The organism is Desulfosoma sp. (genome assembly GCA_037481875.1).
Lineage (GTDB): Bacteria > Desulfobacterota > Syntrophobacteria > Syntrophobacterales > DSM-9756 > Desulfosoma.
Genome location: JBBFKY010000010.1, coordinates 1 through 57,671 on the forward strand (window position 1 = coordinate 1; position 57,671 = coordinate 57,671).

The 57,671-nt window shown below is 53.0% G+C and carries 50 protein-coding genes; 39 read left to right on the plus strand and 11 right to left on the minus strand.

The annotated features are described in order from the left end of the window. Positions 1-185 precede the first annotated feature (185 nt). The 13 genes from acsB (at position 186) to WHS46_12310 (ending at position 17,837) form a co-directional block, all read left to right on the plus strand. The gene (gene acsB / locus WHS46_12250) at positions 186-2,399 is read left to right on the plus strand and encodes an acetyl-CoA decarbonylase/synthase complex subunit alpha/beta (GenBank protein MEJ5349445.1); all 2,214 of its coding nucleotides are present in this window, start codon (positions 186-188) and stop codon (positions 2,397-2,399) included. An 80-nt stretch (positions 2,400-2,479) separates the two neighbouring features. Then, entirely contained in the window at positions 2,480-3,832 is a 1,353-nt protein-coding gene (gene acsC / locus WHS46_12255) for an acetyl-CoA decarbonylase/synthase complex subunit gamma (GenBank protein MEJ5349446.1), read from the plus strand. A gap of 110 nt (positions 3,833-3,942) precedes the next feature. Continuing rightward, positions 3,943-4,824, plus strand: coding sequence for a dihydropteroate synthase (locus WHS46_12260; GenBank protein ID MEJ5349447.1), 882 nt, complete (start codon positions 3,943-3,945; stop codon positions 4,822-4,824). A gap of 142 nt (positions 4,825-4,966) precedes the next feature. Then, entirely contained in the window at positions 4,967-7,708 is a 2,742-nt protein-coding gene (gene ppdK / locus WHS46_12265) for a pyruvate, phosphate dikinase (GenBank protein MEJ5349448.1), read from the plus strand. A 31-nt stretch (positions 7,709-7,739) separates the two neighbouring features. Further along, a complete protein-coding gene (locus WHS46_12270) occupies positions 7,740-8,663 on the plus strand; it encodes a CoA ester lyase (GenBank protein MEJ5349449.1) in 924 nt (307 codons plus the stop codon). Positions 8,664-8,916: 253 nt separating this feature from the next. Next, entirely contained in the window at positions 8,917-10,545 is a 1,629-nt protein-coding gene (locus WHS46_12275) for an ATP-binding protein (protein MEJ5349450.1), read from the plus strand. An 88-nt stretch (positions 10,546-10,633) separates the two neighbouring features. After that, on the plus strand, positions 10,634-12,064 hold the full coding sequence (locus WHS46_12280; protein MEJ5349451.1) for a sigma-54 dependent transcriptional regulator: 1,431 nt from the start codon (positions 10,634-10,636) through the stop codon (positions 12,062-12,064). Between the two features lie 260 nt (positions 12,065-12,324). Continuing rightward, a complete protein-coding gene (locus WHS46_12285) occupies positions 12,325-12,783 on the plus strand; it encodes a response regulator (GenBank protein ID MEJ5349452.1) in 459 nt (152 codons plus the stop codon). A 423-nt stretch (positions 12,784-13,206) separates the two neighbouring features. Beyond that, positions 13,207-13,383 (plus strand): hypothetical protein, encoded by a 177-nt coding sequence (locus tag WHS46_12290; GenBank protein ID MEJ5349453.1) that lies wholly within the window; start codon positions 13,207-13,209, stop codon positions 13,381-13,383. A 969-nt stretch (positions 13,384-14,352) separates the two neighbouring features. Next, entirely contained in the window at positions 14,353-15,303 is a 951-nt protein-coding gene (locus tag WHS46_12295; GenBank protein ID MEJ5349454.1) for a hydrogenase small subunit, read from the plus strand. Positions 15,304-15,360: 57 nt separating this feature from the next. Beyond that, entirely contained in the window at positions 15,361-17,001 is a 1,641-nt protein-coding gene (locus WHS46_12300) for a nickel-dependent hydrogenase large subunit (GenBank protein ID MEJ5349455.1), read from the plus strand. 88 nt (positions 17,002-17,089) lie between these two features. Next, complete coding sequence (locus tag WHS46_12305; GenBank protein MEJ5349456.1) at positions 17,090-17,656, plus strand: HyaD/HybD family hydrogenase maturation endopeptidase; 567 nt, start codon at positions 17,090-17,092, stop codon at positions 17,654-17,656. 4 nt (positions 17,657-17,660) lie between these two features. Beyond that, complete coding sequence (locus WHS46_12310) at positions 17,661-17,837, plus strand: HypC/HybG/HupF family hydrogenase formation chaperone (GenBank protein ID MEJ5349457.1); 177 nt, start codon at positions 17,661-17,663, stop codon at positions 17,835-17,837. A 25-nt stretch (positions 17,838-17,862) separates the two neighbouring features. On the opposite strand, the gene asnS is transcribed toward WHS46_12310, so the two are convergent. Continuing rightward, entirely contained in the window at positions 17,863-19,263 is a 1,401-nt protein-coding gene (gene asnS / locus WHS46_12315) for an asparagine--tRNA ligase (protein MEJ5349458.1), read from the minus strand. Between the two features lie 259 nt (positions 19,264-19,522). Here asnS and WHS46_12320 point away from each other — a divergent pair, with 259 nt between their 5' ends. The 3 genes from WHS46_12320 (at position 19,523) to WHS46_12330 (ending at position 22,073) form a co-directional block, all read left to right on the plus strand. Next, a complete protein-coding gene (locus WHS46_12320; protein ID MEJ5349459.1) occupies positions 19,523-20,737 on the plus strand; it encodes a glycosyltransferase N-terminal domain-containing protein in 1,215 nt (404 codons plus the stop codon). Positions 20,738-20,843: 106 nt separating this feature from the next. After that, a complete protein-coding gene (gene larB / locus WHS46_12325) occupies positions 20,844-21,635 on the plus strand; it encodes a nickel pincer cofactor biosynthesis protein LarB (GenBank protein MEJ5349460.1) in 792 nt (263 codons plus the stop codon). A 12-nt stretch (positions 21,636-21,647) separates the two neighbouring features. Next, the gene (locus WHS46_12330) at positions 21,648-22,073 is read left to right on the plus strand and encodes a hypothetical protein (protein ID MEJ5349461.1); all 426 of its coding nucleotides are present in this window, start codon (positions 21,648-21,650) and stop codon (positions 22,071-22,073) included. 7 nt (positions 22,074-22,080) lie between these two features. Here the strand turns inward: WHS46_12330 and WHS46_12335 are convergent, their stop codons facing one another. The 4 genes from WHS46_12335 to thiW are packed head-to-tail and all read right to left on the minus strand — an operon-like array spanning position 22,081 to position 25,284. Continuing rightward, the gene (locus tag WHS46_12335) at positions 22,081-22,647 is read right to left on the minus strand and encodes a hypothetical protein (protein ID MEJ5349462.1); all 567 of its coding nucleotides are present in this window, start codon (positions 22,645-22,647) and stop codon (positions 22,081-22,083) included. Then, positions 22,644-23,351: an energy-coupling factor transporter transmembrane component T gene (locus WHS46_12340; protein MEJ5349463.1), complete on the minus strand. Its 708-nt coding sequence runs from the start codon at positions 23,349-23,351 to the stop codon at positions 22,644-22,646. Before WHS46_12340 ends, WHS46_12335 begins: the two co-directional genes overlap by 4 nt. After that, the gene (locus WHS46_12345; GenBank protein MEJ5349464.1) at positions 23,348-24,805 is read right to left on the minus strand and encodes an ATP-binding cassette domain-containing protein; all 1,458 of its coding nucleotides are present in this window, start codon (positions 24,803-24,805) and stop codon (positions 23,348-23,350) included. Before WHS46_12345 ends, WHS46_12340 begins: the two co-directional genes overlap by 4 nt. Next, positions 24,802-25,284: an energy coupling factor transporter S component ThiW gene (thiW, locus tag WHS46_12350; GenBank protein ID MEJ5349465.1), complete on the minus strand. Its 483-nt coding sequence runs from the start codon at positions 25,282-25,284 to the stop codon at positions 24,802-24,804. Before thiW ends, WHS46_12345 begins: the two co-directional genes overlap by 4 nt. Positions 25,285-25,642: 358 nt before the next feature. On the opposite strand from thiW, the gene WHS46_12355 reads away from it, so the two are divergent. The 7 genes from WHS46_12355 (at position 25,643) to WHS46_12385 (ending at position 32,640) form a co-directional block, all read left to right on the plus strand. Next, a complete protein-coding gene (locus tag WHS46_12355; protein MEJ5349466.1) occupies positions 25,643-26,905 on the plus strand; it encodes a glycosyltransferase family 4 protein in 1,263 nt (420 codons plus the stop codon). A 35-nt stretch (positions 26,906-26,940) separates the two neighbouring features. Next, positions 26,941-28,014: a sugar phosphate nucleotidyltransferase gene (locus WHS46_12360; GenBank protein ID MEJ5349467.1), complete on the plus strand. Its 1,074-nt coding sequence runs from the start codon at positions 26,941-26,943 to the stop codon at positions 28,012-28,014. Further along, positions 27,992-28,537, plus strand: a complete 546-nt coding sequence (locus tag WHS46_12365) for an NUDIX hydrolase (protein ID MEJ5349468.1) — start codon at positions 27,992-27,994, stop codon at positions 28,535-28,537. The genes WHS46_12360 and WHS46_12365 overlap by 23 nt, the downstream gene beginning before the upstream one ends. Before the next feature lie 21 nt (positions 28,538-28,558). Beyond that, positions 28,559-29,692, plus strand: a complete 1,134-nt coding sequence (gene rfbB / locus WHS46_12370) for a dTDP-glucose 4,6-dehydratase (GenBank protein MEJ5349469.1) — start codon at positions 28,559-28,561, stop codon at positions 29,690-29,692. Then, a complete protein-coding gene (locus tag WHS46_12375) occupies positions 29,689-30,789 on the plus strand; it encodes a glucose-1-phosphate thymidylyltransferase (protein MEJ5349470.1) in 1,101 nt (366 codons plus the stop codon). The genes rfbB and WHS46_12375 overlap by 4 nt, the downstream gene beginning before the upstream one ends. Before the next feature lie 127 nt (positions 30,790-30,916). Further along, on the plus strand, positions 30,917-31,120 hold the full coding sequence (locus tag WHS46_12380) for a hypothetical protein (protein MEJ5349471.1): 204 nt from the start codon (positions 30,917-30,919) through the stop codon (positions 31,118-31,120). Between the two features lie 161 nt (positions 31,121-31,281). After that, the gene (locus tag WHS46_12385; protein MEJ5349472.1) at positions 31,282-32,640 is read left to right on the plus strand and encodes a phosphomannomutase/phosphoglucomutase; all 1,359 of its coding nucleotides are present in this window, start codon (positions 31,282-31,284) and stop codon (positions 32,638-32,640) included. Between the two features lie 124 nt (positions 32,641-32,764). On the opposite strand, the gene WHS46_12390 is transcribed toward WHS46_12385, so the two are convergent. Continuing rightward, on the minus strand, positions 32,765-34,078 hold the full coding sequence (locus tag WHS46_12390; GenBank protein ID MEJ5349473.1) for a nucleotide sugar dehydrogenase: 1,314 nt from the start codon (positions 34,076-34,078) through the stop codon (positions 32,765-32,767). Between the two features lie 90 nt (positions 34,079-34,168). Between WHS46_12390 and WHS46_12395 the strand changes: the two genes are divergently transcribed. The 4 genes from WHS46_12395 (at position 34,169) to WHS46_12410 (ending at position 40,068) form a co-directional block, all read left to right on the plus strand. After that, positions 34,169-35,155, plus strand: a complete 987-nt coding sequence (locus tag WHS46_12395) for an NAD-dependent epimerase/dehydratase family protein (protein MEJ5349474.1) — start codon at positions 34,169-34,171, stop codon at positions 35,153-35,155. 61 nt (positions 35,156-35,216) lie between these two features. Further along, entirely contained in the window at positions 35,217-36,020 is an 804-nt protein-coding gene (locus tag WHS46_12400; GenBank protein MEJ5349475.1) for a superoxide dismutase, read from the plus strand. Positions 36,021-36,423: 403 nt separating this feature from the next. Then, positions 36,424-39,024, plus strand: coding sequence for an HD domain-containing protein (locus tag WHS46_12405; protein ID MEJ5349476.1), 2,601 nt, complete (start codon positions 36,424-36,426; stop codon positions 39,022-39,024). Positions 39,025-39,042: 18 nt separating this feature from the next. After that, positions 39,043-40,068, plus strand: coding sequence for a J domain-containing protein (locus tag WHS46_12410; GenBank protein MEJ5349477.1), 1,026 nt, complete (start codon positions 39,043-39,045; stop codon positions 40,066-40,068). An 18-nt stretch (positions 40,069-40,086) separates the two neighbouring features. On the opposite strand, the gene meaB is transcribed toward WHS46_12410, so the two are convergent. The 3 genes from meaB to WHS46_12425 form a co-directional block, all read right to left on the minus strand. Next, on the minus strand, positions 40,087-41,043 hold the full coding sequence (gene meaB, locus WHS46_12415; protein ID MEJ5349478.1) for a methylmalonyl Co-A mutase-associated GTPase MeaB: 957 nt from the start codon (positions 41,041-41,043) through the stop codon (positions 40,087-40,089). Between the two features lie 16 nt (positions 41,044-41,059). After that, positions 41,060-41,482: a cobalamin B12-binding domain-containing protein gene (locus WHS46_12420; protein MEJ5349479.1), complete on the minus strand. Its 423-nt coding sequence runs from the start codon at positions 41,480-41,482 to the stop codon at positions 41,060-41,062. 310 nt (positions 41,483-41,792) lie between these two features. After that, complete coding sequence (locus tag WHS46_12425) at positions 41,793-43,493, minus strand: methylmalonyl-CoA mutase family protein (GenBank protein MEJ5349480.1); 1,701 nt, start codon at positions 43,491-43,493, stop codon at positions 41,793-41,795. A gap of 969 nt (positions 43,494-44,462) precedes the next feature. Here WHS46_12425 and WHS46_12430 point away from each other — a divergent pair. The 12 genes from WHS46_12430 to WHS46_12485 all read left to right on the plus strand — a co-directional run bounded on the left by WHS46_12430 (position 44,463) and on the right by WHS46_12485 (position 56,492). Next, positions 44,463-44,699 carry a hypothetical protein gene (locus tag WHS46_12430; GenBank protein MEJ5349481.1) on the plus strand — a complete coding sequence of 79 codons (237 nt, stop codon included), beginning with the start codon at positions 44,463-44,465 and terminating at the stop codon, positions 44,697-44,699. 10 nt (positions 44,700-44,709) lie between these two features. Next, complete coding sequence (locus tag WHS46_12435) at positions 44,710-46,305, plus strand: hypothetical protein (GenBank protein MEJ5349482.1); 1,596 nt, start codon at positions 44,710-44,712, stop codon at positions 46,303-46,305. Positions 46,306-46,384: 79 nt separating this feature from the next. Then, complete coding sequence (locus tag WHS46_12440; GenBank protein MEJ5349483.1) at positions 46,385-46,618, plus strand: hypothetical protein; 234 nt, start codon at positions 46,385-46,387, stop codon at positions 46,616-46,618. Between the two features lie 7 nt (positions 46,619-46,625). Then, positions 46,626-47,531, plus strand: coding sequence for a hypothetical protein (locus tag WHS46_12445; GenBank protein MEJ5349484.1), 906 nt, complete (start codon positions 46,626-46,628; stop codon positions 47,529-47,531). A gap of 45 nt (positions 47,532-47,576) precedes the next feature. Continuing rightward, positions 47,577-48,920, plus strand: coding sequence for a CoA transferase (locus WHS46_12450; protein ID MEJ5349485.1), 1,344 nt, complete (start codon positions 47,577-47,579; stop codon positions 48,918-48,920). Between the two features lie 65 nt (positions 48,921-48,985). Then, positions 48,986-50,302: a CoA transferase gene (locus WHS46_12455; protein ID MEJ5349486.1), complete on the plus strand. Its 1,317-nt coding sequence runs from the start codon at positions 48,986-48,988 to the stop codon at positions 50,300-50,302. 70 nt (positions 50,303-50,372) lie between these two features. Further along, on the plus strand, positions 50,373-52,178 hold the full coding sequence (locus WHS46_12460) for a DUF294 nucleotidyltransferase-like domain-containing protein (GenBank protein MEJ5349487.1): 1,806 nt from the start codon (positions 50,373-50,375) through the stop codon (positions 52,176-52,178). Continuing rightward, positions 52,178-52,780, plus strand: a complete 603-nt coding sequence (locus WHS46_12465; GenBank protein ID MEJ5349488.1) for a 3'-5' exonuclease — start codon at positions 52,178-52,180, stop codon at positions 52,778-52,780. The genes WHS46_12460 and WHS46_12465 overlap by 1 nt, the downstream gene beginning before the upstream one ends. Positions 52,781-53,010: 230 nt before the next feature. After that, positions 53,011-53,841 carry a transporter substrate-binding domain-containing protein gene (locus WHS46_12470; protein ID MEJ5349489.1) on the plus strand — a complete coding sequence of 277 codons (831 nt, stop codon included), beginning with the start codon at positions 53,011-53,013 and terminating at the stop codon, positions 53,839-53,841. A gap of 47 nt (positions 53,842-53,888) precedes the next feature. Further along, the gene (locus WHS46_12475) at positions 53,889-54,890 is read left to right on the plus strand and encodes an amino acid ABC transporter permease (protein MEJ5349490.1); all 1,002 of its coding nucleotides are present in this window, start codon (positions 53,889-53,891) and stop codon (positions 54,888-54,890) included. Further along, positions 54,887-55,618: an amino acid ABC transporter ATP-binding protein gene (locus WHS46_12480; GenBank protein ID MEJ5349491.1), complete on the plus strand. Its 732-nt coding sequence runs from the start codon at positions 54,887-54,889 to the stop codon at positions 55,616-55,618. Before WHS46_12475 ends, WHS46_12480 begins: the two co-directional genes overlap by 4 nt. Positions 55,619-55,637: 19 nt before the next feature. Then, a complete protein-coding gene (locus WHS46_12485; GenBank protein MEJ5349492.1) occupies positions 55,638-56,492 on the plus strand; it encodes a universal stress protein in 855 nt (284 codons plus the stop codon). Positions 56,493-56,847: 355 nt separating this feature from the next. Here WHS46_12485 and WHS46_12490 read toward each other — a convergent pair whose 3' ends face one another. Both WHS46_12490 and WHS46_12495 read right to left on the minus strand, forming a co-directional pair. Further along, positions 56,848-57,072 (minus strand): hypothetical protein, encoded by a 225-nt coding sequence (locus WHS46_12490; protein ID MEJ5349493.1) that lies wholly within the window; start codon positions 57,070-57,072, stop codon positions 56,848-56,850. 233 nt (positions 57,073-57,305) lie between these two features. After that, complete coding sequence (locus WHS46_12495; protein ID MEJ5349494.1) at positions 57,306-57,512, minus strand: hypothetical protein; 207 nt, start codon at positions 57,510-57,512, stop codon at positions 57,306-57,308. Positions 57,513-57,671: the final 159 nt, after the last annotated feature.

Sequence of the window (57,671 nt, forward strand, 5' to 3'; positions counted from 1 at the left end):
GGGACCGCGCGAACGCAAGCTCTTTGATATGGCTGACCGCCGCGCTTTGGACTAAGAAGGTTTGGGGGGCCGTCTAGGCCGTTTTTTGAACAGGACGGCCTTCCTATACAAAAAAGGATTCGGCGAGAGGCGTGAAGTTAAGGCATTGAAGGAACCACAACGTCCTTAAGAAAAGGAGTTCGGTTATGTCTCGGTTGGTGGCCTTTGCGGCGATTCAAGGTGCGTACAATATTGTTTCCAAGGTAGAGGGCAAGTTCAAGGAGGCCATGGATAAATACGGCCCGAACCAGCCTCTGGGATTTCCAAACACGGCCTATTATCTGCCTATCATTTATTCCATCTTGGGCATCAAGGTGGAAAAACTGGCGGATGCGGAGCCCGTGTTGGAGCGGTGCAAGAAACTGCTTCCTCCTCACATCAAGGGAAGGATTCACACACCCTACTTGGGTGGAACTTTGGATGCGGGAATGGCGGCGATCTTGGCCGAAGAAATTTTTGAAGCCATCCGCTACGTGGAAGATCCTGACTTTTATCAGCCGGTCGAAGATCCCGATGTGGAAGCCGGAAAGCTATGGGTCGGTGCTGCAGATGATGTCATCATGCGGAAACGCGGCATCGAATTCGTGGACGGGAGTGCCCCTGGATTTGCGGCCATTGTGGGGGCGGCACCCGATCCCGAAACGGCCAAGATGATTGCCGAAGAGTACCAAAGAAAGAACCTTTATGTGTTCATGTGTGCCAACCAGGCGGGCACGACTTTTACACAGCAGTTGGTGGAAGCGGGAGTCCAGATTGGATGGTCTACACGTCTGGTGCCTTTTGGTCCGGATATTTCCGCAGCTGTCTTTGCGTTGGGGTTTGCCAACCGTGCGGCCATGGCCTTTGGGGGTGTCCAACCCGGGGATTACCGCAAGATCCTTTTGTACAACAAAGACCGAATCTTCGCCTTTGTCAACGCGTTGGGTGAAGTGAATGCGGAATGGGCCGCCAACGCCGCCGGTGCCATCAACTGGGGGTTCCCGACCATTGCGGATACGGACATTCCCGAAATCCTGCCGACCGGTATTTGTACCTACGAGCACGTGGTGTCCAGCGTGCCGCACAGTCAGATTTGCTCCAAATCCATCGAAGTGCGCGGCCTGAAGGTCACGATTACGGAAGTTCCTGTGCCTGTGTCCTATGGTCCGGCCTTTGAGGGTGAGCGTGTTCGAAAGGAAGATGTGTATCTGGAGTGTGGCGGCGGCAAGACGCCGTGCTTTGAGCTGGTGCGGATCGCCGAAATGGACGCCGTTGAAGACGGGAAGGTGGAAGTGATCGGTCCGGACATCAAAGACGTCCAGCCTGGAAGTCGCCTCCCCTTGGGCGTCATCGTGGAAGTGGCGGGACGTAAGATGCAAGAAGATTACGAACCCATCTTGGAACGCCAAATCCACCATTTGATCAACTACGCTCAGGGCGTCATGCATATCGGGCAGCGTGACATTGCCTGGTACCGCATCGGCAAGGGCGCCGTGGAAAAAGGTTTTACGCTCGAGCACATTGGAAAGATTCTCCATGCCAAATTCCATCAGGATTTTGGTGCCATTTTTGACAAGTGCCAGGTGAAGATTTACACCGACGAGGCCAAAGTCAAAGAATTGATGCCTATGGCGCAACAGATGTACCGTACGCGCGATGAGCGTATCGAAGGTATGACGGACGAGACGACCGAGATTTATTATTCCTGCACCTTGTGCCAGTCCTTTGCTCCCACCCATGTGTGCGTCATCAGTCCAGAGCGCACGGGTCTCTGCGGCGCCTACAACTGGTTGGACTGCAAGGCATCCTTTGAAATCAACCCCACAGGGCCGAACCAACCCATTAACAAGGGGGAAACCTTGGATGCTCGATACGGCAACTGGAAGGGTGTGAATGAGTTCGTGGAAAGGGCCTCCCGTGGTGCGATATCCAGCTACAATTTCTACAGCGTGGTCTATGATCCGATGACCACTTGCGGCTGCTGTGAATGCATCGCCGCGGTCCTTCCCATTTGCAACGGTATCATGACCGTGAACCGTGACTATCAGGGAATGACCCCCTGCGGCATGAAGTTCACCACCCTGGCCGGAACCATCGGCGGTGGGAATGTGACGCCTGGATTTGTGGGCCATAGCAAGTACAACATCACGCAGCGGAAATTCATTGCCGGTGACGGTGGTATCAAGCGCCTGGTGTGGATGCCCAAGATGCTGAAAGAGGAAATCCGTGAACGTCTGATCAAGCGCGGTGAAGAGATCGGCATTCCGAACTTCATCGATATGATCGCCACGGAAGAACAAGGTGTCACCGAAGACGAAATCCTGCCGTTCCTCCAGCAAGTGGGCCACCCGGCGCTGGAAATGGAACCGATTCTCGGATGATGCATGAGCTGAGGGCGACATGAGGCGCCCTCAGCCTCTTTGCCTATTGTTAACGTGAGAGGCGATGAGGAGAAAAACAGATGGGCCTGACAGGAATTGAAATCTTCAAGCTTCTTCCCAAAACCAACTGTGGGGACTGCGGTGTACCCACATGCTTGGCCTTTGCCATGAACCTGGCGGCGGGTAAGGCCGAGTTGGATGCATGCCCCCATGTTTCTGAAGCGGCAAAAGAAAAACTGGCTGCCGATTCCGCGCCCCCGGTGCGGCCCCTGTCCGTGGGTACCGGCGAATACACCGTCAAGGTGGGCGGCGAAACGGTGCTCTTTCGTCATGAAAAGACTTTCGTCAATCCTCCGGGGCTGGCCACCCTGGTGACAACGGCGGAAGATGCAGCGTCCGTGGACGGCAAGATGGCCCGATTCAAAGCGTGCCAGTTTGAACGCGTAGGATTGAATCTGCGGCCTGAGATGTTTGCCGTGAAAGATGCCAACGGAGATGCGGGGGCTTTTGTCGCGCTTGCCAAGAAGATCGCCGAAGGCACCGGTGCCGCTCTGATCTTGATCTCGGATAAGCCGGATGTTTTGAAGGCTGCCGCGGCTGAGCTCAAGGATAAAAAGCCGCTCCTTTACGCAGCGACCTCGGATACCGCCGATGCTCTGGGCGCTGTGGCCAAAGAAACGGGATGTCCCTTGGCGGTCAAAGGCGACGGCTCCCTGGAAAGCGTCGTTGCAGTGACCGAAAAACTGGCGGCCATGGGCCTCAAAGACATCGTGATCGATACGGGGACCCGGGATCTCAAAAAGGCCTTTGAAGAGCAAATCCAGATTCGCCGCCAGGCCATCAAGAGCCGTTTTCGACCTCTGGGATACCCAACCATTATCTTCGCCAACGAAATGGCCGACGACCTTCTCAATGAGGCCGTTGTGGCCGCAACCTTTATTGCCAAGTACGCGGCCTTTATCGTCATGAGCGATGTGAAGCCGGAAGTGCATTTCCCTCTGCTTCTGGAACGTTTGAACATTTACACCGACCCTCAGCGCCCCATGACGGCGGAACAAGGGATTTATCCCATCAACAACCCGGACGAGAATTCTCCGGTTCTGGTCACCTGCAACTTTTCGCTCACCTACTTTATCGTGAGCGGCGAGATTGAATCCAGCCGTGTGCCGTCCTGGCTGCTGGTTCAGGATACAGAAGGCCTTTCGGTCATGACCGCCTGGGCTGCCGGAAAATTCAACGGGGAAACGGTGGGCACCTTCGTGCGTAAGTGCGGCATCATGGATAAGGTCAGACACAAATCCATCGTTATTCCCGGCTATGCGGCAGCCATCAGTGGGGAGCTGGAAGAAGAAATTCCAGGTTGGAACGTGGTGGTGGGACCTCGCGAAGCGAGCCACATTACCAAGTTTCTTAAAGAGTTCAAGCCGCAATAAGTGGCGGGACGGGAGGGCTGCAGGCGTCCGTCGAGTCGGGGACTCGGCCATGTGCGGCGCCTCCCGAGAATCACTAAGCCAATGCCAACCCACAAGGAGGGTGCGATTCCATGAAGCTTATCGGCGAGAACCTTAATATCATGAGCAAAAAGTACGGCAAGGCCCTCAAGGAGCGCGACGCCAAGACCTTGCAGGAATTGGCGATCCAGGAGGCCCAGGCCGGTATGGATTACATTGATTTAAATATCGGCCCCGCGGGTAAGACCGGTGAAGAACTGATGTCCTGGCTTGTGCCCGTGATTCACGAAGTCGTCGACCTGCCTCTTGCCTTGGACACCTCCAATATCAAAGCCATCGAAGCAGGGCTTAAGGCCCATAAAAAATGTCCGGCCATGATCAATTCGATAATGGTGCGCCCGGAACGCATGGACGCTCTTTTGCCCTTGGCAAAAGAATACGAAGCCGAATTTATTGGCCTTCTCTGGGGCCCCGACGGGATGCCGCGTGACGAAAATGAACGGGGTGTCTTGTGTGCCGAAATTTTATTCCGTGCCACCGAAATGGGCATTCCTCCTGAACGCATTTACATTGACCCCATTCAGACACCGGTCAATGTGCAGCAAAACCAGATCATGAGCGCCTTAAACTTTATGAAGATGTTCCCCGATATGGCGCCGGGCTGCAACAGCACCATCGGACTTTCCAACGTGTCCAACGGCGCCCCCGAGCACCTGCGTCCCATATTGAACCAGGTGATGCTCATTTTGTGGAAACGTTGGGGCATGAAATCAGCCATTGTGGACACCTTTGACTATGAGCTTCATAAGATCGCGCGCGGCCAAAGACCCGAACTGGAGGCTCTGGTCGCTAAGGTGGAAGACGGTGAAGAAATCGACATGGCCTCTCTGAGCAAGGAAGAAAAAGATTTCGTCAAGACGGCTCGTGTCATCCTCGGCCATACCCTTTATTCCGACTCGTGGCTTGAGGTATAAGCCCCAACGAACCTCGCCTGCTGCACGCTTCTTTGGCACAAGAACCCCATCCTTGCGAGGTGGGGTTTTTGTGTCTCTTGTCGTTTGGCGTTTTGGGTTGAGACGGTAACGCGAGTGAAGACCAAGGAGGGAAGCAAACCTTATGGGCAAACGTTACGTTTATTTCTTTGGAGAAGGCAAAGCCGATGGTAGTGCCGCCATGAAACATCTGCTGGGAGGCAAGGGCGCCAATTTGGCGGAAATGACCAATTTGGGCATCCCCGTACCTCCCGGGTTCACCATTTCCACGGAAGTGTGCACTTATTTTTACCAAAACAAAGGGGTTTATCCGCCTGGTCTCGAGCAGGAAGTGGAAGAGGCTTTACACCGTTTAGAAAAGATCATGGGAAGACGCTTTGGGGATAAGGAAAAACCTCTTCTGGTCTCTGTGCGATCAGGGGCTGCCGTCAGCATGCCCGGAATGATGGACACCGTCTTGAACCTGGGCCTCAACGATGAAACCGTGCAAGGCTTGGCTCAGGAAACCAACGATCCCAGGTTCGCCTACGACTGTTATCGTCGATTTTTGAGTATGTACGGGGACGTGGTCCTGGGATTGAAGGCGGAAAGTCAGGACGCCATTGATCCTTTTGAAGAAACTATTGATGAACTCAAAAAATCCCGTGGTGTTCGTTTTGACAACGAGCTGAGCGCCGAGGATCTTAAGGAACTATGCGAGCGTTTTAAGGAGCTTGTTCGGGAGAAGAAGGGCAAGGATTTTCCTCAAGATCCACAAGAACAGCTTTGGGGAGCCATCGGCGCCGTTTTCGGATCCTGGGATAACCCAAGGGCCATAGCTTACCGCCAGATTCATGGAATTCCCGACGATATGGGCACAGCCGTTAATGTTCAATCCATGGTTTTTGGAAACATGGGCGACGACTGTGCCACAGGCGTGGCATTTACCCGCAATCCCGCTACGGGTGAAAATGTGCTCTATGGCGAATACCTGGTCAATGCCCAAGGTGAGGACGTGGTGGCGGGCATTCGCACACCCCAGCCCATTAATATTCGCCAGAAGACAGATCCGGACATGGTATCCTTGGAAGAGGCCATGCCTGAGGCTTATGCCGAACTGGAGCGGATTCGTAGGATTCTCGATCGCCATTACCGAGACATGCAGGATATCGAATTCACCATTCAACGTGGCAAACTTTGGATGCTCCAGACCCGTACGGGAAAACGCACCGGATTTGCTGCCTTTAAAATTGCCGTCGACATGGTACGCGAAGGCATCTTGACCCCGAAGGAAGCCCTCCTTCGTGTGGAACCCAATCAATTGAACCAGTTGCTACGCCCTATCTTTGATGCTCGAGCCAAAGAGAAAGCTGTGGCTTCTAAAGCTTTTTTGGCCAAGGGCTTGAATGCCGGCCCTGGAGCCGCCAGCGGCCGTGTGGTTTTCAACGCTGTGGATGCAGAGAGATGGGCCGAGAGGGGAGAAAAGGTCATTTTGGTGCGGCTGGAAACCTCCCCGGATGATATTCGAGGAATGCACGCAGCCCAAGGTATTCTTACCTCCCGAGGAGGGATGACGTCCCATGCGGCCCTGGTGGCCCGCCAAATGGGCAAGGTGTGCGTGGTCGGGTGTGGGGATTTGCAAATTGATTACAAATTGCGGCAGATGACGGTGAACGGCCGCGTGGTCAAGGAAGGCGACTGGATTTCCGTGGACGGATCCACTGGTGAGGTTTTTCTTGGAGAGATTCCCACAAAACCTTCGGAAGTGATTCAGGTCTTATTGGAAAAGACTCTTAAACCCGAAGATTCTTCCATCTTTCAAGACTATACGGAACTCATGCAATGGGCCGACGCTCATCGACGCCTTGGAGTGCGCACCAACGCCGACCAGCCCGATCAGGCCCAAACGGCCCTGCTTTTCGGTGCCGAAGGGATCGGGCTCTGCCGTACGGAGCACATGTTCTTTGAAGGGGATCGAATTCATGCCGTGCGGGAGATGATCCTTGCGGAAACCAAGGAAGGCAGGGAAAAGGCTCTGGCCGAACTCCTACCCATGCAGCGGGAAGATTTCAAGGGCATCTTTCGCGTGATGAAGGGATTACCTGTCACCATACGAACTCTGGATCCCCCGCTTCACGAATTTCTACCCTCCGAAGAGGCCGATATTCAAACCGTAGCGAACCAGATGGGTGTTTCTGTGGAGCGCGTGCGCGCAAAGATTCAGGCTCTTCATGAAGCCAACCCCATGTTGGGGCATCGAGGCTGTCGACTGGGGATTGTTTATCCGGAAATCACTGCCATGCAAGCGCGTGCCATTTTGGAAGCCGCCTGCGAGGTTAAAAAGGAAGGCATTGACGTCCATCCGGAAATCATGATTCCTTTGGTAGGTCATGTGGCCGAATTGGCCCATCAGAAACGCGTGGTGGACGAGGTGGCCCGCCAGGTGATGGACCATTACGGCATTCAGGTGGACTATGTGGTTGGAACCATGATCGAAGTCCCTCGAGGAGCTCTCACAGCGGATGAGATCGCGCAGGAGGCCATGTTCTTTTCCTTCGGCACAAACGATTTAACCCAGACTGTTTTCGGCATCAGTCGAGACGACGCCGCCAAGTTCCTTCACGATTATCTGGACAAAAAGATTTGGGATTTCGATCCTTTTGAACGTATTGACCAGGAAGGTGTGGGCCAGCTAATGAAAACAGGCGTGGAAAAAGGCCGTGCCACACGACCGGATTTGAAGGTTGGCATTTGCGGAGAACATGGAGGCGAACCCTCTTCGGTGGAGTTTTGCCATCGTATCGGTCTCAACTACGTTAGCTGCTCTCCGTATCGTGTGCCCATTGCAAGGCTGGCTGCCGCCCGCGCCGCCATTCGAGAGTCTTGAAAACCCTGACGGACACAGTGAGGCCATGGTCATGGAGCGTCCCATTCGATTGCGTCGATCCATTCTTTCGGTGCCGGCGAATCGAGAGAAAATGGTTCGAAAAGCTTTGAGTCTTCCGGCCGATGTTATCATGCTGGATTTGGAAGACAGCGTCCCTGTGGATGAAAAGGAAAAGGCTCGCCAAGCTGTGGTGGAGGCATTGACGGCTTCCGGATGGGACGGTCGCGTTCGCGCTTATCGTATCAATGATATGGGTACGCCTTTTGCCTACAGAGACTTGGTGGATGTGGTGGAGAAGGCGGGCCCTCATCTGGACGTCATCGTTGTTCCCAAAGTGAACGACCCAGCGGAAATCAAAGCCATCGACTATTGGCTCACTCAGATGGAACGCCGTTTCGGTTTTGGCAATCGCATTGGGCTGGAGGCCTCCATTGAAACCGCCGAAGGGATGCTCCGCGTCGGTGAGATCGCTATGAGCTCGCCTCGGTTGGAGGCTCTGGTTTTCGGCATTGCCGACTACGGTGCTTCCCTGGGAATGCCCGGTGGCGGGATCAGCGGCCATGGCGATGCCGAAGAGGATACTGCCGGCCTTCGATGGCTCTTTCCGCTCAGCCGCATGGTCATGGCCGCCAAGGCTGCAGGCCTCTCTGCCATAGACGCTCCTTTTGGAGACTTTCGAGACCCGAAAGGTTTAGCTCGGTCTTGCGCTTTGAGTCGATCCTTAGGCTACGACGGCAAATGGGCCATTCATCCCGATCAACTGGAAGTCATCAACGGGGTTTTTACGCCTTCGGAGGAGGATGTGGCTCGAAGCCGACGCATCGTGGAGGCGTACGAAACGGCGCGGGCTCGAGGTGAAGGGTCTGTGGCCGTGGATGGCAAAATGGTGGATGCCGCTTCCGTTCGTGTCGCTCAGGTGACGGTCAGGGTGGCGGAAGCGGCTCGTCGCCAGTGAGCCGTCATGGCCTAACACTTCATCCATTCTTGAAGAGGAAGGACCCTGAAGGAAGCGCTCCGTTACCTGTGGAAAAACTCTTCGATTCCATCTCCCTGCCCTACCCAGCTCACGCGCCCTCCCCGGCTCACTGCTTTTCGCTTCCTTCGGGAAAGCGTTGAACCTTAAAAGGGATGAGATTCGCATAGTCATCATGAATCGGGTCATTACGCCGAAGCGAACGGTATCGCAGTCCCCTTCAAGGATTCAGGACGTGGACGCTGAGGCGCCATCCGCGCTCAAGGAACAGATTGTTCGACAGAACAATGAACTGCAGATTCTCTTTGACATCTCTTCCGCTATTCACAGTTCACCTCGCTTGGAGAATGTCCTTGAGCAATCGCTCTTGGCGATTCTGCGCACCCTGAAGCTTAAGATGGGAGCCATCTACCTTCTAAAGCCTGACGCTCAGGGCCGTGGAACCATGGTCTTGGCCGCTCAGCACGGGTTCTCATCGACTCTCGTGGAAAACATTCGTTCCTTTGACGTAGGCGAGGGTTGGATCGGTACCGGCCGCCTCAAAAATCCCGTCGCTTGGCTTAAAAGGGAGCAGCTCTTTTTTCCGGCCTTAAGGGAGAGAATGGCCGCTGAAAATATTCAGGAGATTATACGCATCGCTCTTTTTACTCAAAAAGGCGTTCTTGGCCTTCTTTACGTGGCCAATCACGGGGCCTTGCAGATTCGCCATGATCGCCGAGAGTTTCTCACCACCATCGGCCAACAGATCGGTGTGGCCATCGAAAACGCACAACTTTTTGAATCCGTCCAACAGGCAAAAACGGAGCTGGAAATAAGCTTCGATGCCATTCAACACAGCATCTTTCTGCTGGAGTCTTCCGGGCGCATTCTTCGAATCAATGAAACCACGGAAAAAACTTACGGATCCAGAGAGAATCTACTGGGCAGGAAATACTGGGAAGTTCTTTATCAAAGCACGGAACCGCCCAGCGGATGTCCTATTCGCGAATGTTCGATGACCCGTAGGCCGGTGCAAAAGGAAGGACCTCATCCCCGTTGGGGAGGGTTCTATCGGTTGTATGCCTTTCCTGTTCTGAACCTGTCTTCTCAGCTGGAACGCATCGTTTATTATGAAAAAGACGAAACGGAAGCGCGAAAACTGGAACAGCGCCTGCAGCAGACAGAAAGGTTGCAATCTCTGGGAACCCTGGCCGCCGGCATCGCCCACGAGATTCGCAATCCCTTGGCGACTATCAACTTCAATGCCCAGATGCTTCAGCGGGAATTGCCTTTGGACCAGAATCAATCCCAAATGCTTTCGGACCTGGTTCAAGAAGTGCGAAAGATCGACAACATCGTGCGAGAAGTTCTCAATTTTGCCAGGCCTCGAGAACCCCAGTTCTTGCCTGCCAACCTGAACGATATTGTACGCTATTGCCACAACCTGTCCAAGGTGCACATTCGCAAGGCTGGCATCGATCTTACCTTGACTCTCGACCCCTCCATGCCCGACATGATCATGGATTCCGACCAGATCGGGCAGGTGGTGATGAATCTGATGATCAATGCCGTGGAAGCCATGCCGCAAGGGGGACGTATGGAAGTCCACACTCGAGTGGAAGAAGCTCGGGATCGAGTCATCCTCAGCGTGAAGGACACGGGTGTGGGGATCCTGCCGGAAGACGAGGGAAGGATTTTTGATCCCTTTTTCACTCGAAAGGCGGAAGGGACGGGCCTGGGGTTGAGCATTTGTCGAAGAATTTTGGAGCGTCATGGAGCCCACATGGAAGTGGAATCCCAGGTAGGTAAGGGAAGCTTGTTCCGTGTTGTGTTTCCCATGACGAAAAAGAGGAACCTGCCGGACGTGGAAAGCACCATCAACTAAGGCGGCGCTTCATGGCCATGGATTCCCATGCCGATTCCTTTTCCCCGACCTCCGTGGATTGCGTACGGACCTGTTGGAGCACGCGCCCATGCGAACAATACCAAAGATTCTCATCATCGACGATGAAGCAGGATTTCGAGGGGCCATCGCGCGATTTTTAGGCAAGAACTACTCGGTTCACGAAGCGGGCACCGCTGCCGAAGGTATACGCCTAGCCCGGGAACTGGAGCCGGATCTGGTCTTGCTGGATATTGGATTGCCGGACCAGAGCGGCTTGGACCTGCTGCCGCAGCTGAAAGAAGGAAGACCGTCACCGACGGTGATCATGGTGACGGCTTACGAGCAGGTTCGGGACGTGGTGCAGGCCATGAAAAAAGGTGCCTTTGACTATCTTGTTAAACCCGTCGATCTGGAAGAATTTGAGGTCACGGTCAAACAAGCTCTGGAATACGCCAGTCTAAGGCATGAAGTGGAGCGGTTGCGTCAAGAAATGCAACGGCTTCAGCAAGTCCGTACCCTTGTGGGGAGTAGCCCCGCCTTCTTGGAAGCTCAACAGCTGGCTATTCGCAGCGCCCAAAGTCCTGACGCCGGTGTTCTTCTTCAAGGCGAAAGCGGGGTGGGCAAAGAATTGTTCGCCCGGCTGATCCATGCCGCGAGTCCTCGAGCCTCTTACCCCTTCGTGGCCCTCAATTGTGCCGTCTTTACGCCGGAAATCATTGAAAGTGAGCTCTTCGGCTACGAAAAGGGAGCCTTTACCGGAGCGCGTGCGGAAGGGAAAAAAGGGCTGTTGGAAGCCGCCGATGGTGGCACTCTGTTTTTGGACGAGGTCGTTGATCTACCCCCGGAAGTGCAGGCCAAGCTTCTTCGAGTTTTGGAAGAGCACGAATTTTATCCGCTGGGGTCCACACGAAAGAAGACTGTGGACATTCGAGTGGTATCCGCCTGCAATCGTGATCTATGGCAAGCCTGCGAAGAAGGCCTTTTTCGAAAAGACCTCTTTTTTCGTCTGGCAACCATTCAAATCGTTTTGCCGGCTCTTCGCCAACGCCGTGAAGATATTCTGCCTTTGGCGCTCTTCTTTCTGGAACAATTCAACGACAAATACAAAAAAAAGTTTCGGGGAATCAGTGAAGAAGCGCAACAAGTCCTGCTTCATCACGATTGGCCGGGAAACGTGCGTGAACTGAAAAACACCATGGAACGCATCGTTCTTTTGGAAGACGATGATGTGGTTCTCAAAAGACATTTCCATTTTCTCCAACCGTCCTCGGACCAAAACTCCGCCGTCAGCGCTTCCTTGCACGGAGGCTTTCTCGCGTGGGAAAACATGCCTCAAGATGGAATGTCCTTGGAAGAACTGGAACGAAACATCATTCAAGAAGTCTATGAAAGATGTGGCAGAAACAAGGCCAAGGCGGCGCGGTATTTAAGAATTCCAAGACATGTGCTCATTTACCGCATGAAAAAATACGGTCTAGACCCTTCCGCTCGTTCGGGGATCCCCGAAAAATCACCGTAGAATATTCATCACACACCCAAGAAATAGAGACTATTGTCCATGTCTTGAAAAGGCCTGCAACCGGCTTTCATGAAAAGCCTGCGGGAAGAAAACCGTTTAGAGGTTTGCAGAATATGGAGAGAATTCTCCATGGGGGGGCTGCACGAAACAGGAAGCCATCAAAGCACGGTTTTGAAGGCATGAAGTGGAAAGCTCTTTTTCGAACCTCCTGCTCATTTGGTATGCGTCTTGCAAAAGTTGAAAAAGCGAATGGAGGCGGTATGCAGCGGAATCTCGTTTCGAGTGGGCGAATCCTCCTTGTGGAAAGTGATGCCCCATTCAGGCGTTCTTTGGAAAATTGTGTGAAAAGGGCCGGGTACTCCTTTGACAGTTGCGGTACGTGTGATCAGGCGCGGCGGTTTGTTCAAACGAATGCCTACAACCTGTGCGTGGTGGAATATCATCTAAGAGACGGCAACGGGGCGCGGCTTGTTGCGGAACTGAAGCAAGTGCAAGCGACTCTTCGAGCGGTTCTCATCTCCTTTTACGATTTCGAGTGGATTTCTCGCGATGTGGTTCCCGTGGCGGATCAGTTTCTCAAGAAACCCTTTGATTTGCACGACTTCGAGCGAGTTCTGAAATCTTTGACCACGATGGTTCATGCTCAAGCTCTCATGCGAGGACTCTCCAGTTCCCTAGACCAGGCACCGGCCCCCATTCTCAGGGAAGGGGTTCTCTAAGCGATGCGAATGCGGAAAGCGACCTGACACGTCGAATTCTTGCTCCAGAGGCGATCACACTCACGTGCCATGACTAACGACCTTAGCGACGGCGACACTTCATGTTCACGTTCCCCTTCAAGCTCAGGCGCGAACGGATGGCGCAAAACTCACGTTCCTGTTGAATCTTCCCAGAGCCCCCTTTCCCTCGAAAGGCCGCAGGGCCATGGCCCTGCGGCCTTTTGCTTTTTTCTCATCGAACCTCGCCTTCATTGCCTCATATCAGTAAGGCTATCCCTTGCTTTGTGAGTTTTTTCTCTTGATGCCTTGACTGCTAATGGGTATAAAAAATCAACTTGACTGCATGTATGTCTCGGCGAAAGGGGCGTTGCCGAATGGAATTGCTCCGGCAACTGATGTGGAATCGAGGTAAAGGAGGCTTCGATGCTTGAAGTCAAAACGGAGCTTTTGGAAAAGCTGGCGCAAAAAGGAATGGATGTGCACACTCTTGCGCAGGCTATGGAATTCGATCCAGGAATTCTCAAATTGTATCTGGTCAAGGACGATTACCCCATTCCCACACGCATCGTTAAAAAGATTGAAGAGGTTTTGGCCAACTAATCCCTCAGATTTAGCCGACGGGGATTGGTTCTGTAAATTCCCTAAGGCTTTGGAGGGCACATCCACACAAAAGGCATATTTCGCGCGAAACGTGAACGGCTTCAACTTGAAAAACTTCACCCTGAAGAGACCAAGAGACAGTCTCAGCATGTCGTGTCTACCACGTTTTGTGAGGATGCTCTTCTGCGCGCGCTCATGGAGGAGAGGCTCGTGAAGATGCGACCCCTTGGGTCAGCGCCTTTTAAGGGTTTTGGACGGACATGCGGCGGCGTGTTCCGTCAAAGAGCAAGGATTTAGACTCTGCCCCTTTCTGTGGGGTGGTGACTCCCTCCGGCCGGTCAACGGTCGGCATGAACAACGCTCCCCATGAAACCTTTTATATGTAGATACGGATATGATCCGGTTTTATTGAAAAGAGGTCCCAGAGCGCGTTCTGTTGAGAAAAAGGAACTGGTTCTTCGATAATGAGTCAACCCCCGGGAGCTTGTCCAAGAACGCAGAATGGCCGCCGCGTCGCATGCCGTTTTGAGGTGGTGCGAGGCGGCTCCTCGCCCCTATGAGGGGGAAACCGGGCTATTTCGTGGGAGAACAAGCCCTCCGGTCCGCTCATTTTGCGGGGGTCCCGCCCGCCTAAATGGCGGGTCATGGACCCGAGATGCCAGGAAAACAAAGGTTTTGGAGCGTACAGGCTAGGCGTGTCTCGCCCCTACGGGTTGGGCTGGAATGGCTCATTCTAAGTTCTCGGCAAGCCTTTTAGGATTCTTGCAGAAGGTTGGGTGTGCTTTCTGAAACTGTGTGTCGCTTGGTGAGGGGACGGTTGAAGCTTTTGGGCAGGCATACCCTTTTGCAGCGGACTTATTCCCAAGGTGTCTTAAGGGCGCCGACGGGTATCCGCCAAAGGGGTGGACTCCTCTTGAGCTTGGAAGCTCTGGAGGGATCAGGGAGACTGTATCGGAACAGGAGGCTTTGATGGAACAGGAACGGAAGCTTCAGAAGAGCTTGGGGCCGAAGGGTGTAACACGTCGTGACTTCATGAAGTTTTGCACCATGGTTTCGGCCGCCATGGGGTTGGCGCCGTCTTTTGCTCCGAAGATCGCCGAAGCGTTGACTTCGGGGCCAAGACCGCCGGTGGTGTACCTGCATTTTGCCGAGTGCACGGGATGTACGGAAGCTGTTCTGCGATCTACGTATCCCTGGATTGACGAACTGCTGCTGGAAACCATTTCTATGGACTATCATGAAACCATCATGGCTGCGGCTGGGCACAGTGTGGAGGAGGTGCTTCATCAAACCGTCAAGAAGTATGAAGGCAAATTCATTTGTGTCGTGGAGGGTGCCATTCCGACCGCCGAAAACGGTATCTACGGCATGATCGGCGGGAAGACCATGCTAGAGATTGCCAAGGAAGTCTGCCCTAAATCTTTGGCGGTTCTGTGCATTGGAAGTTGTTCTTCTTTTGGTGGCGTTCAGGCAGCGGCGCCCAATCCTACGGGAGCCAAGAGTGTTTCCGAAGCTTTAGCGGATGTACTAAAGGTTCCAGTGGTGAACATTCCTGGATGTCCTCCCAATCCCATCAATTTCGTCGGCACCGTGGTCAACTATCTTTTGTTTGGCAAACTTCCGGATCTGGACGCCCATAAAAGGCCGCTTTTTGCCTATGGCAAATCGGTGCATGACCAATGTCCTCGAAGATCCCATTTTGAAAACGGGGAATTCGTCAAGGAATGGGGATCTAAGGAAGCCCAGATGGGTTACTGCCTCTACGAATTGGGGTGTAAGGGACCTGAGACGTTCAATAATTGCCCCTTAGTCAAGTTCAATGACGGGACGAGCTGGCCGGTGGAGGCGGGGCATCCGTGCATCGGCTGCAGCGAACCTAATTTCTGGGATGCCATGTCGCCTTTTTATGAAAAGCTTTAGCCTGCTTGTTCAAGCTGAAGCCTTAACCAGCAAACCCGCCTCAAGGAGAGACGAAAGATGGCAGAACGTATCGTGGTCGATCCCATTACGAGGATCGAGGGACATTTGAGAATCGAAGTTGAGGTCGCCAATGGAAAGGTGACCAACGCATGGAGCAGTTCCACGCTGTTTCGTGGCTTGGAAATTATCCTCAAAGGACGTGACCCTCGGGATGCCTGGCTCTTTACACAGCGTGCCTGTGGTGTCTGCACCTATGTTCACGGATTGGCCTCCATTCGGTGTGTGGATAATGCGGTCGGGGTCACCATTCCCGACAATGCTCGACTCATTCGCAACCTGCTCATGGGAGCGCAATTCCTGCACGATCATATCGTGCATTTCTACCACCTGCATGCCTTGGATTGGGTGGATGTCGTCAGTGCCCTCAAGGCTGATCCCGTCAAAGCTTCTAAGATCGCCAACGATGTTTCGCCGGCGCCCAAGAGTGGCCCGAGCGATTTCAAAGCGGTGCAAGCGCGGTTGCAAAAATTCGTGGATAGCGGCCAGTTGGGGCTTTTTGCCAACGGATATTGGGGCCATCCCGCTTACAAGCTTCCTCCTGAAGTCAACCTGATCGCCGCCGCTCATTATCTGGAAGCCTTGCGGCAGCAAGCTCGAACCGCTCGAATGCACGCCATTTTTGGGGCCAAGAACCCACACTTGCAGACTTTGGTGGTAGGTGGCGTGAGTTGTGCTGCGGATCTCAATGCCGACCGCATTTCCGAGTTTTTGTATTTGTGGAAGGAAACCATGGACTTCGTCAACAATGTCTATATTCCGGACTTGTTGGCGATAGCGGGTTTTTATAAAGATTGGGGATCCATCGGCGGAACGACCAACTTCCTGTGTTACGGGGAGTTTCCTCAGAGTGCCAAGGAACCGGAAAGTCTCTTTTTCCCGCGTGGGGCCATCTTCAAACGTAACCTAGCCAAAGCGGAAGCAGTGGATCCGGCCAAGATCACCGAACATGTCAAACACAGCTGGTACGAAGGCGACGGCGCTCTTAACCCTGCTCAGGGAGAAACCAAGCCCAAGTACACCAAGTTGGATACGGCCGATCGATACAGCTGGATGAAAGCACCTCGCTACAACGGGGAACCCATGGAAGTTGGACCGTTGGCACGAGTTCTGGTGGCTTACGCCAAAGGTCATGAGCCGACCAAAAAGGCCGTGGACGGCGTCCTCAAGCAACTGGGTATTCCCGCGGAAGCCTTGTTCTCTACCCTGGGCCGGACCGCCGCTCGAGCCGTTGAAACCAAGATCATCGGAGAGGCCATGGAAGGCTGGATTATGCAGCTGGTGGAAAACCTCAAGAAAGGGGACACCAAAACCTTTGAGCCTTACCAGATGCCTGAAAGCGGCCAGGGCATGGGTCTGAACGATGTGCCGCGTGGAGCCTTGGGGCATTGGATTGAAATCAAGGGCAAGAAAATCGCCAATTACCAACTGGTGGTGCCTTCCACGTGGAACTTGGGACCTCGATGTGCCGCCAACAAGCCCGGTCCTGTGGAGGAAGCTCTTATTGGAACGCCTGTGGCCGATCCCAAACGCCCGGTGGAAATCCTTCGCACTGTTCACTCTTTTGACCCATGTATTGCCTGCGGTGTCCATGTGATTGATCCGGAAAGCAACCAGGTATATAAGTTCAAAGTCGTGTAGCGGGCTCAGATAAAAATCGGCTAGCATGGAAAGGGGATTCCGGCCTCACCGGCGGAATCCCCTGTTCCATTCCAAAGGGATAGATGGTATGGGTTTGGCATCCCCCAAAATCTTGGTCCTTGGTGTGGGCAATGTCCTTTTGAAGGATGAGGGGCTCGGCGTGCATCTTGTGCGTCGGCTTGAGGCTTCTTATGCTTTTTCTGAAAATGTTGAGCTGATGGACGGCGGGACATTGGGCCTTCGGCTCTTGGACCCCATTTCCCAAGCGGATCATGTGATCGTGATTGACGCCATTCAAAAGGGCGAGGCGCCGGGAACGGTGCACAGAATCTCGGCGGAAGATCTTTCGAAAAAGGTGACGTTTAAGAATTCCATTCACCAGTTGGACTTAGTGGAAACTTTAGCCTACGCGGAAGTGCTTGGACAGCGTCCCAGTTGTATTATTATGGGCATGGAACCCCTGGATATAGAACCATGGGGCATCACCTTGACGGCGCCCGTGGCGGCTAACTTGAAGCAATTGGAAACCCTGGTCTTGGAGGAAATCCAAAAAGCGGGCGGGTCCTGGCTGCCGAGGTTTTTAGAGGTGAATCAAAAAGGTGAGGTGACGGATTATGTGTTTGGCGATTCCGGCGGAGATCCTAGAGATCCATGACGAAATGGCGACGGTGAAGGTGGGTGGCGCCGTGCGTAAAGCATCTCTCACGCTCCTGCCCGATGAAGCCTCGGTAGGTGACTATGTCATCGTCCATGCGGGTTTTGCTTTGCACAAAGTGGATCCTCACGAGGCGGAAGAATCTTTGCGCTTGCTACGTGAGTTAGCGGCTCATGCGTGACGTTCCAGACGGTACCTTTTCTGATTTAGAAATCGGCATGGCCTGGTGTGCGTGGAAACGGGATGACCTCTCGAATATTTCCCAAGCCGGTTACAAACTGCACCAGGCGTTCTAGTCCTAGACCGAAACCGGAATGAGGGGCCGAGCCGAATTCGCGAAGATCCACGTACCAGCCGTAGGCTTCGGGAGAAATGCCCTTACGCTCCATTTGTTCGAGAAGCACGTCCCGCCTTTCTTCCCTTTGAGATCCCCCGATGATTTCACCGACTCGGGGCACTAAAACATCCATGGCTGCCACTGTTTTTCCGTCGTCGTTGACTCTCATGTAAAACGGCTTGAGGTCTCGAGGAAAATCAATCACGGCCACCGGGCGTCGAAATTTTTTCTCCGTCAAATAGCGTTCGTGTTCCGATTGAAGGTCCGTGCCCCATTCCACGGGAAAAGCAAAGGGTTCCTTTGACTTCTTAAGGATATGGACCGCTTCGGTATAGGGAATCACTTCAAAGGCTTGATCTGCGACGACCTTCAGGGATTCCATCAAGCCGGGTTCCACGAATCGACAAAAAAACGAAAGATCTTCTTGCGCGTGTTCCAAAAGGTCTGAGACCAGGTATTGAAGGAATCTTTGAGCCAGATCGAGGTCATCTTGAAGGTCCGCAAAAGCCATTTCTGGTTCAACCATCCAAAATTCCGCCAGATGGCGGCTGGTATTGGAATTTTCAGCTCGAAAAGTGGGCCCGAAGGTGTAGACCTTGCCGAGAGCCAAGGCATAGATTTCTGCTTGAAGCTGTCCGCTGACGGTAAGAAATGTGGGTTTCTGAAAAAAGTCCTGCATAAAGGCAGAGGCTGCAGATTCCGTCACAGGTTCGGCCGGGTTCAAGGTGGTTACGCGAAAGACTTCGCCTGCCCCTTCACAATCACTGGTAGTGATGATGGGCGTATGCACATAGAAAAAGCCTTCCTGTTGAAAGAAGGTGTGAATGGCATAGCTGAGGCGGTTTCGAATGCGGGCGACGGCACTCAGAGTGTTGGTGCGTGGTCGCAGGTGAGCGATGGTTCTAAGGAATTCAAAGCTATGGCGTTTCTTTTGCAAGGGATACCGCGCCGGGTCGGCCCATCCGAAAAGAACGATGTCTTGAGCTAAGAGTTCGATGCTTTGGCCCTTGCCGGGCGATGGTGTGATGGTGCCGTGAATTTCCACGGCGGAACCTGTGGTCAGCCGTTCCGCTACGGCTGCCAGATGGGGGCGGTCCCTGTCCAGGATCACCTGAAGGTTGCGAAGGCATGAGCCGTCATTGAGTTCGACGAAGCTCACGCCGGCTTTGGAGTCCCTTCGAGTTCGAACCCAACCTTGAACCACCACATCTTTTTCCTGGTAGTGGGATTCGTTTCTGAAAATGTCTGCTATGCGAACGCCCTTGTGCATGGGTAAAGAAACCTCCCTTGACTGAGAACAGGCCCAAGGCTTCGGGGCCCTCGTGAACTCCTTTTGAACCGTGAGGCATCGCCTTCTTGAAAGCAAGCCGTGGCTTTCACGGTGGGCACTGTCGAGCACCGGCTTTGACAAGCCTCAAGGGATTCTGGTAACGGTGCCCTCACAGCCTTGAACCGTGGGGACCGAGGCTTCGTCATCAATCTCGAGGTTTTCTTAAAATGGAAGGCCCTGAAAGGGCAAGGAGAATCCCATGGGTCGGGGAGAAAAGGAATTTTGGCGCCGGCGTTTTTTAGGCACAGAAATGCTGCAGCCGAACCTTGACGGAACTCGCGTTTGGTTTCATGCTGCGTCGGTGGGAGAAGTCACAGGGGCCTTGGGTGTCATAAGGCGCCTGAACGCTCTGGATGCTCGAACCCAAGTGTTTCTCTCCGTAGGAACGCCTCAAGGTTACCTCTTTGCCCGGTCTCACCTCCCCGAAAACGTGAGGGTTTTTGCGGCTCCTTTGGATGTTCCATGGGCCGTGCGGCGCACGGTCATAAATCTTCATCCACATCTTTTTGTGGCTTTGGAGAGTGAATTTTGGCCTGTGCTCCATGGGTTCTTGAGAAAGTATGGAATCCCTGCGGTGCTTTTGAACGGCCGTATGTCAGAACGGTCATGGCGGCGCTATCAGAAGTTTTTTTTTCTCTTCGGCCCTGTTTTTGGTGCTATTCAATGGGCATCCGTGAAAACCTCTGAAGACAAACAAAGACTGATTTCTCTCGGGGTTTCTCCAGATCGAATCACCGTGACCGGTTCCGCCAAATACGATACTTTGCAGGATCGTGCCGATCCCTCCTTGATCACGTCATGGCGGCGACGCCTGGATCTGGATCAAAACATTCCTGTGATGGTTTGTGGAAGCCTGCGCGGGGAGGAATGCCGGACTCTGTTGGACATATTTGTCAAACTGAAAAGGGACTGCGCCACTTTGGTGGGTATCTTTGCCCCTCGCCATATGGACAAGGTTTCCTTCATGACGGACTGGCTTCAAAAACAGGGGATAGCTTACGAATTTTTGTCTTCATTTCTTTCAAAAACTGAAAGCCGGCGTCGATGTGACTGCCTTGTGGTGGACAGTATCGGACATCTTTTTGACTTGTACGGTTTAGGGAATTTGATTTTTTGCGGCGGAACTTTGGTTCCTGTAGGAGGACACAACATCGTGGAGCCTGTGGCGTGGGGAAAAACGGTGCACTATGGACCTCACGTGGAGAAGGTGATGGAGGAACATCGTGTTCTGCAGGAGCATGGGGTCGGGATCATGGTACGTGGTGCCGAGGAACTTTATGAACGATGGCGAAAATCCCTTCTTGCCGGAACCCTTTCCGAATTTCATAGTTCTGCTGCGAGAACAGCACTGCAGGAACTTGGCGGCGTTGCCGACCGCCAGGTGAAAGCACTGCAGAGGTTTTTGAATCCGTAGCCGATACCGAAGGCTTCCAATTAGCCTTAGGCTTTCTGTGTTTTTCTCTGATGCAGACGACTGATAGTAAATTGCAACAATAGGTCAAACAGACGTGGAAGCGACCATGGAAAGACTTATTCAGTTGTTGAAAGCGTACAAAGAGGGATCTGTGGAGTTGGATCAACTTTTGGATTTTCTTAATCGTTTGCCTTTTGAGAATCTGGGTTTCGCTCGAGTGGATCATCATCGATTGTTGCGGCGAGGCTATCCTGAAGTTGTTTACGGAGAGGACAAAGATGCCTCCCAAATCCTCCAGATCCTTAAAGCCATGTCTGTGACGGGAGCTCCGCTTTTGGTGACGCGTGTCAATCAAGAAAAGGCCATGGAGGTTTGTGCCTCAATGACGGATCTGCACTATGAGCCGAAGGCCCGCGTGCTGTACAGGAGAGGGTCGGCTCAGGAGAGTGCGGACTTAAAAAAAAGGCCTGTGCAGGTGTTGTCGGCGGGTTCTTCGGACCTACCGGTTGCCGAAGAAGCCGCCGTGACCGCGGAAGTTTTGGGACAACGGGTCCAGCGTTTCTATGATGTGGGTGTGGCCGGCCTTCATCGATTGTTGCATCTTCTGGATGAATTGTCTCAAGCCGCCGTTTATGTGGTGGTTGCGGGCATGGAGGGAGCGCTTCCCAGTGTCGTCGCCGGCTTGGTCAGGCGTCCCGTGATCGCTGTCCCGACAAGCATTGGCTACGGAGCTTCTTTCAAAGGACTTGCCCCCCTCCTGGGCATGCTAAACAGTTGTGCTCCCGGAGTGGCCGTGGTAAACATCGACAACGGTTTTGGAGCCGGCTATCTCGCGAGTATGATTGCCGATATGGCCAATGCTTGCCGGCTTGACGAATCCGAAGGTTCGGGAAAGTAACAAGGAGAAACTATGGCACGGGACTGGCGACCCAATGCGAGGGAGATGTCGGTCATCTCGAGGCTGGATCAAGCCAAAGAGGTGCAGCGTGCGCGGGCCCTGCAGTTGCTTCGGGACCATGTGGATGACCTCAGCGGGCGCATCGCCATGAAACTCATTGAAAACAAACTGGTGGAAACCACCAGCAAGAACGAACTGGAGGAGCAAATTCACCGCTGCTTGACCACTTTGCTTACAGCCGAAGAATTTGAGGTTCAGTACCAGGTTGCCAATATTCGTGATCTGGTGCCTCGACCCCATTTTGTAAGCCTCTACGTCACGGCTTATATCATCGAAAAGCTTATCAATCACCGCTGCATCGTGGATATTTACGGCACCGACGAAGAAATCTACCGCTGTGTTCATGCCCAGGTATCGCGCCTGATCCCTCTTCAGTAACCCTCTTTCAGCACCGCACCAGCAGATCGCAGCGGTCCATCAGTTGTTCCATGCGAAGACGTTCTCGAAGCGAAAAGGCGTCACAGCCTAAGCTTTGTCCGTAGTACCCGTTGACCACGCGCGTCGAAAAACCGTTCAGCCACGCCAACAATTTCTCCACAGGCCGTCCCTGCAGATACAGCGAGACGTCATTGACGAAGACCGCCTGTGCCAGAGCCGGTGTCATTTGCCTTAAAAGCAATTCGATGCGTTGGGCGTTTTCTTCGGCAAGCCGCCACCTTTCCTCCAAGGTCGCGGCTTGCAATCTAGGTGCAGCCAGCGTGGTGAAAAAGTAATGAATCTGCTCTGAAGCTGCAGGTGCCAGCCGACCTCCGATACCGGCCTGAAAGGCGGGATGCGTACTGGTGTGTGGAAGTTGAGGCGCCAGATCCACAACGGCGACTGGTTCAGGGAAGGTTCGGCAATAGCTTTCGAGAAGCCGGGCCGTCAAAGTTGTTTTCCCTCGGTTGACTTCGCCGACGATAAGAACAAATCGCCCTCGACAATCGTGGACGGAAATTGTTTTCGCTCTCACCTTATCGACCTTTCCCAAAGAAACAGTCCCAGGAAAACGGCAAACGCCAACACGGCCCAGCAAATGTCTCGCCGAGCCAAGGGACCTAGGCGCCTTTCAGCTTTGGTTTGGCGCGAAAAGCCCCTGGATTCCATGGCCAGGGCTAAGTTTTCCGCCAGCACAAAGGCTTGGACCAACAAGGGCATGACGAGGGCGAAAAGACGAGCCACATTGCTCAGTCGAAGGCGCACATCGATGCCTCGTGCCGTTTGCGCGTCATGGATATGATGAAGCGCCCGCCCCAGTAAAGGGACGTATCGCATGGCCGTGAGCAAAATGAACACTAGGGTGGCCGGCACTTTAAAGGATCGAAGTGCGAGGGCTAATTCCTCCGCCTTCAGAGTCTGAAAAAACACAGCCGATGCTGCGAAAAGATTGATGAGTCGAAGGGCCACATCCACGGCTGTTTCCAGGTCAAAGGCTATGGCGGAGATGACGAAAACCATCGCGACCATGGGCCAGACAAGATGAACCCAAGAAAGGCGAAGGGTTTCACGGGCCAGGGTGAAAAGTCCTATGGTGAGAAGCCCACTTTGGGCCATGAGTGCGGGTCGAGTTCTCGTGAGCAGAACCGCTGTGACCGCCAGCACTCCGATGAAAAGGCGGACCCTAGGATCCAGTCGACGTGAAGTTTCCCATGGACCTTTGGAGGCAGCCTCTGTCATGAGTGTTCTCTTTCAGGATCCATGGATTGATCTTCCACGAGGCGCCCCTGCTCCAGCACCAGACGACGGCGGCATACGGCCCGCGCAAAATCCGTGTCGTGGGTGACCACCATGATGCCCATGTGCCGATCCTTGGCAAGGGCTTTGAGCAGCTCAGCAAGTTGCCGGCGGAAACGACCGTCTTGGCCTGCTGTGGGTTCGTCCAGCACCAAAACCTGAGGTTTCAGGGCCAGAATGGAAGCAAGAGCCACCCTTTTTTTCTCACCCTCACTAAGCCGATAAGGGCTATGATTCTTGAACTCGGTCAGGCCGCAAAGCTCGAAGGTTTGAGCCATCCATTCGCGGTCGGCCGGGAAACCTTTTCTTTCGAGAAACTTCGGGCCTGCCCATACTTCGTCCTCAACCCTCACTTTGAAGAATTGATCATTGGGGTTTTGAAAGCTTACCCCTATATGCTGCGCTCGTTGTGAAGGAGGCATCGTGTGAATGGGTTGACCGCACCAGAGCGCGGAACCTTCATGGGGCTTTAAGAGTCCGCCGAGAATCTTGACCAGGGTTGTTTTTCCGGACCCGTTGGGGCCGGTGACGGCGACCCGTTCTCCCGCTCTAAGGGTAAACGACACTTTGTCCAGAATGGGCCTCTTATCCCGATAAAAACTGACCTGATTCAGCTCAAGCACTTCTGGCGCCTCAAGGATAGAGTCATCCTCCATGAGGTGCGAGTATTGTGGAAGGATACCCACATCCATGAGATGGGAAAGAGATGCCTGCGGAGAGCCGTCAAAACGAACGCGGCCCGATTCCATGACAAGGCATCGATTTCCAGGGAAAGCCTTCGCTTCAAAAAGATGTTCCGCCACTATGAGGCTTGTGTCGGAGTGAAGGACAGAGTTCAAGGCCTGCTGAACTCGTTTCCGATTTGGAGCGTCCAAATGGGCGTAGGGTTCGTCCAAAACCAAAAGACGAGGCTTGAGACACAAAGCGGAAGCCAAGGCAGTAAGCTGTTTTTCTCCGCCGGAAAGATCTTGCGGAGCCCGATGCCTTAGGTGTTCGATGCCGAAGAAGGAGAGAATTTCTTCGATTTTCTTGGAAAAGAGATGGTACGGGGTGGTGGAACGTTCCAAGGAAAACCGAAGTTCTGCTTCCACGGTGCTACAAAAAAGATATGCATCCGTGTTTTGGAGCACCAAGGCTACGTGTTCGCTCAGAACCGCCGGAGGTGTCTCGGGAACAGGTTGGTTGCAGACTTTTCCCCTGCCTGAAAAATGGCCGCCGAAAAAATGGGGTACCAAACCGTTAAGCACGTAAGTTAAAGTGGATTTTCCCGAACCGCTTGGGCCCAGAATGGCCAGCGACTCTCCAGGTTGCACATCCAGGCTGACATGATCCAGCGCCCACGAAGCCATTTCCTGGCGGCTCGGATAACGATACGCCACATTGTGCAAGTGAATCACGGTTGCCAGAGGCCTCCCTTGCGCAGCAAATGCAAGGCGGCCAGTCCCAGCAGGGTGCCTCCTAAGGTACTGATGCTGAAGGCGGTCATAAGGGTGATTAAGGGAATGGTTTTTTTCATGAAAACGGGAGCCACAATCCAGACGCTCACCAAGGCTCCAAGAACTCCCGTGCCCAGAATTTCCCCAAGGGCGGCGGCGTAGATGTTTTTCGTGGCCTTGTAAGCGAGACCCGCAAGAAGAGCTCCGATCATTCCGCCGGGAAAGGCCAATAAGGTGCCCAGCCCCAGAAGATTGCGAATGACAGCGGCTGTGGCGGCAACCACCACGGCATACCACGGACCAAGCATGACAGCGCTCATCACGTTGATCATGTGCTGCGCGGGAAAACACTTGGCGATTCCCACCGGAATGAAAATGGGAGACAAAGCCACGGCGAGAGCCACAAAGATAATCGCTCTGGCAATGTGACGCGTCTGCATCTTTCTCCCCCCTCAAATCCTGATGAAAAAAGCTTGCACCTTGAAGGGCTTTGAATCATTCCTTGCCCGTTCCAAGTCGATTTTCATAACATGGCCCCATGCAAAGCGCAACGAAGCATCCGTCAAAGTCCCCTTGGCTGCATGCACACATGATTCAGGAATATGGAAAGGCTTTGATGGAAAATCCAAAGCAAAGGCTCTTTTCGACGAGTCTTTATGGGGAAACGCCCGGTTTGGTTGACACACACGCCGACGGAAGGCTATGGTAGGGCGCATCTTTGTAGAATATGGAGAAAAACAGTCACGACTGTCATGAATAAGGCCGGGGGCCTTGCCTTGAGATGGTGGAGCCGCAGGAATGGGTAAGAATATTGGTTTTGTGTCCACTCGATTCGCCGGAACAGACGGCGTTTCTTTGGAAGCTGCCAAATGGGCTCAGATGCTTTGGGATCATCGCCATGTGTCCTATTGGTTTGCAGGGGTTTTGGATCGAAATCCTGATGTGAGCTTTTTGGTCCCGGAAGCTTTTTTTGATCATGAAGAAAACCAATGGATCAACCGTCGTGTTTTCGGTGTTCAGAAACGCACGCCTTACATTACGGGCCGTATTCATGCTCTTCGTGAATATTTGAAAATCAAGCTTTACGAGTTTATCGCCAAATTTGATATCGATATTTTGATCGTGCAGAACGCCGTCACCATTCCCATGCATATTCCCTTGGGATTGGCCATCACGGAACTGGTGGCCGAGTCGGGCATTCCGACGGTGGCGCATCATCATGATTTTTATTGGGAGCGCACGCGTTTTTCCGTAAACGCCATTCAGGACTATCTACAAATGGCGTTCCCCCCCAAGTTGCCCAATATTCAGCATGTGGTTATCAATTCCATCGCTCAAGAAGCTTTAGCGCTGCGCACGGGTATTTCTTCCATTATTATTCCTAATGTTTTGGATTTTGAGAATGAGCCATACGTGGACTGGGAATTCACCCAAAACTTTCGGGCGGAACTTGGGTTTCGTGAAGACGATATCCTCTTTCTTCAGCCGACTCGAGTGGTGCAGCGCAAAGGTATCGAGCATGCTATTGACCTGGTCCATGCTCTCGGGGATCCCCGTGTGAAACTTATCATTTCCCATGCCGCAGGAGACGAAGGCTTAGATTACTACCAATGGCTTCAGGATTATGCAGCGGACCACAACGTGGATATGCGTCTGATTTCCCATCACGTGAGTGACAAGCGTGGTGTGAATCAAGACGGCTCGAAACGCTATGCTCTGTGGGACGTCTATCCTCACTGTGATTTCGTGACGTATCCCAGCACCTACGAAGGGTTCGGCAATGCTTTTTTGGAAGCCATCTATTTTCGCAAACCTCTTTTGGTCAATCGTTATGATGTTTTCGTGCGGGATATTGAGCCTCAGGGTTTTGATGTGGTGGTTATGGACGGATATGTTTCTGATCGTGTGGTTCGGGAGGTGCGGGAGATTTTGGAATCCTCGGAGAGGCGTCGGCGCATGGTGGAGCACAACTACGCCGTGGCGACACGCCATTATTCCTATTCGGTGCTGCGAAGGCGGCTGGCCTTTTTGATTTCGAACTTTTTCGGCATTGAAATTTAGTAAAGGTGGCTTTGTGCCGGCTGAAGGGGGCAGCGATGGTTGCGGTGGTCATGGCGGGAGGATCCGGAACACGATTTTGGCCTTTGAGCCGAGCTTCGTATCCCAAGCAGTTCTTGAAAATCATTGGGGATAAGCCCCTGCTTCGCGTAACCTATGAGCGTATTCGGCCGCTTTTTCAAGAGGATCGCATTTTGGTGGTGGTCGGGGCCGAGCATGAAGCTGAAACCCGTCGAATCCTTTCCGATACGCGTGCCAGAATCTTGGTGGAACCCTTTGGGCGAAACACGGCTCCTTGTGTAGGACTGGCTTCCCGATACGCCGCCTGGATGGGTGTCACGGAGCCCTTGGTGATTCTCCCGGCGGACCATTACATTGCCGACGCGGAAGCCTTTTGCCGTGCCATTGAAACGGCCGGTGCTCTGAGTGTGGCCGGTGGCATCGGCACCTTAGGGATTGTGCCCACGAGACCGGAAACGGGTTATGGCTATATTGAAGCGGTTCAAGATAATCCCATCAGCGACGGGGCCTATTCCGTGCTACGGTTCGTGGAAAAGCCGCCAGTCCATGTGGCCGCTGAATACTTTCAAAGCGGTCGTCATTATTGGAATGCGGGCGTTTTTGTGGCCACTCCGCAAACCCTTCTGCAGGAATTTTCAAAGCACATGCCGGCCTTTTTCGAGGGACTTAAGACCTTGGATTTGGTTTTTGAAACGCCTCGATTGGCAGATCATCTGACATCCATTTATGGTGAGGTGGAAAATATCTCTTTTGACTACGCTATCATGGAAAAGACGAGTCAGCCTGTGTTTGTGGTTCCTGTAAACTGTGGGTGGAGTGACGTGGGTTCTTGGATGAGTGTTTACGAAGTTCGCCGAAAAGACTACGGGGATGCGGAAGGCAACATCGTGCAAGGGGACGCCCACGCTATCCGATGCCGGGAATGTTTCGTCGTGGCGGAAGGAGGACGATTTGTGGCGCTCCTAGGTCTGGATCGAGTCCTGGTGGTCGACACGCAGGACGCTTTGTTGGTGGCCGGCCTTGAAAGCAACCAGGATGTACGGTTGATCGTCGACCATCTGAAAGAGCATGGACGAAAAGAACTTCTATAAATATTGTCCTTACTGCGCAGGTCCGGTGAAGCTTAACACTAAAGGTCGGCTTCATTGCGCGGTCTGCGATGTGGTGTTTTACAGAAACCCGACGGTGGGCGTGGCGGTGGTGGTTTTGGAAAGCGGAAACCTGCTCCTGGTGCGTCGTCGAGGGCGGTATGAGGGACAATGGTGTATTCCCTGCGGTCATGTGGAGTGGGGCGAGGATGTGCGAGAAGCCGCCGCCAGGGAGCTCCTGGAAGAGACCGGTGTGCAGGTGCAGGTGGGGCCTGTGGTGGCGGTGCACTCCAACTTTCACGATCCGGCGCAACTGACCGTGGGGATTTGGTTTTACGGACGCCGAATTGGAGGCACGCTACGGGCGGGATCCGATGCGCAAGCCGTCGGTTTTTTCCCCTTGGATCATTTGCCTGAACCGTTAGCATTCCCAACGGATGAGCGAGTGTGTGCCCTATTGCGTCGACATGCGCAGCATGGAACATTGGAGTCGTGGATTGCCTGCCTGGATAACGGTTTTGCTTAGGGATAGAAGGACAATGAAACCATGCAAACATGGCTCGTAACGGGAGGGGCTGGTTTCATCGGCAGCAATTTTGTCCATCTGGTGCGCGGCCTCAAAAAGGCTCGTATCGTGAACTTGGACAAATTGACCTATGCCGGGCATCTGGAATCTTTGGAACCGCTTGCGGAGGATTCGGACCACATCTTTGTTCGAGGAGATATCGGTAATGTCGAGTTGGTCTTCTACCTGTTGAGCACCTTCGGGGTGTCCGCCGTTATAAATTTTGCGGCGGAATCCCATGTGGATCGTTCCATCGATGGGCCTGGAGATTTTGTCCAAACGAACATTGTGGGGACATTTCGACTTCTGGAGGCGGCTCGCCATTATTGGAACACTTTGGATTCCGATCATCGAGCCCGTTTTCGGTTCCTGCATATTTCCACCGATGAAGTCTATGGATCTTTAGGACCTGAAGGTTTTTTCACCGAATCGACACCCTACGCGCCCAATTCTCCTTATTCCGCGTCCAAAGCGGCTTCGGATCATCTGGTACGCGCCTATCACGAAACCTACGGACTGCCGACCTTAACCACCAATTGTTCCAACAACTACGGTCCATACCAATATCCGGAAAAGCTCATTCCTCTCATGATTCTGAACGCCTTGGAAGGAAAGAACCTGCCCGTTTACGGAGACGGGCTTCATGTGCGCGATTGGCTTTACGTGGTGGACCATTGCGAAGCGATTCTGCGCGTCCTGGACTCCGGTCGTCCTGGGCAGACTTACAACATCGGCGGTCATAACGAAAAGACCAACGTGGAAGTTGTTCGAACCCTGTGTCAGGTTTTGGAGGAAATGGTGCCCTCTCGGGACAACCCGGCTTTGCAGCCGAAAGGTTTGCGTTATGAAGACCTTATCACGTTTGTTTCAGACCGCCCCGGCCATGACCGTCGCTACGCCATCGATGCGTCCAAGATTGCTCGAGAACTGGGCTGGCGCCCCAAGGAAACCTTTCTTTCAGGCTTGCGTAAGACCGTCCAGTGGTACTTAGATCATAGGGATTGGTGTCGAAGAGTCACGGAAGGGGTGTACGATCGATCCCGATTGGGAACGGGGATTCAAGGTGCCGGGCCGCGCGCTCGACAATCCTCTCAGATTCTAGGAGAGAATAGATGAGAGTTATGAAACCCTATGAAATGAAGGCTTTGGTTTTAAGCGGTGGTTCAGGAACCCGCCTTCGACCTCTCACCTACACCGGCGCCAAACAACTTGTTCCCGTTGCCAACAAGCCTATTCTTTTTTACGTGCTGGAAAACATCGCCGCGGCGGGTATTCGGGATGTGGGGCTCGTGATTGCGCCGGAAACCGGCCAGGAGGTTATGGAAGCCGTGGGAAACGGAAGCCGCTGGGGTCTCAACGCCGAATACATTTTGCAGGAGCGGCCCCTGGGATTGGCGCACGCCGTGCTCACAGCCAAGGATTACTTGAAGACAGCCCCTTTTCTCATGTACCTGGGGGATAACCTTATAGGATGCCGAGTTCGCTGCGAGGTGGAGCAGTTCCTTGAGGACGATTCTCTTTCGGCGGCCATTTTCCTTAAAGCCGTTCAGAACCCAAGAGCTTTCGGGGTCGCCGTCGTCAACGGAGACGGTCAGGTGGTGGACTTGGTTGAAAAACCCTCGGAGCCTCCATCCAATCTCGCCCTGGTAGGCATTTATCTGTTTCGGCCGGAAATTTTTGAAGCCATTGGAAACATTCGGCCTTCTGCACGGGGAGAACTGGAGATCACGGATGCTATTTCATGGCTCATCAAAAGCGGTCGAAAAGTTCATAGTCACATTATTGAAACATGGTGGTTGGATACCGGCAAAAAGGACGATCTCCTTCTAGCCAATGATACCGTCATGGACGATTGGCTCAAGACCCACATTGCTGGTTTTGTGGACCCTCAGAGCCATGTGACCGGGCGCGTTCATATTGAAGAAGGAGCCCAGTTGATTCGGTCTGTGGTACGAGGTCCCGTGATCATCGGAGCCGGAGCGAAACTGGTGGAAGCCACCATTGGACCTTTTACGGCCATCGGACCCGGCGTGCTTATAGAGCGTTCCACGGTGGACCATTCGGTGATCATGGAAGGATGTCACATTCGGGATATTTCGCGGCTTGAAAATTCCGTGTTGGGACGCCGAGTGAGAGTCTGTCCAACTTCAACCCCCCATGGAGCCATCAGCCTGATGGTGGGGGATGATTGCGTTGTTGAGATCAAGAGATGAGAAGGGTGTGATGGATATTCATTGACGAGGGACCTGACCCTTTGCTACAGAAAACACAAACTCTGAGAGGCGAAAGAAGCGCAAAAGAACGCTCGTTGTAGAAGCCCAGCCGTAAGAGGAGGCCGACATGTGGGGAATTGATTTTATGTGTGCCGCGTTGAAGCGTAGTCTAGCCAGTATGCTTCCGTGGGACATTCCGTGGTACGATCCCAGCCATGCTGTCTTTTTCGCTGCACTTTACGGGGCCTTAGGGGTTATCGGCCTTGGTGTGCTTATCGCCGTCCTTATGACCCTTAAAGATCTCAAGAAGGGCAACGGCGCGCACCACTGATTTCTTGTCGCCCGTGCCTCGGTGTTTTTCGTGCCCCCATAAAAAGGGCTTCTCCTGCATTGCCTCAAAGGCGGTCCTGCAGACCGCCTTTTCCATCCCTGAATTCTTGAATTTTCCTCATACAGCAGGACTCAGAGACCGAATGGACAGGAGGACGGCGCATGGATCCGAAAACGTTTCGCGAATATGACATTCGCGGTTTGGTGGACAAAGAGATTCATGACGAGGATGTGGAGCGGCTGGGCAAGGCTTTTGCCACCTATTTGGCCCCGTTTGGTCGTCGTCGTGTGGTTGTGGGGCGGGACTGCCGTCTGAGTTCGGAGCGGTACCGAGACCTTTTGGTGCAAGGCATGCTTTCCGGAGGACTGGACGTGGTGGATGTGGGTGTCTGCCCGACCCCTCTCCTTTATTTCGCCATTCGACATCTGGACCGGGAGGGCGGCATCATGATCACGGCAAGCCATAACCCTCCGGAATATAACGGCTTTAAAATCTGCAACGGCTACGACACCATTTCGGGTCCCGAAATTCAGAAACTCAAGGCCGTCATGGACGCTGGTAACTTTGTTCAGGGATCCGGCACTCTTCGTCATGAAGACATCGTGACACCCTATTGGGAGTTCGTCAGTGGGAATATAAAATTGGATCGGCCTCTGAGGGTCGGGGTTGATGCAGGCAATGCCGTGGGAGGCCCCGTGGCGATTCCTTTGCTGGAAAGATTGGGCTGCCGGGTCTACCCCCTCTATTGTGACATGGACGGCACTTTTCCCAATCATGAACCCGATCCGACGGTGCTGGAAAACCTCAAGGACCTCATTGAGTTGGTTCGGCGTGAATCCTTGGATGTGGGGATTGCTTACGACGGGGATTGCGACAGACTCGGCGTCGTGGATCATGAAGGGCGCGTGGTTTACGGGGACAAACTGATGATCATTTTCGCTCGAGAAATTCTCAACCGAAAACCCGGCGCCGTCTTCATCTCAGAGGTCAAGTGCTCAAAGACCTTGTACGATGACATTCAAAAACGTGGTGGGACCGCCATCATGTGGCGCACCGGCCATTCCTTGATCAAAGCCAAGATGAAGGAAACGGGAGCCGACTTAGCGGGCGAAATGAGCGGCCATATGTTTTTTAAGGATCGCTATTTCGGGTTTGACGACGGTATTTATGCCTCCTGCCGGCTTCTGGAGATTTTAGCTCGCACGAACAAGAGAATTCCCGAGCTCTTGGAAGGTGTTCCGGAAACGGTGACGACCCCGGAAATCCGCGTGGCATGTCCGGATGAGATCAAGTTTCAGGTGGTGGAGCGGGCCGTGGAGTATTTCAAAAAGGCCGGCTATGACGTGATTGACGTGGATGGAGCCCGCATTGTGTTTCCCGACGGCTGGGGATTGGTAAGGGCTTCCAACACGCAACCTGTGCTGGTGCTGCGTTACGAGGCGGAAACAGAGCATCGACTCAAAGAAATTCAGAAGCTCATTGAAGACACCATTGAAAAGATTCGATCCGGGGCCATGTAAAAATACCCTGAGCGCTCGACATAAACAGCCGAGTTCAACCGGCGGATGCGCTCCATCCCTTGGACCCATCGACGGGGCGGACCCTTGTGTCCGCCCCGTCGATCCCGCGAAAGCTTTAGAGAGCTTAAGCTTTGACGATTTTTTCCCTACCTTCCAAAACGCCTTTGGTGGCGTTTCGTGTATCGATCACAAGAGGGGCATGACGAACGATCCAAGAATAATCGTAAGCGCTGTGGTCCGTCAGAATCACCACGGCGTCTGAGGATGATAGGGTTTCTTCGTTGAGAGGCACCGATTCCAGATCGAAACGATGCTTACGACCCGGTTTTAATTTCGGAATATGGGGATCGTTGTACGAAACAAGGGCTCCTCGTTCCTGCAGCAACTGCATGACTTCATAAGACGGAGATTCACGATCGTCATCGATATCCTTTTTATAAGCCACGCCCAGAATGAGAATACGCGATCCTTTCAAACATCGACAGCGTTCGTTGAGGGCTTCGATGATACGTTCCAGGACGTAATAGGGCATGGAGACATTCACTTCGCCGGCCAGTTGTATGAATCGAGTGGCGAAATCGTATTCCCGAGCTTTCCACGACAAGTAAAAGGGGTCGATGGGGATGCAGTGCCCCCCCAAACCCGGGCCTGGGTAAAAGGGTGTGAATCCGAAAGGCTTGGTAGCCGCCGCTTCGATCACTTCCCAGATATCGATACCCATACGAAAAGCCAAAACCTTGAGTTCATTGACCAGAGCAATGTTGACACTTCGGTAAATATTTTCGAGAAGCTTGGTGAGTTCCGCAACCCGAGTGCTGGAGACGGGCACGACGCGTGTCACGGCATGGCTGTACAAAGCCTTGGCACATTCCAGACATGCCGGCGTGACACCACCCACCACCTTGGGAATGTTGCCCGTGTGGAACTGAGGATTTCCAGGGTCTTCCCTTTCGGGAGAAAAGGCAAGGAAAAAGTCATGTCCTACCCGAAGCCCGGTGCGTTCCAATTTGGGCAGCATGAGCTCCTCGGTGGTGCCGGGATACGTAGTGCTTTCCAGCACCACAAGATGCCCGGCTCTGAGATGCCGGGCAATGGTGTCTGTGGTACTTTCGATGTAACGAAGGTCGGGTTCCATTTTGTCGGTCAACGGAGTGGGGACGCAGATGATGATGCAGTCGGCTTCGCGAAGCCGCTCGAAGCTGATGGTCACATCCAACTGTCCGGCTTCGAGAAATCTTTGCACAGGTTCGATGGGAATATGCCGAATATAGCTTCTTCCGTGCAGCAGAGCATTGATCTTGGCGCTGTCCACATCGAAGCCGATGAGAGGAAATCCGGCTTCTCCGAAACGGATCAACAGAGGTAAGCCCACGTAGCCCAGTCCAATGATGCCGACGGTGGCTTTTCGCTCGTGAATCTTTTGAAGCAAGTTTTCCATAGATGTAGAACCTCCGATTTTGGGTTGGGTCTCCAAGCGAGAAAGGGAAAATATTGAAGAAGATTCTGCCTAAGAAAAGAGCAAAGAGCAATGGAGAAACGACAAAAACATTCTGAAATCTGCGTGGTGACAGGTGCCGCCGGTTTCGTGGGAAGCCATCTGTGTGAAAAACTTCTGGCCTTGGGGTATACCGTTGTCGGTATCGATAACTTCTTTTCCGGACATCGGGAAAACCTGGAACCCTTTGTGGAGCATCCTCGATTTTCTTTTCATGAAAGGTCTGTGACGGAGCGCGGCCTGTTAAAGGAGATCAGGGAACGCCAGGGGGCTCTCTTTGCCGTTTTTCACCTGGCGGCCATTGTGAGTGTGCCTTATTCGCTGGAACATCCCCAAGAGACTTTTCATGTGAACACGGAGGCCACCCTTTTTCTTTTGGAAGAAGCCGAAGGGTTGGGGGCACGTTCCTTTGTGTTTGCGGGATCTGCTGCAGAATATGGCGATCAGGACCGCGTGCCCTTGAGTGAGGCGGATGCCGACGATCACACTCGATGGTTAAGTCCTTATGGGGAAGCTAAGTATCGGGCGTCCATGGCTGTGGCGTCCCGCCGAGGTCCTCTGCGAGGGGTATCCTTGCGATGTTTTAATATCTACGGTCCCCGGCAGGATCCTTTTAGCCCTTACAGCGGCGTGATTTCCCGTTTTGTGGATATGGCCCTAACCCAAAGGCCTTTGACCGTCTTCGGAGACGGTCTGCAGACCCGAGATTTCGTTTTCGTCTCGGATGTGGTGGATGCGTATTGTCGCGCCGGTCTAAGAATCGAAGACGACGATAAGATCGTTTCAGGTATTTACAATGTGGGATCGGGGCGGGCAACCTCCATCGTGGATCTGGCCCGATTGATTTGTCGCTTGACACAGCGGCCGGAATCCATAACGTTTGGTCCAGAACGTCCCGGGGACATTCGACATAGCACTGCGAACATCGACGCCATCAAAAGAGATCTCAACTGGATGCCCCGGATCGGCTTGGAAGAGGGTTTGACGAGAACCATTCAGTGGATGCGCGGTTCGAAATGACGTGCGGCAAGCAGAGCCTGTCTTTGAGGACCCAAGGTTTTCATCAGCAAAGGAGGAAACCGTGAAGAAAGCGATCGTAGCGGGTGTGGCGTGCCTGGCTTTGGCGCTTGTGGTCGTGACGTGTAAACGTTTTCGCGACGAAGGTCAACTGCCCATGAGTCGAGCTCTTGAGCCGTATCGTGCCATGGATTTCGGTCACCTTTTGGGGATGGAGGGTTTCAGTGACGCCCTTCTCAAGATGCATTTCACCCTGTATCAAGGCTATGTGAACAATACCAACGCTCTTTTGGAAAAGACTCGAGCCTTGGCCAAAGAAGGTAAAACTGATGGGCCGGAATATGCCGAATTGAAAAGGCGATTGGGTTTCGAATTCAACGGTATGAAACTGCATGAGTATTACTTCGGCAATCTGGGCGGATCCGGCGTTTTGCCTGAAGGCAATCCTCTCTATGAAGCTATAGTGGAAAACTTCGGCAGCTTTGAAAACTGGAAAGCGGATTTCATTGCTACGGGAAGAATGCGCGGCATCGGTTGGGTTGTTCTTTACCAAGACCCGGCAACGGGCCGTTTGGTGAATACGTGGATCAACGAACACGAAACGGGGCATTTTGTGGGATGTCTGCCTTTGTTGGTCATGGACGTTTTTGAACATGCTTATGTGACGGACTACGGTCTCGACCGCAAGGCCTACATCGAAGCTTTCTTTAAGAACCTTAACTGGAAAGTGGTTTTGCAACGTCTCGGTGTTGCGGTCAAAGAGACCGATTTTCCCGAACCCAAGACGTCGGCGCCCAAAGGTGGGTCTCAGGGGGAAAAAACAGGGCCGGCGGCATCGGAAAAGGTGACGGAAGCGTCGAAGTCTTGAGAGGGCCAACAAGCATACGGGATTATTAGGAGACGGAAGGGCTGGTGTCTCGCCCGCATCATGAGGGGTCCCTCGGCCCGTGCGTGTAGGAGAACAACCAGTTTCAGGCTTGCAAGGGCGAGGCGTGCCTCGCCCCTACCATGCAAGGCGGCCAGGGTTCGGCAAGCACGAGGACCGAGAGAGCGCGATACCTTCATTGTAGGTCATGGCGTCGGAAGGATAGAGCAAAACAAAAGATCTTTTTTTAGACAAATGGTCCACGGGCTCCGGGCTTTGAACAGGGGCCCGCACGCACGTGAGAAAGGCTTTTTTTTGTTGCATTCTTGAACCCGCTCGGCCAAAGGCGCGTGGCTGGAGTGGGATTCTTTTTCCGAACCGATTGAGGCCTTTTGGAGAAACAGCGATGGAAAGCATGGTGGAATCCCTGAGAAGACAAAGAGAATTGGTTTTGCAGGGTGCCGATGACGAAGCATTGCGTCGGCACATGAGCCTTTTGGAGATTGCGGTCATCAGTTTGCATAATCGTCTCGTAAACCGAATGGCCTCGGAATCCGAGCGGTTTCGTTCCAGCGGCGCCATCTTAGCCGTGGGACTCTTGGGACGGGGTCTTCTTGGTCCTCAGGATCCGGTAAGCCTTTTATGGCTGCGCACGGAGACCTTTCCTTGGGACGAGAATGCGCAGCGGGAGATAGTAACGCCCCTCAAAGAGGCCGGGTGGCAGGTGCGTTTGCAATGTGCCACGATCCCGGAACTGTTGGAGGAAGCGGGATCTCGGCTAGGTTTCTTTTTTGAACTGCTCGATGCCCGCTATCTTTCCGGAAACCGACAATTGGTGGCCGAACTGGATCATGCTCTGGACGATTTCATCCTTGAGCATCAACGACCCCTGTTAGACCATCTCTATGAAGGGATTCGAGCACGTCAAGCACGGCTTTCCATGGCCGAAGACTGGCTGGAACCAGACATGCTGGATAGCCCGGGAGCCCTCAAAGACATCGATACCATTCGCTTTGCCGCGCGTATCCTTTTGGACGTTCGCTGCTTTGACGATGCCATTTTTCAAGGATATCTGACGCGCAAGGAAGTGGATCGACTGCAAAATGCAGAAAAAAAACTGCTTAAATGGCTCAATCTGCTTCGCACCGTGAAGGGTGACCGCCAGAGTGTTCTGGATTTCAAGGTTCAAGAGATTTTGGCCGAAAAACTAGGCTACAGCGGCAGGTCCGGCTTTCTTCCTGTGGAATCTTTCATGCAAGAAGTGCATGAAACACTGCATGACGTGTTTTGTGTCAGTTCAGAGTTTTGCGAACGTCTTCAGGAGACAGGGAAAATCGCCTTGGGGCCTTCGCCTTCGGGACCTAGAGTGGCCGTAGAAGAAGGAGTGTCTCTGGTTGGTGGACGGCTCCATGTGGATCCGGGACGCCTTGAGCCCACCGCAGCCAACGTGATCCGCCTCTATGTGTTGGCGGCGCAGCACAGAGCCGGCTTTTCCAGTGCCACGCGTCGTTGGCTGCATCATCACCGTAGCGTTGTGGAAACCTCCACAGGGGACCCCGAGGTCCAAGAGGCTTTTCTACGGTTGCTGTCCATCGATGACGGTCATGTATCGGTGATTCGGCGCTTCTACAATGACGGATTTTTAAGGGCTCTCGTTCCCGAAACGTCCTTGGTGCACGCCCTCGTGCAACACGACGCTTTCCACGTATATCCGTTACATGAACACCATTTGAGGACCTTGCGGGAAATCAAACGGCTTAAAGCCGGCGAGTATCAAGAGGAAGAGCCGGAACTGACGTCATTGGCCCAGGAAATGGGGGACAATCCATGGCTTTCTCTGGCGGCTCTCTTTCACGACATCGGCAAGCATGCTGGCAGTCATCATGCCAAACATGGAGCGGATATGTTTCCTGTGATCGCTCGGCGTCTCGGCATTAGCCCCGAAGGGTCTGATTTGGTCAGTTTCCTGATTCGAAACCATCTGCTGCTTATGGACACAGCTTCCATGAGGGATCTCGGCGACATGGAACTTCTGGTTCAATGCGCCCGTACCGTTGAAGATCCTGAACGATTGCATCTGCTCATGCTCTTGAGTTTTGCGGACATGATGGCCACAGGGCCGCGAGCTGTGCAGAAATGGCGGGATACCCCGGTCCATGAGCTTTACCGAAAGTTACTGGATCTTCTGGAAAAGGGGGAGCCTGGGGAAGAGATTCTTGCAGAACGCCTGCAAAGACTGAAGGAGGCGGTTCTTGAAAAAATGGCCCACTTGGTGGACCGCTCCCGCTTAGAAGAACACTTTCGTGACCTGGCTCCTCGTTACGTGCTGACCAGTTCCCCGGAAGCCGTGGCGCGCCATCTCCGTTTGGAAATGGAACTAGGACCTGAACCCGAAGCCTTTGTCTGGGAAGTGGAAAAGGAAAACGGAGGCGTGGAAATCACGGTGCTCAGCCGCGAAGTGCCTGGTTTTCTTGCAAAAGCGGCCGGCGTTTTGACCCTCCACAATCTGGATATTCGAGACGCTCGAGTTTTTACCAAAAAAAACGGTGTCATGATTTTCGTTTTCAGATGCCGATTTGTTTTTCCAACCCAGGAAGAACCCGATTGGGGATCGGTGCGCGCCGATCTGCGTCGTCTTCTGGAGGGGCGATTGGCTCTGGATTACCGCATCGCCGCCCATGCAGCGGCCAAAAGATTATCGCCTGCACGCTCCTTGATTCCCAGTCCCAGCCGTGTTCTTTTGGATAACGATTCGGCCAAGGATTACACCATCGTGGAAGTGTACACCATGGACCGCCCGGGGCTTTTGTACACCATCACTCGAACGCTCTTGGATTTACAAGTGCGCATCTATGTGGCCAAAATCACCACCAAGGTGGATCAGGTCGCGGATATCTTCTACATCAAGAATCATCGAGGAGAAAAAGTGACCGACCGCGAACAGATGGATGAGATTTGTCGGGCGCTGCTTTTCTATCTCGACGGACCGGCTGGGTTCGAATCCTAAGAAACGAGGATGCATTCCATGTCTCTCTATATTCGTCGTCTATGGGAAGGCGGTCACACCCATTATGTGCTTAAGGAATCTTATTGGAACGGATCGTGTTTTGCCACGAGAAGCATTCTCGATTTGGGAACGGATCCCACGGAGTATATTGTTTACACGGGAGGCAATGGGTTCTACTTCAGTGACGCTGTGGAGGAGGCTTTTGCCCGCTTGGGGCTAGAACCGGAAACGGAGGATTTGGAAAAAGCTTTTCTGTTGTATCTTGATCCGCACATTCGAAGAATTATAGAAAATTTTACCACGGGAAAAAAAGCACCTTCCCTTTCATGGAATGCCGAAGAATGTGCCCATCACCAAAGATTCCTTCATCCTTTCGATAAAAGGCGTATGCATTTTTTGCGATGCGGTCGAATCGACATTGGAAACCTGGAAGGTAAATCCTGGAAGTTTCTCAATGTGCTGTGCGATAAAAGCCGAGACGAGATCGAACATGTCATTGAGGGTATGGAAAAGGATCTCCGTCCTCAGGAGCGAAGAAACTACCTGTTTACGGCGCTGGAACTTCAAAGGTACTTTCCAAGCCATCTTCTGAAAAACAATCCCGCCGCCTTGGATTCGGAAAAAGTTGATGCCTATTTCCTCGAGGAAATTTGCAGACTGAACGAAGACGCCACATTCTTTTTCGGCGTTGAAGACCATGATCCTCGAAAGCTGCATTCTTTCCTTGTCAAGTACGTCATCATGTATTTCGATCACAGCTTCACCCCTGAATCCTTGTGGAACCGGGTCTTTAACGACTTTCTACGCAACCGACAATTTCGCTTTCAGCCTCCTGCACGCCAGACCTTAACGGAAGAGGAAGCCTGTGCCTGTTTGGGACTCCATCCAAAAGAATACCGGGCCATGAGCGCGCAGGCTCTGACCCGGCATTATCGTAAGCGAGCCAAAAAGCACCACCCTGATACGGGCGGGGATCACGAAACCTTCATTCGCCTTTCTCAAGCCTACGAGTGCCTCGTTCGCCGCAAGGCACATCGGCATTAAGAAGCACGGCTGCAGCGATCATCGCAGCTCACACTGGAGCAAATCCTGGACCACGGTGTAGGGATCCGTTTCTCTTTGTGTGACCTTGCTTACCAAATCGTCCAGGCTTTGTCCTCTTTTTTCCATGCGTCGCAGCAACTCCGCCAAAGCTTCTTCCCGCAGAGTCTCCAAAAGTTGCGTCCTAGCCCTTTTTTGGGAAACGGCTTCCCATTGGATCCTATCGTTTTCCAGCAGGTACTGCCGATGACGTTCCACGGCTTCCAGAAGTTCCGGAACGCCTCGCCCTTTCAAGGCTTCGGTTTCGATGATGGGCGGTTCCCAGTGCTGATCCTGCGATCTTCTGAGACCCAGTTCGATCAGGTTTCGCAATTCCCGCACAGTCTTACGGGAGCCTTCGCGATCCGCTTTGTTGACCACGAAGATGTTGCCGATTTCCATGATGCCGGCCTTGATGGCCTGCACTTCGTCGCCCATGCCGGGAATGGTCACGAGGATCGTGGTATGAGCGCAATTGGCGATGTCCACCTCATCCTGGCCCACCCCGACGGTTTCCACCATGATCACGTCTTTACCCATGGCATCCAGGACAGTGATCATGTCGTTGGTGGACTTGGTGAGTCCACCGAAGTGGCCGCGCGTGGCCAAACTGCGAATAAAGACGCCGCCATCCAAAAAATGGCGCTGCATACGAATGCGGTCCCCCAAAATGGCTCCGCCTGTAAATGGGCTGGTAGGATCGATGGCCAGAATACCTACGGTAAGGCCTTTCTTTCGATATTCCATGGCCATTTGATCCACCAACGTGCTCTTACCCACTCCCGGGGATCCCGTAAATCCCAGAATGTAAGCCCGACCTGTGTGGGGGTAGAGCTCTTTCAAAATCTCCCGCGCGGAAGGCATTTGGTCATCGATGTCCCGCAGAAGGCGAGCGACGGCCCGAACATCTCCCGCCAGGATTTGGTCCACGATGCTCATGATTTGTGCCTCTTTGTCATTCAGCCACCATGGCTTTCCTCGGTTTGACATTGGTACGGACCCATTGAACGATATCGTCCAGTTTGGCCCCTGGCTCAAAAATTTCTTTAATCCCGATGGCCTTGAGTTTGGGAATGTCTTCAAGCGGGAAAATGCCGCCGCCGATGACCGTGATGTCTTCGGCATTATTTTCTTTGAGCAGTTCCATGATTCTCGGAAAAGAATACCGATGGGCTCCGGACAGAATACTTAGACCGATCAGATCCACATCCTCCTGAATGGCGGTGCTGACAATTTGTTCCGGTGTTTGATGGCATCCAGTGTAGACCACTTCAAAACCAGCGTCGCGAAAGGCTCGAGCGATTACACGGGCGCCTCGATCATGCCCGTCCAGTCCCGGTTTGGCGATTAATATACGAAGTTTCCTTTCATCGGCCATGGAAACGGTCCCTCCTGTGTCGTCGTTCTTTGTCGATTCACACATGCGGGCCGCAAAGAGCGGCACATTCGATCATGTCGTACCAGAATGAGTGCGAAGCGGTTTCTTCCATTCGTGTGAGGCTGCTCGACAACGCACCACAACCGTCACCTTGTACGCTCCTTCAAGGTATGGGCAAAACGGGCCTCGTCCCGACAAGCCTGAAACTGCGTTTTTTCTCGAGAAAGCAAGCCTCTATCACGCTCACTATGCGGACGGGACGCCCGCACTTCAAGACCCCCATCGCCCTTCCTCATTGTTGGACCACTACCTAGAAAGTTCCCGGGTCGCTATAGGTGCCGAAGACTTCCCGATAGAGATCGCAACACTCCTGTTCCGTGGCACCGGCTCGCACCGCTTCGATCAGAGCCGGCATCACATTGTTTTCCCAACAAGGCGGCCCTTCGCAGCGCCGACGTAGCTCATCCATAGCCTTTTGCAACTTGACCTTGTCTCGTTTTGCCTTAAACTGGCGTGTGCGCTCAATCTGGAAATTTTCCAATTCATCGTCGATGCGAAGCACAAATTCCAGATCCGGTCGAGCACTGGGGAATTTGTTGACTCCGATGATGATTTTTTCGCCCTTTTCCACCTGCTGCTGAAAGTGATAAGCTGCATCCGCAATTTCCATCTGCGGATAGTCCTTTTCAATGGCCGCAACCATGCCGCCCAGCTCGTCGAGCTTACGGATGTAAACCATGGCCTCTTCTTCCATCTTGTCTGTCAGGGCTTCCACAAAGTAGGAACCGGCCAGAGGGTCAATCACGTTGGCCACGCCCGTCTCGTCGGCCAAAATCTGCTGGGTCCTCAATGCAATGCGCACCGCCTCCTCACTGGGAATCATGTACACTTCGTCCAGCGAGTTGGTATGCAGGGATTGGGTGCCGCCCAGAATGGCCGCTAGAGCTTCCGTGGTGGTACGAATAATATTGTTGTACGGTTCCTGAGCTGTCAGAGAACAACCCGCTGTCTGGGTGTGGAAACGACACATCATGGAACGTGGCTTTTGCGCCTTGAAACGATCCTTCATCAAGCGGGCCCACAGGCGTCGTGCGGCACGCATTTTTGCGATTTCTTCGAAGAAATCGATATGAGAATTCCAGAAGAAGGACAAGCGCCCCGCAAAGTCATCCACCTTAAGACCCCGCTTGAGACACTCTTCCACATAGGTGATCCCGTCGTAGATGGTGAAGGCCAATTCTTGAACGGCCGTGGCCCCCGCTTCTCGAATGTGGTAGCCGCTGATGCTGATGGTGTTCCATCGCGGCACTTCATAGGTTCCGAATTCCACGGTGTCCACCACAAGCCGAAGGCTCGGTTCCGGAGGGAGCATCAGAGTCTTTTGAGCGATGAACTCTTTTAAGCAGTCGTTTTGAATAGTGCCGCCCAGCTTCCTTCGATCGTAGCCCTCGTTTTCCGCATTGGCAATGTACATGGCCCAGATGACGGAAGCCGGAGGATTGATGGTCATGGAGGTGGTGACTTCTTCCAGATTGATCCCCGCAAAGAGACGCTGCATGTCGTCGATGGTGTCGATGGCCACACCGCACTTGCCGCATTCGCCACGGGCCAATGGAGATTCGGTGTCATAGCCCATCAGGGTCGGAAAATCAAAGGCGGTGCTCAGCCCCGTCTCCCCATGCTCGATAAGATAATGAAACCGTTTGTTGGTGTCTTCGGCGGTGCCGAGCCCGGCAAACATACGCATAGTCCATAGACGCGCCCGATACATGGTGGGCTGAACACCTCGCGTAAAAGGATACTGCCCCGGAAACCCAATGTCCTGCAAGTAATCCTTTTCCTTGATGTCCAGCGGTGTGTAAAGCGCCTTCACTTCCATGTCGGACACGGTGGAAAACCGTTCCAATCGTTCCGGCATCTTTTGCAGAGCCTTTTCGTACTCCTGCAGCCAGTCCTTGTATTCCTTTTCCATGCGATCCAATTGTGATTCCGAAAACATCTTTTGGCCCATAATGCTGTCCCTCCTCCATCAATGAAAACCCGCGAGTCACAAGCAGATGCAGCGTTGGCGGCGAAAGGCTTCAAGAACGAAAATGACTCGTCTTTCAGGATTCCATGAAAACGTCATTTCGTACCCGTACCTGAACCATGCGCCGTTCCTTGCTTCGTCAAAGGACCAGCTTTTGAAGGCCCCGTCAAGAATTCTTTTGCAAAGAGACGCCATGAAGGGACGCCCCTGACTTTCGGTTGTTGCAGATGAGTGGTGATTGAGAGCCGAAGAGCCGGCTTGGAGCCTGTGAAACCGTGCTGTGCATGAAACAGGTGTGCGGCATGGGATTCACGCGCCCTCTTTGCGTGCCGTGACGGACGGCCAAGACGGGTCCATTCCTGAGGGCCTTCCCCAACCACACGGACCTTAAAAGAGAGAGTTATGCATTGTCAAACAAATTTTTTTTTACTTGACCACGGCAAAAACGCTGATGTAGGAAGGAACCGCACGGGTACCAATGGCTCTCTTGAGCACGTTGTTTTCCGTTCTCATGAGGTTCTCCCCTGCAGCGCATGCGCCTCCTCGAGCCAACCCCCTCTTTCACATTGGTACCTGAAGAAGGAACGTCCTTTCTTAACGTGCCGTACCCTCGGCAAGCCCTTGCCACGACGGCTTCGGTTCTTGGTGGTGTGCATGCTGGTCACAGCGCGCCAATGCAATCCAGTGTTCTTGATCCCAGCGGGAAGGTACGGTTTTTCTATGGTCACATGAGACAGGCTTGCATGGACCGCCGGCTTTCGGGCAGCATCAAGGTGATGTGCCTTTCGTGCCGCCCGAAAAAGCGGCGAAGTGTACCGAGGTGGCTTTCTTGTGTTTTCAAAAAGTGGCGGTTTCAAGTTCTCAGGGAAAGGAGGTGATGTACCGAGAGCACTATGGGCTGAGGGGATCTATTGCGGATGAATTTTATTGGCACGTACAGAGGAGGTCGCAATGTTTAAGGGAATGCCAAAAGTTTTCTGGGCTGGTATGTCACTTCTATATGGGTATTTTTTCCTATTTTTCTTTTTGGAAATTACCATTCCCAAGTTTCCTCTCGCCAAGTTTCTGGGAATTCCGGCGTGTTATGTGTATAATTGGATCATCGGTTTGTGGGTGATTAACATGATCGTTGCAGCCCTCTTTTATCTGGCCGAGGAAGCTCGAGAAGCTCGGCTGACAAAGAAATAAGGAGGTTAGAATGGGTGCCAATCCAATCGTTATTATTGGGGCTCTAATCTATTTTGCCATTATGATCGCCATAGGGGTCACCACGCGAAAGGCGGCGCTCAACGCCTCCGATTACTATGTGGCGGGTCGCAAAGTGGGCTCTTTCATCAACGGGGCCGCTTTGGCGTCCACCTATTTAAGCCCCGCGAGCTTTCTCGGACTACCGGCGTTCATCTTCCTTTTGGGTTATCCCTTCTGGTGGGCTCTGGTAGGCATTATCGGCGGCATGCCCATTGCCACGCTTCTCACGGCGGCTCCCCTGCGTAAATACGCTCCCACATCCTTTACGGACTACTACGCCGATCGTTACGACACCAAGTGGATGCGCCTTATTGCCGGTGTTCCCACCATCATCGCGGGTTTTGCCTACGTCACTCTATCTATTGTCGGTACCGCTCTTTTCATGCTCGCCATCTTAAAGCTCAATTACAACGTTTCTGTGGTTCTCGGTGCCCTGGTGGTTTTCATCTATGTGTTTTACGGCGGCATGGTGGCCACCACCTGGTCGGCGGCTTTTCAAGGGGTGACCATGGCTGCTGCAGCGGTGATAGGTGCCATTTACACCATTGCTCATTTCGGCGGCATCAATCCCATGACCGATGCCATTTTGAGCGTGACGCCTAATTTCTTTAATGCGCCCTATGTGAATGAAAAACCTTCCAGTGCCCTAATGGGCATGTGGACCGGTATTGTCGGCTTTTACTTTACATGGCATTTCGGTTTTGCGGCCATGCCCTACACAGTGGTGCGCTTCTTTACGGCGCAAGACATCAAATCTGCGCGTCGTAGCGTGTTCTGGGCGATTTTCTTTGGTGGCTCCATGTATGTTGGGTTGATCATCATCGGTTCCGCGGCCCGAGTGCTCATCGAAACGCTGCATCCCTACATGAGTGTTGAAGGGGTCAAGGATGCCATGGGTGTGCTCAAGCACATGAAGGGTGTCTACGGCGTGGGTGGTGCGGCTGTCACCGACTACTCCATGATCGCCGCCATGGAAGGCCTTAAGAGCCCCTTCCTTCTGGCTGTCATTGCCGCTGGTGGTTTGGCCATCGCCATGTCCACGGCGGCAGGCTGGACCATGGTGCTCAACGTTCTTCTGGGTCGTGACCTGATCGGTAAGGTTTTCGGCAGCAAGTGGCCTGAAGAAAAGCCCGTTCAGGTTACACGGGTGATGACCGTCATTATCACCGTCATTTGTACCTTGGTGGCTTTCAGCCCTCCGGCGCTTGTTTTGGACATATCCGGTGCCGCCTTTATCGTGATCCTGTGCTCCGTAGGGCCGCCTCTTGTTTTGGGCATCTGGTGGGACAAAGCCAACACGACGGCGGCTGTCACCAACATTATCGTCATGACCATACTGTCCACTTTCTCGTGGATGTACGCCAACTCCAAGCTGGGTAGCGCCCATTGGTTTTTCCTCGGTCAAAAAGGCGGCCTTGTGACGCCTCACCAATTCTACTGGGTGTTCATTGGGCTTATCTTCTTTATCCTTCTCAGCTTGGTGACGAAACCCAATCGGCCTGAGGTCATCAAGAAGTATTCGTACGACCTGAGACCCGAAAACTAAAGATGAGGCGAAGGACCGAAAGGGAGACCTTTCGGTCCTTCACGGCAAACCGAGAAGCCAAGATTTTTCGAGGCGACCCATGGCAGAGCAAAGGAAAAATGAAAGACTGGAACGCTGGGAGCGACATCGGCGTCGATGGTATCTTCTGTATTTTTATGTGGGTGTCGGCGTTAATTTGTTACTTTATTTTACGAAACCTTATGGCTTTGATCCCAGCGGAAGTCTTTTTTGGGGGTCTTTTTACGGTATCGGGATTCCTTTGTGCACCATGTTTCTTGGTGTTTCCATTCATCGTAAGCTTCTTGGTGTTTAAGTTTTCCATGAAATCATGGTGCTGCCTAGGCCGATTCCTTGTCGTGTTGTTTTTGGTGCTTTTTGGCGCCGTGGTGCAGGCTCAAGGGGATGTGACCTTTGTCCATGACGTGGAGGCGGAAGACCTGTTCACGGGCAAGAAGGCGCTCACCTTGATGACCAGTTATCGCGCCGACGGCATGTATATGGACCAGCAACGGAGATATACTGGTTCTTGGATGCGCCTTCTTTTCGGAGGCGTTCGGGAGGATCGCCGAACGGTGATCATTTCCTTGGCCTCTCAAGATATTCGTGAAATTGACTGGGGTCGCGACAAATGTCGCATTTTTCCTCTGAATCGTCTGAAGGATCCCGAATGGCTGCGCACCTTGGAAAAGCCTCGTGAGGAATCGATGCCTCTGATGGCCGATCGCTACCAGGTGCGGACTCCTGAAATGACCATCAAAGTTGAGCCGGCGGTGGAAACCGTCGGCAGATATGCGTGCCGAAAGGTCGTGGCTCGGCTGCGCCAGGATACGTACGACAGGCTGCGGGAAGCACATAGTGTGACGGAGGTGGAGCAGCATCTTTGGGTTTCGAACGAGGTGCCGGGTCTCGATGAAGCTCTTCGTGTTCAGGCGCAGCTGGGAGCGATCCTTGGCATGGAAGTGGAGCGCCTTGGACCTCTGTCCTTTCTTCTGTCGTACTGGCAAGGAACCTTGCAGCCTTTAGCAGAGGATTTGGCGCGGGCGCGGGGGTACCCGGTAAAGAGCGTGGTGCGTGTGACGGCGCACTATATTCCCAAGGAAGGGGAATCCAGAAGGGTGAGTCGTGTCGTCAATGAGGAAACCAGCCTCTTGAAAGAGGTGCTCACGAAGTTTGATGAAGAAGTGTACAGAGTTCCACCTCACTTCACAACGGTTCATGTTCCATAGGCGAAAGGATTGACAACACAAGGATGGAATGAAGGGGAGAGATTCATGGCACGAGAAGACTATTTCAAATGGGCGGAGAGTGTTCTTGATCCTTCCAAGACCTTTAAAAAGCCGGAAGCTCTGGCGGACATCAAGATCGTAGAGTTATGCACGCTGATTTTGGGGCCTTCTTTACCCAGTTATCTTTCTGAACTGGGGGCGACTGTCTTCAAGGTGGAACTGCCTGGCATGGGGGACACCATGCGGTCTCTGACCCCTTTTGCCAAGTTCTTTAACGGAGCGGCCATGGGGTGGCTCAAGGAAGCACGCAACAAGTATCATCTGGCCATCGATGTGCGCGTGCCCGAGGGTGTGGAGCTTTTCCGGGAACTGGTCAAACGCTCTGACGTGGTGGTGGAAAATCTTCGTGCAGGCACCATGGACAAGTGGGGTATCGGCTATAGACAATTGCGTGAGATCAACCCGAGGATCATTTACATTGCCCTGAACGGCTTTGGACAATGGGGGCCGTATCTGGAACGTCCGTCTTATGACGCCATTGCGCAGTCCGAATCCGGGGAAGCCTGGATCAGTGGTTTTCCGGACAAACTTCCCATGAAGGCGGGCATCTGGTTGGCGGACTATTATGGAGGTCTTGTGGGTGCGATTGGTGTATTGGCCGCTTTGGCCCATCGAGACCGCACAGGACGCGGCCAATACATCGAGTATTCTCAGGCGGAAAACCTTATGCGCGCCATGGACTGGACGTGGCTGTACCAGCATTTTACCGGCAAGTGCCGAGAACGTTATGGAAACCGAGATGTGAGCATTTGCCCGGCGGACATCGTTCCCAGCAAAGACGGGGAAATGGTGGCCATCGGAGCGGCGACGGACAAACAGTTTCAAGGGCTGTGCCGGGCCATGGGCAAACCGGAACTGGCCCAGGATCCTCGGTTTGCCACGCACCAGGAAAGGCTGAAGGAAGAAAACGCCGTGGAACTTTTGTCCCTCATTCGAAATTGGGTTGCAGGCAAGACCTATGCGGAAATCGACCAATTGGCCGGTCAATACGCTTTTGGTGCCGAGAAGGTGGCCAACGGCAAGGATCACTTTGAAGATGAGCACTTGAGAAAACGCAATTTTACCTACTACGTGGATGATCCAATCTACGGGGAATTTTGGGAGGAAGGTATTGCGCCCAAGCTTTCGGAAACCCCGGGGCGCATCAAATGGGCCGGTAAACCTGTGGGCTTTGACAATGAATATGTCCTCAAGCGTTTTCTCGGCCTCAAAACCAAGAAAATCAAATACCTCAAAGAAAAGAACATTATCGGCAAATGGGTGGACGTTCCTCCCGGTCGCAAGCCTCCGCAGAACTGGGACGGCACATCAGGTGTCCTTTTGGTTTAGTTTCTGACGTAAAAGTGATCCACGAAAGAGAACTCTGTGTGTGCAGGGAGGAGAAATCAATGCATATGGAAAAAGAACAAAGCTGGGGCGATTGGATTCGGGAGTTGGACGATCCGGCAAAGAACCGTGAAAAGCCTGAAGCGCTGGATCATATTACAGTGTTGGATGTGAGCTACGCCAACATGGCCGGATGTTTCTGCACATCCACTTTGGCGGAATTCGGTGCCAATGTCATTCGTATTGAACCACCAGGAGGAGACCCGGCTCGTACTTTCAGCCCTTGGGGTTACCTGCATAAGGGCACCGGCCTGGGGTATTTGAACGAAGGGCGCAACAAGTTTCATGTGACCTTGAACTTGGAATGTGAAGAAGGCCAGGAAATCTTTCGAAAATTGGCCAAACGGGCCGATGTGGTGGTGGAAACCTTTCTTCCCGGCACCATGGATGGCTGGGGGATCGGGTACCGTCAGCTTAAGGAATTAAACCCCCGCCTCATCTATTGCGCTCTTTACACTTACGGTCAATTCGGCCCCAAGGCCGCTTGCGGCAAGGCTGATGTGGACGTTGTGGACCAGGCCTATTCCGGGATTGTGTCCGTCAGTGGAGAACCACCGGAAGATCCTCAAAACCCAAAGCCGTCGGAAGTTCCAACCAAGCAAGGGAACTGGATGGGATGGTATGCCGGTGGTGCGTGGGCCTGTGTGGCCATTCTAGCGGCGCTTCACTACCGCGTCCAGTCCGGCAAAGGTCAATTTATCGACGTGTCTCCGGCCGAAGCTTACGGTCGATGTATCAACTATGGCATCACCTACTACTATGGCTTTAAAGATACCATACCTCGAGTGGGTAACTACGACGTAGGTGTTTTTCCATATACGTATTTCAAATGTAAAGATGGTTTCGCCTTTTTGTCCGGTTTCGCCGATCCCAACTGGAAGGCGCTCTGCACCATCATCAACCGTCCGGATTTGCAGCAACAGTTTCCCACCATTTTCGAACGCCTGAATGTGGACAATATGAAAGTCATGTACAAGGAAATCGAAAAGTGGACCATGGCGCACACTTATGATGAAATTTTTGATGCGGTCATGGACTACAACAAGAACATCGGGCAGGGTGTGGTGGTTCCCGGCCGCATCAGTTCGCCGATGGACACCATGAAGGCGGAAAACTGGTGGGTGCGTATGGCGTTGGAAACCATCGACGATCCCCATTACGGCGAGGTGACCATTGCCAATCACGCTCACAAAATGACGGAAACACCCCCAAGGGTCAAATGGATTTGCCGACCCGTAGGTGCGGACAATTATTACATCTATGCGAAAATGTTGGGCTATGGACCTAAACGGCTTGAAGAACTGAAAGAAAAAGGCGTTCTATGATCATGGACCACACTTAAAGCACAAAGAGAAAGGCCACTCTGTGGCCTTTTTCTTTGCGGAAGGTTCCATAATGATTCCCCCCAAAGAATTTCTACGGAAGATCAAACCCTTTTCTTTTCTTCACGAGGAACATTTGACCGCGCTCACAAGCAGTCTGGACGTGGCCATGTACGGTGCGGGCATGGTCATTTGTGCCAAGGATGAGGTGTGCCCTTCCGTGTTTCTTGTTTTTTCAGGGCTTGTCGGCCTTTACGATGGCGACGAACTTGTGGATCTTGTTTCGAAAGGCGAAATATTCGGGCTGCTTTCCGCCTTGCATCAGACACCGTCCTATTACGAAGCTCGCGCTCTGGAAGACAGCATCTGTTACCTTATCGACGGCGAGGCCTTTGAAAAAGTCTATCGAGCCCATAGTGCCTTTGCGTCCTTTTTCAGCACCTTCATTGAGCGGCGTTTTCGTTCCTTTGCTCGGTTAGCCCGTCAAGAGGAGTCCATGCAGGACGGTGCCACGGGGGTCCTGGTGGAAACCTTGGTGACCAAGGCGCCGGTGACGTGTGCCCCTGAACGCCTAGTGCGAGAAGCTGTGAGCCTTATGGATGCTCACGGTGTAGGTTCCGTGGTGGTCACAGAACACGATCAACCCGTGGGCATTTTGACCAACCGGGACATGCGACGGGTTCTTGTTTATGGAAGTCCTGACAGTGCGGTCAGGGACTTCATGTCGGCTCCGGTCATCACCCTGGATCGCCGAGCTTCGGTGCTGGAAGCCTACACGACCCTTCTTCGTACAGGGATCGACCATCTGGTGGTGATGGATCGGGACCGGGTTTACGGGGTTGTCACCAGCAAGGATGTTCTGGCAAAGATGGAGCCATCCTCGTCCATTTTGACTATTTATCGAAAAATCCTTAAAGCTGTGGATCTGGAAGAGCTCAAGAGCGCCTTTCATGCCATTCGCGTGGCCGTCTCGGAAATGGCTCTTAAAGGGGTTCATTTTTACCAGCTGTCTCAAATGATCACAGCCGTTTATGACACTGTGGTGGTTCGTGTTTTGCAAAGGCACACGGCTCCCCATGAGGCGAAGCATTTTGCTTGGATTCACACGGGCAGTTCCGGCCGCAAGGAACAGATTCTCACGACGGATCAGGACAGTGCCATCATCTGCGGAACAGCCGGCCCATGTTTGGACGTGGCCGAAGCCGTCACGCACAATCTGGAGGCTATTGGGATTCCGAGATGCCCTGCAGACTATATGGCTTCCAATCCAAAGTGGCATCTCAGCCTCGACGAGTGGAAAGAGAACTTTCGCCGTTGGTTTGTGGAACCCATTCCGGATCATGTGCGTTATCTGACAGTCTTTCTGGACTTGAGAGTCGTTTACGGGAATGGCGAGTTGTTGGCACGGCTGATCAGCGCCATTCATGAAAGCGTGACCAACCAAGCGGTGCGTTTTCTGGCCTATGATGCAGCCTTACATGAACCGCCCATCGGCATTTTTGGCATCAAGCATCGAGATCGAGGCATTGACTTGAAAAAATATGGCATTTACCCCATTGCCAACGGTATTCGCGTGATGATTTTGGCCAATAGAATGCTCAACGTGACCAATACCAGGGAACGCATCGAAGCGCTGCGGGATGGTGGGGTTTTGGGTAAGGACACCGCCGGCGATCTTTTGGAAGCATACGCCTTTCTTCAAGATCTTCGTCTCAGGCATCAGGCTCGAGCCCTCAAACAGGGCCGCTCGCAAACAAACCTTATCATGGCGGATCAATTGGACAAGATGGATCTGCTGGTCTTGAAAGAATCTCTGAAAGTGGTGGCGTCTTTTCAAAAGAACCTCAAAGCCCTTTACGGCGTGGATCGAGGGCTTTGATGCTTGTAACCGAAGCAGCGTTTGTGTCCGTGGATGTGGAAACCACCGGGTTGGATGTGCGAAAGGACGAGATTATCGCCATCGCCTTGGTGCCTATGGAAGGCTTGAAGATTCGAGTGCGCCATGCCTTCTACACCTTGGTGAAACCCCGTAAGTATCGGCCGCACACCATGAAGTACCATGGAATCGCCCTTGAGTCTCTGGAGCGGGCTCCGAGTTTTGAAGAAATCGCTCACGAACTTTTATCCCGCTGTCAAGGCATTCTTTTGGGACACTGTGTGCACATCGACTATGAGTTTCTTCGACGTGCATTTAAAGGGATGGGAATACGATTTGAGCGTGATATGGTAGACATTGCGGAAGTGGAGAAATGGATCGGGCAGAAAACTTCGCATCGGCCGAAATGTGAAGAACTGAGTCTAGATGCTTTAATCCATCGCTACGGCCTCAAGGAACATTACCGGCATCACGCTTTAGCCGACGCTTTTTTTGCAGCTCAGATTTTTCAGATTCAGATGACACGATACGGTGTTCCTTATGTCCATCAGTTGCTTAATCAGCTTAAAAACCAAAAAGTCTGCGACACACCCTTTCTTCTGTAGAACCTTTCTTGAAAATCCCAACGATGGTTTGCTAAAGGGATACTTATGCAGGCGTCCGCTTGGTCTTTAGAGCAGTTAATGCCTTTCGAGGACATGCCATCAGGAAAAAGGCTTTGTCTTCCAGGCTCTTTGTGCTAGTCAAAAAAAGATTCACAGAAGCGTAGGTGACACTTTGGGTTCAGAGCCATGAGCCCAGGATGATGTGACAAGGGTGCCAACAAAGGAGGTCGATGATGAAAAGATGGACGGTGGTTGTGGGACTTGCCGCAGCTTTGGTGACGGCGATGGCCGTGTATGGCTGGACGGCGGACATTGAATTGGCCAAAAAGTCCACCTTGGAAGAGATTCTTAAGCGCGGTGAACTTCGCGTAGGCTTTGAAGCGGGTTATATGCCTTTTGAGATGACGGACAAAAAGGGCAATTTCGTGGGCTTTGATATCGACATGGCCAAGGAAATGGCCAAAGCCATGGGTGTCAAGTTTGTTCCCGTGAACACGGCCTGGGACGGCATCATTCCGTCGCTCATTACAGGCAAGTTCGATATCATCATGAGCGGCATGACGGTCACGCAGGAACGAAACCTGAAGGTGAACTTTGCCGATCCTTACATTATTGTCGGTCAGACCATTCTGCTGAACAAGAAACATGAAGGCACGGTGAAGTCCTATAAGGATCTGAACGATCCCAAATACATCGTCACCTCCAAGCTGGGCACCACCGGTGAACAGGCGGTCAAGCGACTGATTCCAAAGTGTACCTACAAGTCTTTTGAAACCGAAACGGAAGCCGCCCTGGAAGTGGTTAACGGTAAAGCGGACGCCTTTGTCTATGACCTTCCTTTTTGCGTGGTGTTTTTGGCCCAACAAGGAGCTGGCAAATTGGTGTTTCTAGATGAACCTTTTACCTATGAGCCTTTGGCATGGGCCGTGAACAAGGGGGATCCCGACTTCCTCAACTGGTTGAACAACTTCCTGCGCCAGGTGAAAAACGACGGCCGGTACGAGCAAATCTACAACAAGTGGATCAAGAGTACGGATTGGATTCAGGATGTGGCTCAATAGGGGAAGGAGCTCTTGACCACTGGGTCGGGGGGTGAGGATAAGGGCTCATGGCGAGGGTGTCGCAGAACATGACTCGAGGGGCTTACGCCTTTTGGGTCATGGTTTTTTTTCTGATGGTATCCGGGGTTGTGGGAATTCTTTACTACGCCACGCAAAAGGTGGATTACGTGTGGCGCTGGTATCGAGTGCCCCAATATTTTTACTACAAAGAAAAAATTGAAATTCGTTCGGAAATTCAGGGTCGTGTCCAAGAGATTGCACGCACCGCCGATGAGGCTTCCATTCAAGTGCTGGGAGACGGAGAAACGGCCCAGTACAAGGTTCCGGTTCAAGGTGTGCGGGTGGACGTCGGGGATACTGTCTATCCAGGAGACGTTCTCGGCGTGTATCATCGGTGGAAGGTGGGCATTCTCATGCAGGGGCTCTGGTTGACCCTCAAGGTCAGCCTGATTTCCATTCTGCTGGGTATAGTCATCGGCCTGATAGCCGGCTTGGCACGTATTTCTTCCAATCCGGCACTCAAGTGGTCGGCTGTCACCTACGTGGAGGTCATTCGGGGTTCACCGCTGCTGGTGCAAATCTTTATCTGGTATTTTGTCCTTGGCACCGTGATCAACACGCTTTTGGCCAAAAACGGCCTTAACCAGCTGCCACCGCTCTGGTACGGTGTGGCCTCCTTGGCTTTCTTTTGCGGAGCGTACGTGGCGGAAATCGTGCGGGCCGGCATTCAGTCCATTCACCGAGGGCAAATGGAAGCGGCCCGATCCCTAGGAATGAGTTACCCTCAGGCCATGCGTCACGTGATCCTGCCTCAGGCTCTTCGACGTATTCTGCCTCCTTTGGCTGGTCAGTTCATCAGTCTCATCAAGGATTCATCCCTCTTGGGTATCATCGCCGTTCGGGAACTCACCAAAGCGACCCGCGAAGTGGTCACGACAAGCCTTCAGCCCTTTGAACTGTGGTTCATGTGCGCTCTCTTGTACTTGGTCCTCACCTTTGGGCTGTCCATGTTTGTCCAGTATTTGGAAAGGAGGACGGCGGTTTCGTGATTACGGTGGAGAATGTTTCCAAAACATTCCATGCCCCTCATGAAGTCAAGGCTCTTCAGAGTGTGTCCTGCCAGGTGTCCAAAGGGGAGGTGGTGGTGATTATCGGTCCTTCGGGGTCGGGCAAAAGCACACTCCTTCGATGCCTGAACCGCCTGGAACATGCGGATACCGGCCATATTTACATCGACGGTGTGGACATTCTGGACCGCAAGACAGACATCAATAAGGTGCGGGCGGAAGTGGGCATGGTGTTTCAGTCTTTCAACCTTTTTCCCCACAAGACCGTGCTGGAAAACATCACGCTGGCTCAAATGGTGGTGCGCAAAAGGCCCCAAAAGGAAGCCGTGGACAAGGCAATGGCTCTCTTGAACAAGGTGGGCATTCCGGACAAGGCTTCAGTCTATCCGGATCGTTTGTCGGGAGGTCAACAGCAGCGCGTGGCCATCGCTCGAGCCTTGGCCATGGATCCCAAGGTCATGCTTTTTGATGAACCCACTTCGGCCCTGGATCCGGAAATGATCGGTGAGGTTCTTGACGTGATGAAAGCCCTGGCTCGAGAAGGCATGACCATGGTGGTGGTCACCCACGAGATGGGTTTTGCACGAGAAGTGGCCGACCGTGTCATCTTCATGGACCAGGGGTGCATCGTGGAAGAAGGAACTCCGGAGCACTTCTTCACCAACCCGACGCATCACCGAACCAAACTCTTTTTGAGCCAAATACTGTGATGCCAGGGAGGCAAGGACGATGGAAAAGCACCTTTTGATCACTGTCAGTGATGAAATGTCCCACCTCTGCGGTGTGCGCTTCGTAGCCTGCTTTTTCAAAAACAAGAAGCCGTTTCGCCTGACGCTTTTCTATGTGGCTCCCACGCACACGGGAGACTGGAAACCCGATAGACCTCTGCCCAAGGCTAAAATTGCCGAAGAGACTCGAATGCGAGCTGAAAAGGCTTTGGAACGCAGTACCGAAATCCTCTTCGAAGCCGGGTTTAATGAGTCCCAGATTCAATCCAAGATCGTCCCTAAGGAAATGGAAACAGTCAAAGAGATTGTTATGGAAGCGCGTCGAGGTCACTACGACGCTGTTGTGCTGGGACGGCGAGGATATGCAGCCTTTGCCGGCGTGTTTTCGACGAGCATCAGCACCGAAGTGCTTCGGCAACCTCTCCCATGCCCCATGTGGATCTGTCGGAATCCGGGATTTGAACATGAACGGCTGCTCTTGTGTGTCGACGAGTCTGAGGCCAGTGCACGCATAACGGACCACGTGGGATTCATGCTTCGAGAGGAAGACCATAAAATATGTCTTTTCCACGTGATTACCGATCGAGGAAGACAGACTCGTGAGATCATTGACAGGGCCAGAAAGGTGCTTGAAGAAAACGGTGTCTCTCCGCAACTCATCGACTGGAAGATCATGGTGTCCCAAAACGTGGCCGAATCCATCATGGAAGAATGCCAGGTGAATCCGGCCTCAGTTATCGCCTTGGGCCATGAAAACGATGGAAGCCGAGGCTTTTTCGGGGGTCTTTTTTCCGGTTCGGTGTGCTCGGGAGTGCTGAAGCGGTTTGAAAACGGAGCCTTGTGGATTTCCAAGTAAAGCCGGCGGTGACCTGTGCGCCTTCGAAACCAATCCCTGTAGGGGCGGACCTGTGTCCGCCTCTGTGCCATCCCAATGGCGTTGACTTAAGGATTTTTCAGCTTCTTACTTTTCCCTGAGCACCACTTGGTAAAGCCGGCGGTGACCTGTGTACCTTCGAAACCAGTCCCTGTAGGGGCGGACTTGTGTGTTCGCCCCCGTGCCATCCCAATGCCGTCGACTTAAGGATTGTTGAGTTTCTCGCTTTTACCTCAGCACCGCTTGTTGAGAGGCGGTTTGGTGATGCAGGGCTGAGGGGGTCGGGCAGATTGTGGTCGATGGTATTCCACACGAGAGATTGGATAAAGGATTTCGTCTAAGATCTCGACAGCCTTTGAGGATCATCAAGGACCAGCACGGTGGCTTCCGCTGCCGGTGTCATGACGGCATTTTTGAACTGGATTTCGGCACCCTTTGGGTCGTCCACCTCGGGCGCAATGACCGTGAGGGTTCGGGCAACGACGGACAGAATGACCACGGCGAACAGTTCCTGACGAATGCTATTGGGGGTTTTGCCACGAAACCTTTCGATCTCGAGCACGATCTTCTCGCTTCTGTAAGGATCTTTCACGGTTCATCTGCGGAAGCAAAGCTCGATGATTTCCTCTCAGGGGAAACTGCCCTTGTGGTGCGGTTGGTGAGAAACACCGAGACCTTTCCTTCAGGCCTTGCCAGCCGGATCATGCGCAGTTGAAGGCCCGCCGGTTTCTAGCGTTGCTCGGTGCTCAGCCTTCTGGGGTCGTTGCTGGAACGGATGATCGATATCTCGACTTCTTATCGGCCGCTGCGAACGAAAGCCTCGACAGCCGAAAAAGTGCGTTCGGCCGGACAGCGGAAAAGAAAGTAACCTCTGTCGATATCTCTGAGATAGCTGATGAAATTGAAACTCGGGTAGCCCCGCTCGAACAGCGGCACGCAGCTCGAAGGGATAAACGGCAACAGGGCCTGAGCTTGTTCGCGCTCGCATTCATGCAGGTTCACGACACTTCCGGCGATGGGAAGACGCCTGAAGACATCCTAGGCAGTGGTCACCAAACACTGAGGATAATGCCCGCTTACCCTGGAAGGGGTACCGTGATCATGGGTGAGTAAAGCTCAGCTCTTGCAAAGAGGGGGTGATATTTCTGCTGATCGGAAATG

Coding starts and splice junctions, on each gene's coding strand:
- acsB (MEJ5349445.1), top strand. CDS start 186: ATGTCTCGGTTGGTGGCCTTTGCGGCGATTCAAGGTGCGTACAATATT.
- acsC (MEJ5349446.1), top strand. CDS start 2,480: ATGGGCCTGACAGGAATTGAAATCTTCAAGCTTCTTCCCAAAACCAAC.
- WHS46_12260 (MEJ5349447.1), top strand. CDS start 3,943: ATGAAGCTTATCGGCGAGAACCTTAATATCATGAGCAAAAAGTACGGC.
- ppdK (MEJ5349448.1), top strand. CDS start 4,967: ATGGGCAAACGTTACGTTTATTTCTTTGGAGAAGGCAAAGCCGATGGT.
- WHS46_12270 (MEJ5349449.1), top strand. CDS start 7,740: ATGGAGCGTCCCATTCGATTGCGTCGATCCATTCTTTCGGTGCCGGCG.
- WHS46_12280 (MEJ5349451.1), top strand. CDS start 10,634: ATGCGAACAATACCAAAGATTCTCATCATCGACGATGAAGCAGGATTT.
- WHS46_12285 (MEJ5349452.1), top strand. CDS start 12,325: ATGCAGCGGAATCTCGTTTCGAGTGGGCGAATCCTCCTTGTGGAAAGT.
- WHS46_12290 (MEJ5349453.1), top strand. CDS start 13,207: ATGCTTGAAGTCAAAACGGAGCTTTTGGAAAAGCTGGCGCAAAAAGGA.
- WHS46_12295 (MEJ5349454.1), top strand. CDS start 14,353: ATGGAACAGGAACGGAAGCTTCAGAAGAGCTTGGGGCCGAAGGGTGTA.
- WHS46_12300 (MEJ5349455.1), top strand. CDS start 15,361: ATGGCAGAACGTATCGTGGTCGATCCCATTACGAGGATCGAGGGACAT.
- WHS46_12305 (MEJ5349456.1), top strand. CDS start 17,090: ATGGGTTTGGCATCCCCCAAAATCTTGGTCCTTGGTGTGGGCAATGTC.
- WHS46_12310 (MEJ5349457.1), top strand. CDS start 17,661: ATGGCGACGGTGAAGGTGGGTGGCGCCGTGCGTAAAGCATCTCTCACG.
- asnS (MEJ5349458.1), bottom strand. CDS start 19,263: ATGCACAAGGGCGTTCGCATAGCAGACATTTTCAGAAACGAATCCCAC.
- WHS46_12320 (MEJ5349459.1), top strand. CDS start 19,523: ATGGGTCGGGGAGAAAAGGAATTTTGGCGCCGGCGTTTTTTAGGCACA.
- larB (MEJ5349460.1), top strand. CDS start 20,844: ATGGAAAGACTTATTCAGTTGTTGAAAGCGTACAAAGAGGGATCTGTG.
- WHS46_12330 (MEJ5349461.1), top strand. CDS start 21,648: ATGGCACGGGACTGGCGACCCAATGCGAGGGAGATGTCGGTCATCTCG.
- WHS46_12340 (MEJ5349463.1), bottom strand. CDS start 23,351: ATGACAGAGGCTGCCTCCAAAGGTCCATGGGAAACTTCACGTCGACTG.
- thiW (MEJ5349465.1), bottom strand. CDS start 25,284: ATGCAGACGCGTCACATTGCCAGAGCGATTATCTTTGTGGCTCTCGCC.
- WHS46_12355 (MEJ5349466.1), top strand. CDS start 25,643: ATGGGTAAGAATATTGGTTTTGTGTCCACTCGATTCGCCGGAACAGAC.
- WHS46_12360 (MEJ5349467.1), top strand. CDS start 26,941: ATGGTTGCGGTGGTCATGGCGGGAGGATCCGGAACACGATTTTGGCCT.
- WHS46_12365 (MEJ5349468.1), top strand. CDS start 27,992: ATGGACGAAAAGAACTTCTATAAATATTGTCCTTACTGCGCAGGTCCG.
- rfbB (MEJ5349469.1), top strand. CDS start 28,559: ATGCAAACATGGCTCGTAACGGGAGGGGCTGGTTTCATCGGCAGCAAT.
- WHS46_12375 (MEJ5349470.1), top strand. CDS start 29,689: ATGAGAGTTATGAAACCCTATGAAATGAAGGCTTTGGTTTTAAGCGGT.
- WHS46_12380 (MEJ5349471.1), top strand. CDS start 30,917: ATGTGGGGAATTGATTTTATGTGTGCCGCGTTGAAGCGTAGTCTAGCC.
- WHS46_12385 (MEJ5349472.1), top strand. CDS start 31,282: ATGGATCCGAAAACGTTTCGCGAATATGACATTCGCGGTTTGGTGGAC.
- WHS46_12390 (MEJ5349473.1), bottom strand. CDS start 34,078: ATGGAAAACTTGCTTCAAAAGATTCACGAGCGAAAAGCCACCGTCGGC.
- WHS46_12395 (MEJ5349474.1), top strand. CDS start 34,169: ATGGAGAAACGACAAAAACATTCTGAAATCTGCGTGGTGACAGGTGCC.
- WHS46_12405 (MEJ5349476.1), top strand. CDS start 36,424: ATGGAAAGCATGGTGGAATCCCTGAGAAGACAAAGAGAATTGGTTTTG.
- WHS46_12410 (MEJ5349477.1), top strand. CDS start 39,043: ATGTCTCTCTATATTCGTCGTCTATGGGAAGGCGGTCACACCCATTAT.
- meaB (MEJ5349478.1), bottom strand. CDS start 41,043: ATGAGCATCGTGGACCAAATCCTGGCGGGAGATGTTCGGGCCGTCGCT.
- WHS46_12420 (MEJ5349479.1), bottom strand. CDS start 41,482: ATGGCCGATGAAAGGAAACTTCGTATATTAATCGCCAAACCGGGACTG.
- WHS46_12425 (MEJ5349480.1), bottom strand. CDS start 43,493: ATGGGCCAAAAGATGTTTTCGGAATCACAATTGGATCGCATGGAAAAG.
- WHS46_12430 (MEJ5349481.1), top strand. CDS start 44,463: ATGTTTAAGGGAATGCCAAAAGTTTTCTGGGCTGGTATGTCACTTCTA.
- WHS46_12435 (MEJ5349482.1), top strand. CDS start 44,710: ATGGGTGCCAATCCAATCGTTATTATTGGGGCTCTAATCTATTTTGCC.
- WHS46_12440 (MEJ5349483.1), top strand. CDS start 46,385: ATGGCAGAGCAAAGGAAAAATGAAAGACTGGAACGCTGGGAGCGACAT.
- WHS46_12445 (MEJ5349484.1), top strand. CDS start 46,626: ATGAAATCATGGTGCTGCCTAGGCCGATTCCTTGTCGTGTTGTTTTTG.
- WHS46_12450 (MEJ5349485.1), top strand. CDS start 47,577: ATGGCACGAGAAGACTATTTCAAATGGGCGGAGAGTGTTCTTGATCCT.
- WHS46_12455 (MEJ5349486.1), top strand. CDS start 48,986: ATGGAAAAAGAACAAAGCTGGGGCGATTGGATTCGGGAGTTGGACGAT.
- WHS46_12460 (MEJ5349487.1), top strand. CDS start 50,373: ATGATTCCCCCCAAAGAATTTCTACGGAAGATCAAACCCTTTTCTTTT.
- WHS46_12465 (MEJ5349488.1), top strand. CDS start 52,178: ATGCTTGTAACCGAAGCAGCGTTTGTGTCCGTGGATGTGGAAACCACC.
- WHS46_12470 (MEJ5349489.1), top strand. CDS start 53,011: ATGATGAAAAGATGGACGGTGGTTGTGGGACTTGCCGCAGCTTTGGTG.
- WHS46_12475 (MEJ5349490.1), top strand. CDS start 53,889: ATGGCGAGGGTGTCGCAGAACATGACTCGAGGGGCTTACGCCTTTTGG.
- WHS46_12485 (MEJ5349492.1), top strand. CDS start 55,638: ATGGAAAAGCACCTTTTGATCACTGTCAGTGATGAAATGTCCCACCTC.